Here is a 52729-nt window from a genome sequence, read left to right as displayed (position 1 = left end):
TGGCCTGCGCAATCGCCTCGGCAACGCGCTCCACCATCTCGCTCGTGCTCACGTCCGACCCCCTTCGGTCTGCGTCTCTACGGATACGGGGGATGGGTAGTCGGGCGTCTCAACTTCGTTGACCGGGCTCTTGCCTTCGGCCGAACCGCTGCGCGTTTCGTCGGCTGTCGCCGCTTCGATCCCTGACGCGACCGGTCGATCCGGGTCGCCCGTGCCCGTGGGCTGTTGCGGGGAAGCGAGCCGCAAACGCAGCACGCTCAAAGCCTCCTGAAAGACCTCGTGCGGGCTTTGCGGCCGAGCGTGGTCGCCCATGCCGAGGATCGTCAGCAGTTCAGACAGGTCGGCGTGTAGCGTGTCTTGGTCATTCGCCATTTGCGCTCTCCACGAGCCAGAGGAAGGGCCACGCGAAGGCCCAGGCCGCCGCCCAGCGCAGGCCATCGGCAGGGCCGGGCTGAACGCGCTGACGGTTGACGCCAATGACGAGGCCAATTCCGGCCCACCATGTCGCTACGATTGCGATGGCGGCCATCAGACCCACTCCCCATTCCCGAGCGGCAAGCCGATGAACGGAGCGGTGCCCTGTGCCTCGCGCTGCAATTCAGCGGGCGTCTTCACAGCCGGGTGCGGAGCATCATCGAGCGCCGCGTGAAGCGTCCTCCGTGATGCCTCGATATGGCCGTCGCCAATCTGAAGATCCGCAATGACTACGGCGTGCCGCAGTCTCCCATTCTCAATCTCCAGGGCTCGGATGAGAGCATCAGCTTCCCAAAGGACGGTGGCCGCCTCATCGCGTCCTTCATCCGTCATAAGAGATGCTTGCTGCTCGCATCGCTCAGAGACAGGTGTGTAGCAATCGCTCATCACAGCGCTCCATAGGTTAGAGCGCCTGATGCGCTCAGGCTTGCCAACAGATCGTATGAAAGCCCCACCGCTGACGAACAGCGGGCAGTCAAGGGTGTCGCGCCGCGCGAAGGATGGTCGCCCGTCAGGGCCGAGACCTTGGGCTCGGGCGAAGCCGACCAGCCTGGCCCGGTAGGGCGCGCCATGTGATCTTTGCTCATCGTCCCTCCTCCCTCTGCTCTCGCTGCGCATCGCGGGTGTCGGTGGGGGAGGGGGCAGACTGGGCGAGCGCTCTCAGGCCTACGATCGTGATCCGCCAACGCGTTCGCCCGTCGCCACACAGGACGCGTTCGGCGAGGCCGAGCGTCTTGCACGTCCGCCGCGGCCTCTGCTCGCCATGACTGGATGCGGGTGAAGCCGGCCCTCCGGCGTCTCGAAGCAGTTCAAGGAACCGACGCATCTCCGGAGACAGCGTGCCATCCCATCGGGTGCGCGCGGCGGCGGCGAATGCGCGTTGCATGCCGCCGCTCATATCCGGGCCTCCTGCGAGGCTGCGGGGGCCGAGGCTAGGTTTGAGAAAATGTTGTCGAACGTCGCGCGCATGGCTTCGGCCGCTGCTTCGGCCCGTCGATCAAGGCGCTCCCGTACGGCTGTCGTGAGCTGAGGGCTCCATGCGAAGTGAACCCCCACGAGCGATCGCACGCGCCCATCCGGGCGGTGCTCGTTCTGGTACGGGATGAGCGTGAAAAGCGGCCTCTTGCTGCACTCAATGCAGGAGACCAACTTGCCGATCCGGGTGTTGCCGCACTCGACTGCCCAATCAGCGGTAGCGCTATAAGCATCTGCTCGACCAGCCGCGCACTCGACTTCATCACGAGCATCTGCGGCGCCGCACTCCCGCATCCACAACACCGCGGCGTGTTTCATGCGCGCGTGGCGCTTGCTCTCGTTGCCGGTAGGGTAGGGGTCGGCAGCGTGCGCGGCCAAACAGTGCCGCAGCGGAATGCGGGCTAGGCCGACGGACAAATGGCCTTTCGCGTACGCGCCGAGAAACAGGTCGATCGTGGTGGGGCAGTCGCGCCGCGACCAAGCCCAGCCCAGATCGTCGCGATTGAACAGATCCCCGACCCGCTCTCTGACTTTCAGCAAGCGATCCTCAGTGACGCCGCTCGCATAAGCGCGAGGCGAACCAACGCTTCGCCAATGAAACGGACGGATCAAAGCCGTCTGTTCGCCTTCGGTTCTGTGAGCTTCCATCGAAATCCCCTCTGGAACTCGATGAAATCGGTGCGCTCATAACGGTCTGGTTGCAGGTTCGAGTCCTGCCGGGCCCACCACCTACCCTTCGCGAACCGCCCAACCATGCTTTCCAAGGTGGCGCTTCAGCGTCTTGTGCGACTTACCATCAACAAAAGAGACCAGCGCATCCGGCGTGATCGATTTGCGCACCTGAGCGGGGGTTGGCTTATCGACCTCGGCCTCGGCCGGCAGTGCTGCTTCGCCTTTCGCCAGCCTGTCGACGGCAGCATGCACGTTGATGAGCAGCCCAGCCAGTTCCGACGCCGAGAGCGAATTTTCGAAACGAAAGCAGCACCGATGTCATTTGATAAATGGACCATTTCGAGTGTAGCAGTATAAGTGCCATCCACGTGCGCATTCTTAAACTCGAAGCGCACACACATAATTGATTTTTTCGAAGTGAAATTCTTTGAATCGCACAACAACGGTTAACTGGACTCATTGATCTGAGTGTCTGTCCGGCGTCATATTGAATGATGCGAGCGGTTTGTGATTGAAGGCAGCCGATATTGGGAGGCAGCCGATGTGGACGAACGAGAACCGGGCCCGGTACGATCGGAGCAACTTGCGCTATCCGAGCGATCTGACGGACGCGGAATGGGTGCTGATCGCCCCGCTGATCCCGCCGGCCAAGCGCGGTGGCGGCAAGCGCAGCGTCGATCTCCGCGCAGTCGTGAATGGCCTGATGTACGTGCTGAGCACAGGCTGCCAGTGGCGGGCGATCCCGAAGGACCTGCCGGCGCGCTCGACGGTGCACGATTATCTCGACCTGTGGGACTACGACGGGACGCTCGATCGGATCCACCACACACTCTACGTGGCCTGCCGGGAACAGGCCGGGCGGGACGCCAGCCCGACGGCGGGGGTCATCGATAGCCAGAGCGTCAAGGGCGCCGAAAAAAGGGGGCCTCGATCGACCCGCAGGGCTACGATGCGGGCAAGAAGATCAAGGGCAAGAAGCGGCACGTCCTCGTCGACACGCAGGGTCTCCTGATGCACGCCCTGGTACACCCGGCCGACATCCAGGACCGCGACCGCGATGGCGGTGTGCTGGTGATGGCCATGCTGTTCGGCCTCTACCCGTTCCTGCTCAAGCTCTACGCCGACGGCGGCTATCAGGGACCGGTCTTTCAAACCGGCCTGCGCCGAGTCTGCCGCCAGATCTCGGTCGAGATCGTCAAGCGTTCCGATCAGGCCAAGGGCTTTGCCGTGCTGCCCAAGCGCTGGATCGTGGAGCGCACCATCGGATGGCTCAACCGCTGCCGGCGACTGGCCAAGGATTGGGAATGCAGAACCCGCAAGGCGCGCGCATTCCTCCTCTTGGCGTCAATCCGCCTCATGACGCGAAAGCTCTGCCAGAAAACGATATGATGTCGGACTGACTCGTACAGGTCGGGAGGGGTGGCGCGGGTCACAGAGTCTTGGCGGCTTCGCCCGGCGTCGGCTCGGCCGCTGCGGCACCGGGCTCCGGTCCCGGTTCCCGGGGGGCCGGCTGGGAATGCCCCGCCTCGACGAGCGTGCCGATCATCCGAAGGAGATCACGACGCTCGGGGGAGCCAAGATCGGTCGAGAGGAATTCCAAGATGCCGATCCGCGTCGGCGTACCGCCGGAGGGACCGTTCGGTTCGTGGAAGACGAAGACATCGGTCGGATCGTCGCCGTGGCAGAGGAACCAGCGGTCGCCGTTGGAACTGGCGTGGATCAGCGTCCTGACGGTCGTCATGAGTAGCTCCGCTGACGTATCGACAGGCCAGACACGGTCGACACCCGAGGCGCCGACCGTTCGTTTTTCGGTCAGGCCGGCTGGCGGCCGTCCTGGGCGTAACGTTCGATGGCCGACGGCAGGTCGCGCGAAAGACGCGAAAGGATGTCGGCGCGGCTCAGGCCGGTCTGCTTCTGGAGCCCGTCGAGGGTCTCCGAGCCGATGGCCTTCTCCAGGTCCGCCTCGGGGATGTCGCGGTTCGCACCCTGGTTGACCCAGGAGTTGGCGGTCTCGCCGTGGCCACCTTTGGTGAAGTGGTCGACGAGTTCCGTGAGACCGCTTGCGATGAGACCGCCGACGCCGGCGGTGCCGAGGCCGCCGAGAAGGCCACCGAGATTACCGAGGCCGCCCGTGGAGCCGGTGTTGGATGCGGTGTTCGAGATCGGAGGGACGGTGCCGTGGTTCGGGCTCAGGGAAGGGATCGACGGGGTGTCGTGGCCCTTCAGGAGCTCGGCGAGCTTGTCGCGGTTCTGGTAGCCGGCCACGGCCAGCAGCCCCAGCAGCGCGGTCATCGAGGGATAGCCCTTGCTCATCGTCGGTTCCTTTCCTGTGGTCGGGATCGTGGCGGGTGCCGGCCTACGGGCAAGCGTGGCGCGCGCCGTCGTTGCCGAGGTAGCTGCCGCTCGCCGCGTCGTAGGAGCGGAAGCGACGGGCGCAGTAGGCGACGGCATCCGCACCGGGGCCGGGGCCGGCATAGACGGGGGCGGCCTGCGCCTGGGAATTGGCGATGGCGCCACCGATGATCGCGCCGGCGGCGAGGCCCGCGATGCCGGCACCGACCGCAGCGCCTGCACCCGGACCGCGGCGATACCCGTAACCGCGGCCATAGCCCCGGCCGTAGCCACGACCGCCGCGGAATCCGTGCCGGTGCCCGAAACGACCGTACTGGGCGAACGTCGTCGGGAGTTCACCGGCGACGAGGGCCTGGATCGGGGCGATCGGGGCGGGGGATGCCGACACGGGCATGGCCACGACGAGGGCGGCCAGGGTGGCGGCGGTCAGGATCAGCTTCATGGGGATTCGAACTCTTTTACGCGGTGTGGGGGCGTCGATGGTCGTCAGGCGGGCGCGTCAGCGCCCGCGGCGCGGATTGGCTGCACGACCGCTGAAACGGCGGCTCACGTAGGCGATGACCTTCGGTAGCAGGAAGGCGGTGAGGAGCTTACGGAACATGGGAGGCTTTCGGTTCTGAGGGAGGATCAGCGCGAGCGGCGGACGAGCCAGCCGAGGGCGAGCGATATCGCTGCGACCGCTACCAGCGTGGTGCCGCGGTTGTCGTCGGCGTAACCGACTGCCTGGCGGCCATAGGCCTCGCCGCGGCTGCGGGCTTGCCGCGCGTAGCGCGAGCCGCCATCGACGAGACGTTCGCCGCGGCGGCGGGCCTCATGGGCAAGATGCTGACCGTCCTCGATCAGGTCCTCGGCACGATCGCGGGCGCGTCCGTAGGCATACTGGGCGCCGCCGGCGACCTGGTCGACCGCACCGCGGACCTGGCGGCGCGGATCGCCGGTCAGGCCGCCGATCGCGGTCTGGGCGCGACCCTTGAGGTGGCGCTTGGCGCCGCGGAATTCGTCGCGGTTCATGGTCCGCTCCAATCGAGAATGCAGAGAAGGGTTGAGGCGGGACGGCCGCGTGGCCGCCCCGATGTCGCGAAGGTCAGATCTTGCTCTTGACCTTGTCGGCGAGGTTGGACGCGCCGTCCTTGACGTCGCCGACGGTCTTCTGGGCTTCGCCCTTGAGTTCCTGGGCCTTGCCCTCGGCGACGAGCTTGTCGTTGCCGGTGACGTTGCCGACGCCCTGCTTGACGTTGCCGGCGGCCTCGTTGGCCAGGCCCTTGATCTTGTCGGTGGTGCTGCTCATCGAAAATGCTCCTGTCCGATAGTTCAGGGAAACCGGCCATGTCCGACCGGCGAAGATCGGCCCCGGCGAACCGGGGCCGAATGGCGATCAGGCGCGACGGGTGTCGTAGACGGTACCGGTGGTGCCCGTGGTGCCGAACGTTGCGAGCTTCGGAGCGCCGAGACGGCCACCGAGGAAGCCGGCGAGGGCGCCGAGGATCAGAGCAAGGGCACCGTAGAGAGCAGCCTGGGTGGCGGCGCTGCGGGTGGCTTCGGCAGCAGCGATGGCCTTCTTCTTGGCCTCGGTGACGGCGACCTCGTACTGCTTCTCGTAGTCCTGGATCTGGGCCTTGGCCTGATCGACCGGGATGCCCTGGGCCTTGGCGAGGGCGTCGGCGGCGCGGTTCTCGGCCTGGGCCTTCTGGGCCGGGTCACCCGAGAACACGGCGCGGATCGCGGCAACGGCTGCGTCCTTGGCGGCCTGCGGGTCCTGGCCGGCGGTCTGCTGGCGGACCGACTGCTCGATGCCGTCGAGCGGGTTCGAGATCTTGGACAGCGACGGGGCAGCGGCCTGGGCGGCGGTCTGCACGGTGCCGCCGATCAGGTTGCCGGCGCCGCCGAGCGTGCTGGTGACGCCGTTGAACGCGCCGCCGACGATGCCGCCGACCGCCGAGGTCAGCAGGTAGAGCACGACGAGCGTGGACACCGCCCACGACACGAGGCCGTGCGAGCCGGCGGTGTTGCCGGCGGCCTTGCCCGAGAGACGTCCGGCGAGGAAGCCGCCGGCCAGAGCCGCGACGATGCCGGAGATCACGAACCAGAGGCCGGCGCCGAGCGACAGGGTCGAGGCGGCGGGGTTGTCGGCAGCCGGACCGCCGACGGTCGACAGGCCGACGCCGACGCCGACCATGTTGAGGATGACCTGGGCTACCAGGGCGATCACGGCGCCGGCAAAAACGGCACCCCACGAGACCTGGTGAAGGTGGACGGTGGCGGCAGCGGAGGGTGCTGCGACGATGCTGGGAGAAGAAGACACGGTTGCACTCCGGGAAAACGCTTCGCGACGGCGAAGGGACTCAGTGAAGGGACTTAGCGACGGGAATTGATGAGGAGGCCGATGCCGAGGCCGACGGCGCCGGCGATCAGAAGGGAGGTCAGCGGGCTTTCCTCGACCTGCTGCGCGACGACGCGACGGCCCTGGCTCAGGTAGCGGCCGCTGTTGTCGTAGGCGTCCTCGGCATAGTGGTACGCCTCGTCGGCGGCGTTGCGGACGGACTCTTCGGCGCGGCCATAGTAGCTCTCGGCGCTGTCCCGAAGATCCTCGCCGACATCGGCGGCGCGGTTTGCCGTCTGGCGAACGGCATCCTTACCCTCGCCGTAGACCCGCTCAGCCGTGCCCTGCACCTGGCGCGCGCGACCCTCGACCGAGTCCCTGTCGGAGCCCACGAGGTCGCCCACCGCGCCCCGCGCCTTGCCTGCAAGCTCCTTGACGGCACCCGTCACCCTATCCGTATCGACCATGTCGTTCGTCCAATTCAATTCTGTTACGTGCGTGTGCGCCGTTCGACCCGAGCTACGACCGACGCGCGGTCCCGGGTTTCCCGTCGAACTTCGGTGATTGCTTCTGCGCCTTGCCCTCGGCCTGGACCCGGACGTCGCCGGTCAGCTTTCCGATGGCTTCCTTCACCGAGCCCCTCAGTTGCTCGGCAGACGTCTTGGCGGGGTGCTCGCTCATGGATGTCTCCGAGTTCCTGGGCGAAAAGTTCGCCGGCTCTCAGGTGGCATCCGCAACGCGTGCTTCAATGATGCAGTTTTACTGGTTTCCTAGTACAATCAACGAAACTTACTTGTAGGGAAGCCGTGCTCGCGCCCCCACACGATGGCGTCCGCCCGCTTGTGGACGTCGAGCTTGCGGTAGAGTGCGGCCGCATGATTGCGGACGGTGTTGCGACTGACACCGAGCCTCTTCGCGATGGCATCGTCGTCGAGGCCCGAACAAATCAGGTCGAGGATCTGACGTTCCCGAAGGGTAAGGCTCGGCTGAGCCGCGTCGTCGGCGTTGCCGGTGGGATGGCGCAGGTTCGCCAGCTTTTCGATCAGCCCGCGACTGAACCACGAGGTGTCGGCCATCACCGCCTCGATGGCGCCGAACAGATCCCGTTCCGACCGCTTCCGCTCGGTGATGTCCTGCAGGACCAGGAGCACGAACGTCTCCTCGCCGATCTCGACCCGCTCGGCCGAGACGAGGCAATCCAGCGCCGTTCCGTTCTCGTGCCGCAGGCAGGTCTCCAACCCGTGCACGAAGCCGATCCGGCTCACCGTTTCCTCGAATTTTTTCCGGGCCGCATCCTCGACCCAAAGGCCGAGTTCCGCGGGAGTTCGCCCTACGACCCGATCCTGGCCCCCTCCGAAAACGCGGGTGAACGCCTCGTTGATCCCGGTCACGACGAAGCCGTCGGCGCGGGCCAGGATCGTCGGCACTGGCGTGAGCCGGAACGCCGTGGCGAAGCGCTGCTCGCTCTGCCGAAGGGCCGTCTCCGCCTTCCGGCGCAGATCGAGGTCGGCGAAGGTGAACAGCATGCACGGCTCGTCACCGAGCTCCATCGGCTGGCCGGCCACGATGACGAAGCGGGTTCCGCCGTCCGGCAGGTCCAGGCACGCCTCCATCTGCGGGATGGTGCCCCCTTCGTTGAGGCGAGAGATCGCAAGCTCGCGGTTCTTGGCGCCGGCGAGGACGTCGACCTCGTAGACGCTGCGCCCGAGCACGGCGTCGCGGGTGTAGCCGGTCATCTCCAGAAAACCGATGTTCACCTTCACGTGCCGCAGGTCGGAAAGCCGGCAGATGACGGCCGGCGCCGGATTGGCATTGAAGGTTTTCTCGAAGCGCTCCTCGGCCTCGAACTGGTCGGAGACGTCCTTGAGGATCAGGGCGAGGCAACTCGGCTGACCGTCGCGGTCCGTGGCCACAAGGCTACGAAGGGAATGGACGAAGTCGACGTCCCCGCGATCCGGACGTTTCACCTCCACGATCACGTCATGAAACGTCTCGCCCGAGACGACACGCTCCATCGGATAGTGGTTGGGAGCATGGTTGTTGCGGTAGCGCAGGGCGAACCGCTCGCGGTAAGCGTCGACGGTCTCGCCGAGGTCGTCGAGCGAGGCGGCCCCGTGCATCGCGAGCGCGGCCCCGTTGGCGTAGGTGATCGACTGGTCGGGCTCGACCAGGATCACGCCCTCGCTAAGGCCGGCGATGATCTGCCGGAGTTCGTGCCTGTCGACGGTGGCCGTCACGGGTATTGCCGCTCCTCGTCCCCGATGTGGCGACGCACCATGAACGGATTGTGCGCAAACGAGTTCCGGCCAAGCTGAAAAGAATCTAGTGGCTACGTACTACGGCTGTGATCTCGATCCTTCGCCCCTTCCGCCCACAACGAGTGCGAATTGGAAGCCGACGCTGCATCGAGAGGCGCATGCCGCAGGGGGCTCAGCGTCTTCTTAGTCGGACGTTGGACGGGTCAGACGTTCGCTGACAGGTGAGCACAAACGATCACCGATTGAGGTGATCCCAGACCTTGGAGACCACGACCGATCCCTCGCCCACCGAGGATGCGACGCGCTTGACGGAATTGGCGCGCACATCGCCTACTGCGAAAATTCCGGGATGCGAAGCGGCGTAGGGCGATGTCTCTCCGATCGCGTCTCCGGTCAGTACGAATCCGTGGGCATCGAGTTTGGCGAGGCCGGAGAGCCAGCCGGTGTTGGGTGCGGCACCCACCATCACGAACAGGGCGCAAGTCGAGACCGTGCGCTGAGTGCCGTCGGCGACATTGCGGATCGTCACCGCTTCGAGATGATCCTCACCCTGTAGGGCGGTCACCTCGGCCCCGTATTCGATCGTGATCGCAGATTCCGCTGCGAGTCGGCTCGATAGGTAGCTGGACATCGAGGCGGCGAGGGATTGTCCGCGCACCAGGAGGCGCACATGGCCCGCCGAGCGGCTGAGGAACATTGCCGCCTGCCCGGCCGAGTTGCCGCCGCCGATGATGATCGTCTCGGTGTTCTTGCAGTAGCGCGCCTCGATTTCCGTCGCGGCGTAATAGACGCCCGCGCCCTCGAAGGCCTCTAGGCGATCGATCGGCAATCGTCGGTACTGCACGCCGGTCGCGGCGATGACCGCGCGTCCGCGAACACGTTGGTCGTTGTCGAATGTTGCACAGAAGGCGTCGTCTTCGAGCCGTTCCAGCTTCACCACCCGCCGCGGCATCGCGAACCGGGTCCCGAACTTCATCGCCTGAACCTCACCGCGCCAAACGAGGTCGGCGCCGGAGATGCCGGTCGGGAAACCCATGTAGTTCTCGATGCGGCTGGACGTGCCGGCCTGACCGCCGATCGCGAGATCCTCGATCACCAGGGCGCGGAGCCCCTCCGCCCCGGCATAGACGCCGGCTGCCACGCCGGCGGGGCCGCCGCCGACGATGAGCACGTCGAAAGCCTCGTCGTCGACGAGGTTGTAGTTCAGGCCGAGCAGCTGCGCGACCTTGTCGGGGGTCGGGTCCGTCACGACGATGTCCCGGCCGAAGATCACGGCCGGCCGACCGGAGGAAATCGCACAGCTTTCCGCGATGGCTCCCGCTTCCGGGGTGCCAAGCGCGTAGGATCGGTAAGGGAAGCGGTTGCGGCTCGCGAATTCCGCGATCCGCCGGACGGCCCGGTCGTCATCCTCGCCGATGAGCACCAGCGTGCCGTCGCGCGAATCGAGCTGCCGCCGCCGCCGCGCCGCCAGCACCGTGATGACGATGTCCGACATTTCGGGGATTTCGGACATCAGCCGCAGCATGTCGGCCCGCGGCACCTCGATGACGCGGGTCTCCGTGACCGCCCGCATGGGCATCGACCAGTTGCCACCGTTCAGGAACGCGATTTCACCCATGAACTGCGTCGGCCCAAGGGTCGAGGGAAGATGACGCTCGTCGGTGAAGGGGTTCACCACTTCGATCTCGCCCTCGATGACGTAGACGAAGCGGTCGGCCGGCTCGCCGGCGCGGGCAAGGAACGTCCCGGCTGGATAGAGCCGCTCGGCACCGAGGGCCCGGAGCGCGGCAACATGCGCGGCGGCCAGGGGTACGCGCTGCATCTCGCGAAGGTCGCGGCCGATGGTTTCCATGTCTTCCCCCATCGTCCGATTAGACACAGCATCGATCGCGCGTCTTCGTCCGGCAAGACGCGCGATCTTGCGACGGGTACCACACTGGTCCGCCTGCGCATCGGCCCTCGAATAGTCTCCTCCGCGTTCGCCGGCCGACGGAGTACGTGGATCAACCGGCGAGTTGACGAAGTTCGCCCCGGGCAATGCCGACGAGCGTGCGCATCGCGAGACCGACGACGATCACCGTGGCAAGGCCGAGCAACAGCAGCGCCAGCGCATCCGCAGCGATTGCCTGAGCATGCCCGGCATAACGCAACGCTGCTACCGCCATGGCGGCGATCGGGAAACTCACAGCCCACCACGAGATCCGGAACGGGCAGCACCGCGGCAGATCGCGCAGTCGGCCTACAAGCACGGCGAAGACGAACAGGGCGATGAAGAAAAGGGCCTCCGCGAAAGCGTCGACTCGGCCGAACGTCGCGACATAGCTGGAGAAACCGACCGCGAAGGGGGCCACGAGGATCATCAGAGTCGGCCGCTGGGCCGGGACCAGGGGCTCCTCGAATACGAGCCGGGCAAAAACCAGGGTGAAGAGGGGGACCGCAAAGAACAACCCGATGCTCAATGAGAACATAATCAGGGTCTGGGTGTGCGGCAGTCCGAGCGCCGGCCCCGCCAGTGGCACGTCGAGAAGGCCGACCACCGGCACGATCCAGGCCGGCGTCGCGTGGGCGAGCTGGTGCCGGCTGCCCATCCAGCGGCTGACGATCAGGAAGGCGAACAGGATCATCCCGCCGGCGCCGAGCAACCAGGCCGCCACCGCCAGCAACGGGCTGAGTGGCTGGAGCACGAAGGGTAGCAGGAGCAGGCTGATGAGCACCGTCCCGAAGAGGTTCCCCGCGATCGGGTGCCGGAACTCGCTCTGGACGCTCGTCCACGCGGTCACCGCCTTGGCGCCGTAAGCCACTGCCAGGAGGCCGAATACGGCGAGCGCGCTCCAGCCGATCCCATAGCCGATGACCCCGGGCAGACCATACCGGGCGCTTGCCAGCCGCCATCCGATGCCGAGCCCCGTCAGTCCCATCACGGAGCCGAACAAGCTCACCGGTAGGTAATCGAACAGGGGTTTGCGCGCCGCGGAGGCGAGCCGCAGGTCGTCTCCGGCAACAGGCATCGTCATCGCCGCGCTTTCACCATGGGGGCACCCGGGGGGGACATCCGAGGCGAGGCGATCGGGATCAGGCACCGGACAGCCGGGTCTTCGCGAGTGGCAGGCTGCGGATGCGCTGCCCCGTCAGCGTGGCGACGGCGTTGACCACGGCCGGGGGTACGCCCGGCAGCCCCGGTTCACCGATCCCCCCCATCGGCGCCCCGCTCTCGACGATGGCGACGTGGACGCGCGGCATGCGCTCGCGGTCGAGAATGGGATAGGCATCGAAGTTGCGCGCCTGACGCTGCCCGTCCTCGTAGACGACCTGCTCCAGGAGCGTCGAGGAGAGTCCAAGGGCGGCCGCGCCCTCCACCTGCCGCTTGACGATGGCGGGGTTGACCACGCTGCCCGGATCGATGGCGATCCAGAGGTCATGCACTCGCGCCTCGCCGTCCTTCAGCGAGACTTCGGCAATGGTTGCCGTCTCTGAACCGAAGGGCGAGGCCATGGAGACGCCGCGCGCCCGACGCGTGCCGTCCGCCGCCTGGAACGTCCCGCCTTTCCAACCACCGGCCAGATCGGCGACGGCCCGGAGCAGGGTCCGGTGGCGCGGACTGTCCTTCAGAAGCGCCATGCGGAGCGCGAACGGGTCCTTGGCTCCGGCGGCCGCGATCTCGTCGAGGAAGCTCTCGTAGAAGAAGTCGTTCATCGAATGCCCGACAGAGCGCCAGAAGGCGATCGTGACCGGGTGCGGCACCTTCACATAATCGAGGCGCCGGTTTGGGATAGCGTAGGGTTTCTTGTCGAGACCTTCAACGACAGACGAATCCACCGGCGACTTGAACAGGGCACCGAACCAGCGTCCGATAGGCCCTTCGCCCACCGCCGTCGTTTGCAGAGCGACCGGCATCCCGTCGCTCCCGAGAGCGGCGCGGAATCGGGCGAAGCTCAGGGGACGCACCGCATCCATGCCGAACTCCTCCTCGCGCGACCACAGCACCCGGACCGGGCGTCCGGTCGCCTTTGCGAGCAGGATCGCCTGTGGAAACGGATTGGCGGGTCCGTAGTAGAAGTGGCGCCCGAAGAAGCCGCCGAGCATCGGCGAGTGGATGCGCACCTGCGCCGGCTGAACTCCAGCCGTGCCGGCCGCGACCTGTTGGAACAGTTCCGGCATCTGGTTGGGCACCCAGAGATCGAGGCTGCCGTCTGCCTCGAACCGGGCGATGGCCGAGGGGGGCTCGAGCTGGGCATGCGCGAGGTAGGGCGCATCGTATTCCGCCTCGATGACTTTCGCCGCCGCGGCGAAGGCGCCCGCGACGTCGCCCTCCTGCTCGGCGGCGACGCCCGGTTCCGTCGTGGATTTCAGGGCTGCGAGCATCGCGGCCGACGAGAAGGATTTGGAAACCGTGGCGACCCCGTCCTCAGCGGGGCTCGTCCAAGTCACCTGCAGCGCCTCCGCGCCCTTGCGCGCCCGCCACCAAGAATCCGCCACGACCGCCACCGCGCCAGGCAGGCGATGCACCGAGTCGATCCCGGCCATCGCACGAATGTCCTTCTCGTTGGCGATGGTCTCGGGCTCCGTGCCGAGATGCGGAGCGTGCCGGATCGCCGCGTGGAGCATTCCGTCGAGGCGGATGTCGATCGCGTAGACCGCGCGGCCCGTGGACTTGTCCCGCATGTCGAGCCGCGCGACCGGCTTTCCGATCCACCGAAAGCTCTCGGGGTCCTTCAGCGGCACGTCGTCCCTTGGCTGGAGGGCGAGCGCAGCGGAGGCGAGTTCGCCGTAGCCGAGCGACCGGCCGGAAGCGGCGTGGATCACCCGGCCGTCATCGGTGCTGAGCTGACCCTGCGGGACGCCGAGCTTGGCCGCCGCTGAGCGCAGCATCATCTCGCGGGCCGTGGCGCCCAGGCGCCGCATGGCCGCGTAGCTGGAACGGGTGGAGAAGCTTCCCCCCGTCATGCGCAGGCCGTTGACGACGGCGTAATCGGGGCCGGGCGGCGCGCATTCGACGGCAAAGCGCGCCGGGTCGAGGTCGAACTCCTCGCCGATGGTCTGAGCCAGGCCGGTATTGATGCCTTGGCCGCCCTCCACGAAGGGGCTCAGCAGGCGCACCGTACCGTCGGACCGCATCTCCAGGAAGGCCGCGACCCGCGTGCCGGGCTTGGGCGCGATGGCGGCCGAGCCCTCGGGCCGCTCCCCGGCACCGACGGGTTCGGGACCAAGGTTGACGCCGAGCACGAGGGCGCCGGCGGTGGCACCGAGGAAGTTTCGCCGCGACAGGTTGCGGATGGGCTCGCGGCGGCCGGCGGTCGGCCGGGAGGGCGTGAGGTCGTTCATGGCGCCGTCTCCCCTCAGACCGCGGCTTGCCGCACGGCGGCAGCGATCGCGTTATAGGTGCCGCAGCGGCAGAGATTGGTCATCGCCGAGGCGATATCGTCCTCGGTCGGCTTCGGTGTTCCTTTCAGGAGGCCGGTCGCCGCCATGACCTGGCCCGACTGGCAGTAGCCGCATTGCGGCACCTCGATGCCGATCCAGGCCGCGACGACCCTGGCGCCTACCGGATCCTGCTCGATCGCCTCGATGGTGGTGACGCTCTGCGTCCCAACGCTCTCCAGCGGGATCTGACAGGAGCGCGTCGCTTGTCCGTCGAGGAGAACCGTACAGGCGCCGCACTGTCCGATGCCGCAGCCATACTTGGTGCCGCTCAGCCCAAGGGTGTCACGCAGGACGAAAAGGAGCGGCGTATCGGGTTCGGCCTCGACAGCATGTGGCCGGCCATTGACCGTCAGATTCACCATGGCCGCATTCCTCCGAGAGGTTCGCCCCGCACTGCATTATGGATAAGTCTGGCCGGCGCGGTCGCAAACGTCATAAACGCAGCGTTTTCGGACATGCGGCGGCTTCATGCGGCGTACCTGGCTCGCAGTAGTCCCTGCCGGATCCCCTGCGGGGTCTGCCCGTAGATCCGGAGGAAGGCGCGGCGCATCCGCTCCCGGTCGGCAAATCCGGATTCTGTGGCGACCACATCGAGGGAGTGCCGGCTCCGCACCAGCAGAACACGAGCAGCATCGGCTCGCAGGCGCTCGATCACCTTGGCCGGCGAAAGGCCGAACTCTGCCTGGACCGCCCGGTTGAACTGCCGGGGGGAGAGGTGGGCAGCCTCGGCGAGGCGGGCCACGCTAAGCGGTTCCCGCAGATGGCCGCGCGCGAACGCGAAGGCCCGCTGAACCCGATCGGATTTCGGCTCCAGGTCCAGGAGGCTGGAGGCCTGCGGCTGACCGCCGGAGCGGCGTCGATCGAGGAGCATCCGGCGGGCGACCTCGCGGGCCGCCCCCGGCCCGAGGTCGTCTTCGACCAGCGCCAGGGCCATGTCGATGGAGGCCGTCATGCCGGCAGAGGTCCAGATCGCCCCGTCCCGAACGTAGAGCTGGTCGGTTTCCACCCGCAGGTCGGGAAAGCGCGCCGCCAGCTCCGCATTGTCGCGCCAATGGGCCGTGACCCGACGACCCGCGAGAAGGCCCGCCTCCGCCAGCACGAAGCTGCCCCGACAGAAGGATGCGACACGCCGCGCCTGCTCGGCTACCCGGCACACGAACGCGAGGAGGATCGGCGAGCCCGCCCCCGCGCCCGTGGAGGCTCCGACGATGAGGGTGTCGAACGCCGCCTCGCCAGGCGATTCGGTCATCACGGCAAAGCCCGCATTCGTCTGAACCGGACCGCCCGCTTCGGAGATGAGGTGCAGATCGTAGACGGGTTCGCCCGCAACGTTGTTCGCAACCTGAAACACCGCCATGGCCGAGAGCGACATCAGCTTCAGCTCGGGGATCGCTAGAACGCCGATGGTCAGCACGGCCTTCTCCCTGCGTCCGGTCTCGCGAGTACTCGGCGAGACTACCAGAGTTCAACGGGGCGGTCCCCGATTTAGGGTTTAAGGCGCGTAATTAGTAAATACCAAATCGCGCGGGGAGTCTAATCGATTGTGGCAGGCAAAACAGGTCTGGACAGACTGCGAATTTGGATCGGACTTGCCATTGACGAACTGCCCAAACCCCCATCCGCCAGTTGTCGGCCACTTTTTACTGTCTTTTGCATCTACCTGTATGTTGGTCGGATCGCCAGCGATAAATGATTGCTGTTGCCCAAATACTTCATTATTTTGCTCGGACGATACATATTTATAAGCTAGTCGAACGATCACGGAACCATCCGGGAACGGTCGCTTGCCGGATCTATAAGCCGACATTGCTATATCGTTACCTAATATAGCACGGATATCGTTCAGAGATCCGGCTTCATGTGCAACGCTGATGAGCTCGAAGCTCCTGTATCCTTCTGGCAGCTCGGAAATACGGCCCGGTTCGGTTTCTGCGTCGAGTCCTTGAGCAATCGCAACGGACGCCACAATGAACACGGCTGATGCGCACAGCGTGGCTTTGACATATGAAATATACATGATGCCCTCCCCCTGTCGTACGAATGTACCAAGACCCAGGATAATTTGGTAGTCACAGATTTTGCAAAGGGTTCGTGGAAGTCGAAACGTCCGCGCGCAGGCATGCGGCCAACTTTCGCTCATGGCGCACAGCAGCGATGGTGAACGGCTTGGTTGTGTGGATTTCTGCCGGTCCGCTTTCAGGCGGTGAAACGACGGAAGCGGCCGAACAGCGATTTTTGAGCTGATAGACCCACCGACGTGCTGCCGAGGCGGATCAGTTTCGTGAGGGTGCCGGTTTAGGAGGACCGCTGAGACGGCCAGTGGCCGGGATATCATTATGACTTCGACCAATCGTCACGATGGATGACGGACTTGCGCGCGTGGCCGATCGGACTGCTCATCCCCCTCCTGATCTCTTCCGGTCAGGCAGCGTCGCCGGCGGGTCCGTACTGGATCGTCGCCGGTTCGTTCTCGAACCCGGATTACGCTCAGGTGCAGTACGAGGCGGTACGGCGCGCTTCGGAAGCCGTGAAAAGGTGCGGATTTCAGCCGTTCAACGATTTCTCTGGCAAGTTCGCAGGCTTCAACGAAGGTTTCGATGTGGTGGCGGTAGGCGGCTACGCCACGCGGGCTGCGGCAGAGACCGATCTCGCTCGCCTGCGCGTTTGCGTTCCGAACATTTATGTCCGCAGGGGCCGGTACCTCGGTGAATAAGCACCCCGCGATCGCCGGTCCGCAGCCTTTGTGGATCGACACGCTGCGCGAAAACAATCTCGAACGTGAGGGGGTGGGTATGACGACGAGAGGACCTTGGCGTGGCTGGACAACGCGCCTCGTCGCGATCGCGCTCGTCCTTGCCGCGCCAGCCGCACGCGCCGGTTGCGTCTTGTCGGACGTCGTTCGGGACGATGCCCGAGCGTCTGCCGTGAAGACGGATGCGGCACATACCTATATCCTCGAGGATGAGGTGCTCGAGACGGGCTGGCCGAGTTCGAGCATCTCCTGCCACGGACGCGCCTATCTCACATTGGGCGCGCGGTAATGACGGGCCCGACCCAGGGCAGCTTTACCTGTGCCGCCTTCACCAGCGCGAAGGGCATAACGACGATCGGCTGGTTGCCGAACGCAACGCTGGTCCCCCTGCCTGAGGAAGCGCCGGCGCCGATGGCTTTCGTCGGGCACTGGGTCGGGCCGGAACAGGACGTGACCATTGCGCCTGCCGGCGGAAAAGCCGTCGGCGTTAAAGGCGATGCGACTTGGGGAATGTCTGCCGCGCGCCTTCGCTCCGGTGCCTCAATCCACACCGGCGAGGTGGTGGGCACGGCACGTCCCGAAAAAGGCATCCTCGCCTTTACGATGGGGACCGACGACAAGACTTTGCCCTATGCGGAAGGCGGACCCGACGGCTGCCGGGTGCGGATGTGGCGGTGCGGCCCGTATCTGTAGGTGTGGGACAACAATGCCCGCGGCGGTGCGAACGTGAGCTTCACAGGCATCTACGCTTGAACGGGCTGAGCTCACGGTCTCAGAACTCGCGACTTGATCGCTCCATCGCGTCGGGTTGACGCACCCTTTGCCATCGTTAGAAGTGCAACCGCCGGACGAGACACGCCCGAGTTGCGTCCAAAAATATCTGGAATGGCGTCCGGCAGATCTTCGGTGATCCCGCCGTTCCACGCGCCGTACTGGCGCTGATCCATGCGCGCTCCTGGAGACGACCGATTTCCCAGTCCACGCGTCCGCCTTCGCGCCCGCGCGCCATCGCAGGCCTCGTCGCGGCCACCGTGCTGCTGCCGCTCGCGTTCATGCTGCTCGGCCTCTGGGAGGGGCAGCGCGGCTCCGACGACTGGGCGGCCTTCGACGCCGAGCGGTCGCGTCTGGCAGGGGTTGTCGCCGATCTGGAGGCACGGGTACCGCGCGACGGGCGCATCGACTTCCGCATGCAGTTCCGTCGCAACGGCCAGACCTATGCCGGTCCGCTCGCCCTCGATCAGGCGCGTGCGGCACGCGACGAAGCCGGGACCATGACGACGCTGATGGACTGGCGCCGTGTCCTGCCGCCGATCGCCGTGGTGGCGGGCGGTCTCGCAGCGATGCTGTCCGTTCTCGTCCTGGTCGCCGGAGCCGGCCTGGGATGGGTGGGGCAGGCCTCCCGCGAAACGCTGGTCCGGGGCTTCTCGCTCGTGCGCCGGCTGCTTCCGCCGGTGCTGGCGGCCCAAATTCTTCTAGCGACAGCGGGCTTCGTCGCCGTTGTGATCTTCGAAACCGGCATGCTGGTTCATCCCGGGCTCGGCGGCGGCGAGATCAAGCTGCTTATGCTTGCCGCCGTCGCAGCCGGGGCCGCCATCGTGGCGGCCGGCACCGCGGTACTGGGACTGCGCCGCGCGCTCGCGGCTTTCGAGCCGGATCCGCTCCCGGTCCACGGTCGGGTCGTCTCGGCCGCGGATGCACCCGGGCTGTGGCGACTGACCCAGGGGCTCGCCGCCCGGCTCGGGGCGCTCGAGCCCGAGGCCGTCGTCGTCGGCGTCACCGGCGGCTACTTCGTCAGCTCCGGGCCGGCCGTGCTGACGCCGAGCGGCGAGGCGCTGACGGGTCGCATCCTCTACCTGCCCCTGCCGTATCTTGCCCTGATGCGTGGCGACGAAACCGCAGCCATCATCGCCCACGAACTCGCTCACTATGCCGGCGGCGACACCGCCTACAGCCAGCGCTTTCTGCCGATCTATGCGGGAGTCGCGCGCTCCCTCGACGCGGTTGCCGCGGGCCATCAGGGTGCGCTCGGACTGCTCGGGCCGTCGCTGCGCCTCGGCGTGTTCGTGATGGAGCGCTTCCACCTCGCCGTGCGGCACTGGAGCCGGGCGCGCGAGTTCGCCGCCGACGCCGCGGGTGCGGTCGTCACCTCGGCAGACGCCTCGGCGCGGGCGCTCCTGCGCAGCGGATCCCTGCAGCCGTCCATCGTCGCGACGCTCGACGCCGCGGCCGCGGCGCCGGACTCTGGCCCGGCCGACCTCGTCGCGGCCGCACTCGACCGCGCGATCGCGCGCGGCCTCGACGATCCGGCGGTGCATCTGGAAACCGAGCAGGCCCACCCGACGGACACCCATCCGACGACCCGCGAGCGTGTCGCCGCGCTCGGACGGGCGATCGATCCGAGCCTTCTGGCCGCAGCCGGCGCAGTGCCGCCGCCCCATGCGCTCGGGCAGCTGGCCGCCTACTTCGCGGACCCGATCGGGTTGTGTCGGGCCGCGACGGACGACTTCCTCGGCACGGTCCGGGCGCAGGACGCGGCATTCGCCGCGCATCTCGAGACGACGGCGGCGGAGGTCGGTGTCGAAGAACAGGTGCTGCGCGAGAACAGCCGACCCGGCGCCTTCGTGTTCGTCGCGGCCGGTGGCCTTTTCGGTGTCACGGCCCTCGCGATGCTGTTGGTGGGCTTCCCGGGACTTCCGCCGAGCCAGGCCTGGATCGTGGCGACGGTCGCGCTCGTCATCGCCGCTCTGTTCGCCGGTCTCGGGACCTATCGGCTCCGTCAGGGCGAGCGCGTCACCCTGATCCTGAGACCCGGTGGGCTGGCGGTGCCCGGCCTCGACCGGGTGATCACTTGGGACGACATCGCCGATCTCGATCTGACGACGAACCAGACCGGGATCGTCACGCGGCTGCTCCTGCCGCCGGAGGCGCCGTTCCCGCAACGGGCACCCGGGGGGCGCGGCATCAAGCTCGACGCGAAGCGCCGCATCGTCACGATCGCGCTCGGCCTGCCGCGGAGGATGAAGCCGCAAGACCTGGCCGACCTTTTCGGCCGCTATCAGCAGGCCGCGCAGGCGCGACGGATCCTGGCCGAGAGGAATGCCGGCGCATCGCCGGCACCCGTCCCTTCGAACCCCGTCGCCTGAGGCAGCATGACCGCATCTCCCGATCGCGCCGAGCTCCTGCGCCTGCCCCCTCAAGGTCAGGGCTGGATGAACACCTTCTGGGTGCTGTTCGGCGTCGTGGCGCTCGGCGCCCTCCTGGTGGCCTGCGCCGTCTACACGGCGCCTCCCCTGATGACGGACTGGCAGGTCCGCGAGGCGGCCCGTCCCGCCGCGAATGCCCGGGTGAGCGATGGCAAGTGCAGCGCCAAGATCGTGATCCATATCTGCGATGTGACGCTCAATCTGCGCACGCCGGACACAACCGTGGCTCGGCGGGTGAACTACGTGTTCTCGGGCTTGCATGTCGGCGACTACAGCATCGCGGTGATGGTCGACCCGGCGCGTCCCGAGTTGCTCACCACCGATCTCGGCCTCGACAGGCTCTGGAACCGCACGATTACCCTGCTCGTGCTCATGGCCGCGCTCGTCGCCGCCATCGTCGGAGCGCTCGCCTCCCTGATCCGGAACCGACGTCCGGCCTCCGGTGCCGTCGGGTGAGGTCTGCGGGGCCGTCCCGCCGGCGCCGTGTTCGCGCCGTCCTGCTCGCTCTCCCGGTTGTCGCGCTGCTGAGCTTCCTGCTTGCTCCCGAAAGACACCTCGCCTGCGACGAGACGTGGTTGAAGGAGCGCAGCCCCGATCACGCCTGGACGCTGACGGTGTGCCGGCGCCCGATGATGTTCGCCATGCCCGGCGGCGGCAGCGACGCGCCGGGCTGGATCGTGCTGCGCGATGCGGACGACGCGATCCGAGGCGTGGTCCACCTCGAGATGATGCAGCTCCTCGCCGAAGCCGGACCGGCCGGAGGCACGCGTTGGCAGCCGGACCGGGTCATGCTCTCCGGCCTCGCGGAGATGCCGCTCGTGCCGGCTACGAGCCCGGTCTCACGCTGGTTTGCGGATCGTCTGTGGCGGGTCCGCGCCAGTGCGGGCCTGGTCCCCTCGGACCTGATGTCGGCTCAATGATAACGGGAGCTCCGGCCGCAGCCTGCCGACCCCACGCGTCCAGCGTGCGGCGCGGGCCAGCACGATTTTCCCTCCGAGGCCGGACCGGGCCGTTGGCGCGATCAGCCGTCGGGCCTGCGGTCGAGGCTGCGCAGCGCCTCCGGATCCCGCCCGTAGCGCCGCCGCATGCGCGTCTCGTCCGCCGCGACGGCGTCGCAGCGGAGGGCCTTCACAGCGGCAGCGATGGCACGCCCGCGGTCTGCGTCGTAGGCCTCCTCGCCCGTCCAGTGATGGCAGTCCGTCCGCCGCGGCATGAACGCCGTGACCTCGACTGGGAGCCCCGCTTCGACGGCCGCGCCCGGGTCCGCCCACGCAGGCAACTGCGCGAGAACCAGCGCGCAGAGACACGTTGGCGGCACCCAACCTCCGGTCATTCCGGCCACCCTCCCATCGCGCCTGCCAGTCGGCATACCAGACCATCGATGGGGAGGCAGCCGTCCTGCCGACCCGCATCGACCGGAGCGTCGTCCGCGTCATGCGGCTCGCCTGGGTCGGCGATCCGTCGATCGAGACTCCCGGGACGGTCTATCGCCTGCAGACGTCGGGATGACGGACCGTCATCGAACGATCACCCCAGGCCTGCATTCGCAGGCCATCATTGCCCAACGAGGAATCCGTCGAATGCTCTCACGCCGACACGCTCTCGCCGCCGCGGCGACCCTTCTCTTCGTCCCGGCGGTCCAGGCCGAGCCCGCCGTCGGCCTCGCCGAGCGCCGAGCGATCGCCGCCTATCGGCAGGACCGCTACCCGGCCCTGGAGAAGGCGATCCAGGACGCGGCAGGCTTTCCGGTGCCGGTCGAGGTGGTCTGGGACCAGCTCACCGTCCCGGGCGACGCCCAGTATGTTTCGGACGATACCTATTTCGGGACGACGATCTTCGCGCCGCTCGCCGCCGGCCTGAAAGAGGTCGGCAAGGACAAGATGGGCCGCGACGCCCTGAGCAAGACCCTCAAGGCGATCCGGGTCCGCTACGACGAGAAGACCGCGGTCGCCTCGAACTTCGCCAAGGGGCTGACCTTCAAGGATGGGGTCCTCGACGTGAACTGGCGGCCGTTCGCCAACACCGCCGACGTCAAGCCGCGCGTCGAGGCGGTGGTCGAGGTGCTCGAGAAAAACCTGTGATCGGCAGGATCGGACATCGCTCGCGGATCGCCTGTGCGACCGGCCTCGCACTCGTGCTCGCCGTCTGCGGCCGGGTGGCGGCGGGCGAGCCGGTTGCCACCTCCGGCGTCTACGGCAGCCTGACCCTGGCGGTGAACGGCAAGTCCGTGGCCGGCGTCTTCTCCGAGGGCCGCGGTGAGCCAGGTCCGGGCGGGGCTGCGCCGTTCAGCTGCATCTTCCTCATGCGGGGCAGCCTCGTGGGCTCGCGTGCCGAGATCGAGACCTGGTTCCCGGGCGAACCGGAGCGCATCCCCGGCACGCTCGCCTTCACGCCGGAGGGGGCGGCCCTGACGCTCGCCGAGGATCACGGCGGCTGCATGATGGCGACGGGCACGATGGTCGGAAAGCCTTTCGATCTCGGCCGGGGTCGACTTCAGCCCACGGAGAACTGGCTTGCGGTTGGCCTCGTGACGACCAAGCGCGCCGTCCTTCGACCCGAGCCCGGCCCTGCGCCGAAACGGGGCCCCTACCTCGTCGAATACGACCCGGTGGCGCTTCTCGAGCGCAGGGACGGCTGGGTACGGGCGCGTTATCTCGGCGGCACGAAAACGGTTTCAGGCTGGCTGCCGGCGGATGATCTCGTCGTGGTCGCGCCTTGAGGTCGCAGTCCGAGGCCTCGCCGGTCGGAAGACAAGCGCTCGTACCCCATTCTGGAGCGCTCGGTCGATCACGCTATCGACGGCGGGCGGGGCGCAGCGGTCCAAGGAAGCCGCTCCATTCCATGCCCATCGCTTGTGCTCGCTCCGCGATGACGCCGATGCCGCCCATCAACCCGGCGATCGGCGAGGCCTGCATGCCCGGATCGTTCAGCGCCCGTCCAATCTGCCGGCCCTCCCACCAGAGTTCCAGAACGATCAGGGCCAGAAGCCCAATCAGTCCCCAGGTCGCGAGGCCCCAACCAAGAATGTAGATGCCGTAGGGCGGCGACAGGGCGGTGCCGAGATGCGACAAACCGATCACGGCACCAAAGCCGAGGACGAGTATTGCCAGCAGGCGAAACACCAGACGCCTGTAAAGACGCAACGCGAGATCGAGATCCTCGACGGAGGACTGGTCAAGTTTCAGGGTCATGAAGCCTCTCGCAAAGGGTTCATCCGTCATTCCGGGAACGATCCGATGATGGCAGCATCCTCAGAAAGGGGCGGCCGCAGAACGTAGGCCGGTCGGTTGCAATCTGCGTCAGCAGCCATCGTCCACGTCGCGACGAGACGGCCGCGCGTCCAGCGATCCGACGCGACGCGGTGTTCTATCGGACGGTGCCATCGGGAAACTGCTGTGCCGTCGGTCTTTGCCGCGGGGCCTCTTCCGTCGTGATCGTGCCTGTCCCGAGCAGGATCGCGAACAACGCCATCGGCAACGCCCAGAGTTGCATCGGGATGCCGAAGAACGCGTGGTCGCGGGCGGCCGGACCGAACGTCTCGCCGCGGTTCCAGCGGAGCCCGAGGCCGAGCGCCGTGATGGCGGCAAGGCCCATCGTGAGGCAGACGCCGCGATCCACCTCCGGGCCATCGACCTGCCGCAGGACGATCAGAGGCAGGAACATCGCCGCCGCAGCCAGAAAGATGACCCAATAGCCGCGACCATGCCAGAACACGTACATGCGTCGATCTTCCCCCTGCGATCCGAGTCGGATGCTCTTTCTGGGTCGGCCATCGGATCATCTATCAGAGCGAAGCGCGTCGTGCCCCGCGCACGGGACGGAAAAACAGCGAAGATCGGCACCGTCGCGATCTTATGACGTCTCTTCGGGCGTGATTGTCCTGCTGATGTCTTTGACTTTGTTTTTTGCCGCACGTGACAGTGCGATGTCGGCTCCCGCCTATCCCCTGGCTTGCCGGTTCGTCCGCACCGAACTCGACCTCCATCGCGACTGCGCCCGCCGCGACGGCGCCGTGCTGCGCATCGCCCCGGTCCACATTGCGCAGATGCGCTTTCGTCGCGGGCTCGCCGAGGTCGCGATCGACGAGATCGGCTGGCTCTGGGTGCGACGCGATGGTCTGGCGCTGCCGGTCTTCGTCTTCGACAACGGATCCGACCCTTACGTGCAGGGCCTCGTGCGGGGTTGGCACGCGGGAAAGGTGGCATTCTACGACCGCCGACTGCGCCTCGCCCTCGCGACGCCCTACGATTGGTCCTTCCCGTTCAACCGGCGGGGCGTCGCGCTCGTATGCACGGGATGCCGTTCCGACGGCCGTTCACCATCCTCGATGATCGGAGGTCGGTGGGCCCTGATCGATCGGAAGGGCGCGCTTCTCGAACCGCTCTCGGAGAGTGACACGGCATCCGACCGGTACTTCGCGCGCTGACGACGTTTGACGCCGTACGCATACAAACTCTCGGGCAATTCATGGGAAGACCACGCTGCGCGGCAGCGAAATGAAGCAATATCCGACAGAAAAGCGCTTCGCCAGCGTTAATGGAAGTCCGCTTTAGTATTTGTAGTAGGGCTTCGTAAATGACTGGCTTGGGTCGGGAGCGGGGCGTCCGGTTCCGGCGCCCAAAAGAACACATCAGGGTAAGATCTCGACCAGTTGCTGGCCTCAAGGTCGCGACAGTGGCGTTCGGTTTACGGAGGGTTTCTTGGATCGCCTTGATGCCATGTCCATCCTCCTCACCGTCATTGAGGAAGGCAGTCTCTCTGCCGGGTCACGGAAGCTGCGCCTTCCCCTCACCACGGTGAGTCGCAGGATTTCCGATCTTGAACGACATCTCGGAACGCGACTTCTAAATCGAACCAGTCGCCGGATCGATCTTACGCCGACGGGTCAGACCTACGTCGCAGCGTCCAAACGCATCCTCGAACAAGTGCTGGAGGCCGAGCGGGCGGCGGCTGGCGAATACAGCACGCCCCGCGGCGAACTATTTGTTACCGCGCCGATCGTCTTCGGCCGTCGACATATCGTGCCGCTCGCCACTGCGTTCCTGGCCGCGCATCCCGAGATCGATATCCGATTGTTTCTGATCGATCGCAGCGTGAACCTCGTCGAAGACCATGTCGATATCGCTTTGCGGATCGGCCCTCTGGCCGACAGCGCACTCTTGGCCACGCGCCTCGGCTCGGTCCGCCGTGTGGTCTGCGCAAGTCCGGACTACCTCGCGCGCCGCGGCGTGCCGACAACACCGCAGGCGTTGAGCGGCCACGAAGCCGTGACCTTCCAGGGCTTTCCCGCAACACCGGAATGGCGTTTCCAAGATGGAGCCAAGACGATCACCGTACCGGTCCGCGCCCGTCTCGCCGTCAACACCGCCGAAGCCGCCGTGGATGCCGCGTTGGCCGGGCTCGGCATCACCCGTGTGTTGTCCTACCAAGTTGCGCCGGAGATCCGATCCGGTGCGCTGACGTTGATCCTCGAGGGCTATGAGCCTGAGCCGCTCCCGGTCAGCTTCGTCCATCCGGAACAAGGACCGACGCCTATCAAGGTACGTGCCTTCCTCGATTGGAGCGTTCCGAAGCTCAGAGCCTACCTTGGAACCCTCTGAGGATCTTCGCAGGCCTTCCATTTTTCGGAATGCAGGCTCCCGAACACATAGGCTTATCCCGAAAACCGGCTGCGCCTAGGTTCCTTCTCACGAGCCGCGATGCATCACGCAGCGGCCTTGGTTCCGAGGAGAAACGTCGATGACCGATCTGTTCGTTCCGGCCGTTCTGTCAGCCTCCGCCCTCGCGATGCAGGCTGCGGCGCCGCGGAGCCCGGCGCATCCGGTGATCCCCATCGTCCACCATCGCACGGCGATCGTGGACGGTGTCGATGTCTTCTTCCGCGAGGCCGGGCCGGCCGATGCACCCGTCGTCGTGCTGCTTCACGGCTTTCCGACCTCGTCGCACATGTTCCGCAACCTGATCCCGCTTCTCGCCGACCGCTACCATGTCATTGCGCCGGATTATCCTGGCTTCGGCAAGAGCGGCGCGCCGGACCACAAGGCCTTCGACTACACTTTCGCGCATTATGCCGACCTCGTCGACGCATTGCTCGATCGGCTCGGCGCGGCGCGCTACGCCCTGTACGTTATGGATTACGGAGCACCCGTCGGCTACCGGCTCGCCCTCAAGCACCCCGAGCGCATCAGTGCTCTCGTCGTCCAGAACGGCAACGCCTACGAGGAGGGGTTGCTGGCGTTCTGGGATCCGATCAAGGCCTATTGGGCCGACGGGTCCGAGACGAACCGCGAAGCCCTGTCGGTTCTGGTCGATCCCGCCACGACGAAGTTCCAGTACGTCGATGGCGTCGCCGACATCTCGCGGATCGATCCCGACACCTGGCGGCACGACCAAGCGCTCCTCGACCGCCCTGGCAACAAGGACATCCAGCTGGACCTTTTCCACGACTACGGCACGAACGTTCCGCTGTACCCGGCTTTCCAGGCATATTTCCGCGCGCACAGACCGCCGACGCTGATCGTCTGGGGTCGGAACGACTCGATCTTCCCCGCCGAAGGCGCGCATCCCTACCTGCGGGATCTGCCGGACGCCGAGCTTCATCTGCTCGATACCGGGCATTTCGCGCTGGAGGACAAGCTCGACGTCATTGCACCGCTCATGCGCGACTTTCTCGACCGTACCCTCCTCTCCCACTGAACCGGCGATGGCCCGTGCGACCGACCGAGCCCGGACGGGACCGGCCTCGGAGCCGCTCGGGCCCGTCATGCAGGAGATCCGTCATGAGACATCGTTTCTTCGATCTCGCCTTCACTCCGGGCGTCCGGGCGGAGCAGGCCCGCATGGGCTCCCGTGAGGCCTACGCCGATGCGGCGGCCGGTGCGGCGATGCCCGCGGAAGCGCTCACCGACCGCGAGGTCAACTTCATCGCCGACCGCGACAGCGTCTATCTCGCCAGCGTCTCGGAGACCGGTTGGCCCTATGTGCAGCATCGCGGCGGACCGATCGGCTTCGTCAAGCCGATCGACGGCCGCACGATCGGCTGGGCCGAGTTTGCGGGCAACCGTCAGTATGTCTCCATCGGCAATGCGGCCGCGAACGACCGCGTGGCGATGATCTTCATGGACTATCCGAACCGCCGGCGTCTCAAGCTGCTCGGCCGCCTCCACGTCGTCGCGAGCGGCGAACGTCCGGACCTCGCGGCCACGCTCGCGACGCCAAGCTACCGAGCGCGCGTCGAGCGCTTCGTCCTGGTGACGGTTGAGGCCTTCGACTGGAATTGCCCGCAGCACATCACCCCGCGTTTCAGCGAAGCCGAGATCGCGACGGCGGTCGCGCCGCTGCATGCGAGGATCGCGGAACTCGAAGCGCAACTGACCAGCCCCAGGGGGTGGTCCGGTTCCAAAGTTGGTGCAGGGTCAGCCTTTGCTCCCCAGGTCGCTTGGCCGGCCGAGCCGGTCTGGTGAGCGCAGCCGGTCAGGCGGATGAGGCGGGCACGAACACCTCCGGGGCCGGCGGGAGATAACCCAACCGGGCATGCCGGTGTACGCCGTCGTCGGGTCGTCGCCAACTCCCGGATCGAAACCGGCATGGTCTCCATCGACACCGCCACAAGCTCGATGCCGGAGCTGCGCTCCGGCGGCATTAAGAACTCGGGCTCCGGCCGCGAACTCGGCATCGAGGATGTTCGTCAACAAGACACTGGTCGTCGTGGCGGCCTGACACGGTCATGAAGCCAACGACCGGCACGGCGGCCGGTGGCTGGCGGAACGATTTCGTGATGACGCTATGGACCAAGGGGGGCGCGTGAGCGGCGGTCTCGGTGCATTGTTCTCGCTACCTGACGGTGACGAGCGATGACGATGTCGAGCTGGACGGACACGCCACAGAGATACGGCCGGATCAGTCGCGGCTTCCACTGGTTGATGGCCGCACTCTTCGCCTGGCAGTTTGCCGGCGCGCTGCTCTACGTCAGCATCGGCGATACGGCTCTCACCAAATTTGTCGGAGGGAGCCATCTGACCATGGGATTCACGCTCCTCGTGATCGTCGTATTGCGTGGTGCCTGGGCTCTGGTGAGTCTGAAACGGCGACCGCCGCATACGGGTCGCCTGGGACGCGCTGCGGCCTCAGGGCACGCGTTGATCTACGCCGTCATGTTTGTGCAGCCAGGCATTGCTCTCCTGCGTCAATATGGATCCGGCAAGGGCTTTTCCCCCTATGGCATCCCGTTGATGCCTGAACGCGGAAGCAAGATCACGTGGATGATGGTCCCTGCCGATCTTATGCACTATTGGCTGGGTTTTGCATTTTTGGCAGTGATTATCGGCCACATTGCCATGGCAGCGATGCATCAATTCTTTTGGAAGGAAAAGGTGATCTCGCGAATGACTTGACGGCGATTTGCTTCTGCCGATGTCTCGTTAGACTGACGTTCGACGGCATCGACATGGCTCGGATGCCGCACAGAGATCTGCCCGGCCATATCGCCTACGTACCGCGGGCACGGGTCGCCTTTTTCCCATTCAGCGTTCGCGAGATCGTTTTCATGGGCCGGGCAAGCAGGCTCCGGGCAAGCAGGCTCCCGGTCTTCGCCAGACCCGGCATCGACGATCACGCCGCGGCGCATGGCGCGCATGCGAGCCGCGACGTCGAACACCTGGGAGCTCTGTCTGAGTAATGCTCTCGACGGCGGGGGAGCCCGGAGGCCGATCCTCTGGCCGTCCCGAGATGTCAACGCGGAGGCAAATCCGGTCAGGCATCGTCTGCCCGCGGCCCTAGACTGGGCGTCGGCATTCGGGTCGCGGCAAGCCCGCTCCCTCCGCGCCCTCTCGGAGAACGCATCATGAAGCACCTCTTGATTTCCCTCGGGCTGTTCGCGGGGGCGCTGGCCTTCGTCCCCATGGAAGCGAGCGCGATGGTCTGCGCCAGGGGCCTCTATCGGGCCGGGTGCGTCGGTCCCAACGGCGGAGTCGCGGTCCGCCGCGGCGGCTACGCGCCCCGGGTCGGAATGTACGGGCGCGGGGCGCGGGTGGGGATGTACGGCCGTGGCGTGCGCGGCGTCGCCTTCCGCCGCGGCGGCTTTCGTCGCTGAGATCCGACGAGCGGCGAGGCCGGCATCCGGCCTCGCTTGCCTCTCGGCAAAGATGGCTCCTTCAGAACTTGGCGACGACCGGCGCGTCAGCGACCACGGCTTTGGCGGGTGCGACCCAGAGCGGGGCCGTGATCGTGAGATAGGTCGCGGTGCCCTCGAAGCGGTTGGTGACGTCGAATTCGCGCAGGACCCGCACGTTCGTGGAGACGGGGATCTCGCCGAGTTTGAACGTGTAGCCGATCTGGCCACCCACCGCCGTCACGCGCCCCTTGAAAGGGCCGATCCGATCGCCGCGTCCGCTGTCGCCCGTGAGCTGGTCGTAGAAGTAGCCGACGGCACCGATCGAGAATTCCTTGCTCAGGAACTTCGAGGCCGACCATTCCAGGTGGAACTCGGTGCCGGTGAGGTACTGCGTCGCCGGGTTGATCCAGTTGAATGTCACGCCGGGCACCACGGAAAGCTCGTAGCCGAGGACCGGGTCGAGGTAAGTGAGCGCCGCGCTGAGGTCGAGCGCCGGCCGGTTCAGCGAGATGTTGGACAGCTGGCCGGTCTCGTAGGATCCCGACGGAACCACGCCGAGGACGGTGGTGCTCCAGTGAAGGTTGCCGGAATGCCAGCCCACGAACGAGGCGAGGTAGATGTCGCCGACGTTGAAGATCGCGTCGCGCTCGCGGCCGGAAACGATGCGGTCGATCCGGGGTGACGAAAAAATCGCGCCGGCGCTGACGTTGGGCGTGCCGAACGGGATGGTGACCGAGAACCCGAGGGTTCCGCCGAGGATCTCGACCGGGGTGACCCAGACCGGCGTCATGAAGGTCGCGCTGATATCGAGCTTCACGTTCGCGGCGACCACGCCGCCGCTCTGGAAGCTGCGGTTGCCACCGAGATTGCCCTGGTAGAAGTAGGTCTCGTTCTCGAAGTAGAACCCCGGCGGCGGCGTCACGCCGGCGAGCGGGCCGCGGTTGCCGAGCACGTAGGCCCCCTGCGCCCCCTCCGCAGCCTTCGCCCCTCCGGAGAACGACACGCCCGCGACGGCCAACACTGCGCAAGCGAACATTCGGTTCGAGCGGCGGAAATCAGACATGATGCCCTCCTATGAAAGCGGCACATGTCTCGCCTTCGAATACAATCGTCTCAGCTCTGATCGCGGGCATCAATCCAGAACAATAGAGTCTCACGTATTTCTAGTACTATGTGCTATAAATGTTAGATTTGATAGTATATTATATGATAGGTTAATAAATCTTATGAAGATTGTGCGCGAGGCAATTGCGCCGGGTGCATAGTGCCGAGATCTTGCTTCACGCTCGAGACTTGCGACGGCCTCGATCTCTCGAAGCCGTCCCTGTCGCGCGCCGCGCGGCCTGGTTCCGCGCGCTATTTGCCCATCGCCGAACGGGCCGCGATGATCTTGGCTTTGATCGCATCGAGGTTGAAGCTCGCGCCCTTCTGCATGGGCGGAAACGCAATGGCGGTCATGGCCAGCTTCTCGACCTCCTGCTGGACGAAGACGAAGCGCCAGAACTCGTAGAGGAACCAGCTCATGTAGTTCTGGGCGCCTTCCTTCGTCCCGTCCGTCGGCCAGCCCGTGCGCTCGAACGGGTCGAGGCGCAGGTTAGTGATGTAGGGGACGTCGGCCTTGGTCTTGTCGCCGAGCCAGCCGTGCGGCTGGTCGATGAAGCGGTATTTGTAGTCGCCGATCCGGACGGCGCCGAGTTCACTCTCGCCGAAGTACCAGATCTCGTTGCGGTTCGACGGACCCTTGCCGGTGATCATGTCGAGCTGGTTGTAGCCGTCGAGATGGACCTTGTAGGTCTGGTCGCCGATCGCCTTGCCGGCCTTCAACTCCTCGCCGATGGTCGCGTTGCCGGCAGCCGCCACCAGCGTCGGGAACCAGTCGAGTCCGGAGATCACGCCGTTCTCGACCTTGCCGGCAGGCACCTTGCCGGGCCAGCGGACCATGGCCGGCGCGCGGAAGCCGCCCTCCATGATAGTGCCCTTGGACTGCGAGAACGGCGTCTGGCCGCCATCGGGCCAGGTGAAGACCTCGGTGCCGTTGTCTGTGGTGAAGACGACGATGGTGTCGTCGTCGATGCCGAGGTCCTTGAGCTTCTTCATCACCGAGCCGACGTCGTCGTCGAGCTGGGCCATGCCGGCTTCCTGGATGCTCCAGCCGTTCTTCGAATTGCGCATCGCCTGATACTTCGGCGACAGGTGGGTGGTGACGTGCATCCGGGTCGGGTTGAGCCAGACGAAGAACGGCTTGCCGTCGGCCTTGGCCTTGTCGATGAAGCCCAGCGCCAGATCGCGGATCTCGTCGTCCACCGTCTCCATCCGCTTCGGATACAGCGTGCCGGCATCCTCGATCCGCTGCTTGCCGACCTTGCCCCAGCGCGGGTCGTCGGTGGGGTCGTCCGTGGTCGTCGCCCAGGAATGGACCATGTTGCGCGGGCCGACCTTGTCGAGCAGCTCCTGCGGGTAGGCAGGGTGGGCCGGATCCTCCATCGCGTCGAGGTGGTAGAGGTAGCCGAAGAACTCGTCGAAGCCGTGGACGGTGGGCAGGAACTCGTTCTTGTCGCCGAGGTGGTTCTTGCCGAACTGGCCTGTGGCGTACCCCATCCCCTTGAGCGCGGTGGCGATGGTGACCGCCTGCGCCGGGATGCCGATGGCGGCGCCGGCCTGGCCCACCGTGGTCATGCCGGTGCGGATCGGCAGCTCGCCGGTGATGAAGGCGGCGCGGCCCGCCGTACAACTCGCCTCGGCGTAGTAATCCGTGAACAGCATGCCCTCGGCGGCGACCTTGTCGAGGTTCGGCGTGCGCCCCGCCATCATGCCGCGGTGATAGGCGCCGATGTTCCAGATGCCGATGTCGTCGCCCATGATGACGACGATGTTCGGCTGCTTGCCCGATGGCGGCGGCGAGGACTGGGCCAGGGCTGGCGTGGTTTGGGCCGCAGCCACGAGCCCTGCTGTCGCGAGCAGCGAGGTGCCGCTGAGGAGCATGTTGCGGCGGCTCATCGCCGCCTGGTTCTCCTCGGGCGCCGCGCCGTCATCCGTCCGGCCGTCGCTGGTCTCGTCGCGTCTCATGTCGGGTTTCCTTCTCTTGTGATGCATCGGAAGCCGACGTGGCTCATCGACGTGTCGACGGGCTGCGCGTGACGCGCGGCCGGCCGGTAGCGGCGGCAGTAATTCGGCGCGCACAGGTGCGAGCCGCCCTTCACCACCTTGCGAGGGATCCTGATCCGGGGCTGGCCGGGATCGAAGCTGTCCTCCTCGCGGCCGCCGCGCGGATTCCGGGGGATGCAGCAGGACTTCTGAAGCGGGTTTCCGGCGCCCTGGGCGAACCAGTCCGTGGTCCACTCCCAGACGTTGCCGATCATGTCGGACAGGCCGTAGCCGTTCGGCGGAAAGGCGCCGACGGGCGAGGTCCGCGGGAATGCGGAGGTGTTCGTGTGCGGGAAGTCGCCTTCCCAGATGTTCGCCATCCGCTGTCCGCCCGGGACGAGCGTCTGGCCCCAGGCGAATTCCGTCTCGTCGAGGCCGCCGCGGGCGGCGAACTCCCATTCCGCTTCGGTCGGCAGGGCCTTGCCGGCCCAGCGCGCATAGGCCTTGGCATCGGCGAACGCGACATGCACGACGGGATGGTCGTCGAGCCCCGTCAGCGAACTGTCCGGGCCATAGGGGTGGCGCCAGTCCGCACCGGCGACGAAACTCCACCACTGACTGGGGAAGCGCAGGTTCACGGGTTCGCGCGGCTGCACGAAGACCAGCGATCCGGGGTGGAGCATGTGCGGGAGAGCCCCGGGATAGTCCCGCGGATCCGGGGAGATCTCGGCCACCGTGCGGTGGCCGGTGGCCGCGACGAATGCCGCGAACCGGGCGTTCGTCACCGGGGCCTCGTCGATCCGAAAGGCGTCGAGCGCCACGCGGCGTGTCGGGGCTTCTTCCGGATAGTGCCGGTCCGATCCCATCCGGAACGTCCCTCCGACGATGCGCTGCATTCCGCGATGGAAATCCTCGCCGTCGAAGGAAGCGGTGTCGATGGTCGATCGCGGTGACACGGCACCTGCCATTCCAGGCTCCCGTTGAGGACCGAGCGCGTTCCGGGAGGGGGGAAGGAGATCGACCCACCCCGTTGTACAAGGCTCGGCACCGACCCGGTCCCCAGCGCCGAACGCAACGTCAGGATGCGGAAACCCGTCCCGGCTGCTTGACCGCGATTGCCAAGAGATTGACCGCTCGCGACATCCGCTCGGGTCTTTGTGGGAAATCCGACATTGACCGGGCGCCTGCGCTCCCGGCAGCCCCGAAAACCGTCAGAGCCTGTCGTCTCCGGTCAAGCGAGTACGCGCGGAGCCGCCTACGATCCGGGCCGCGACGCGATCGCGCCGACATCCGGGACGAAGCCATGACACTCCCGCCGCGCTCCGTGCGGCGCCGAACCTGGTCTTCGCGCAGTGAGCCGGCTTTCGGACATCCGGTCGGAGAGCCCGGAAGGCCCAAAACGTCCAGGCCCTTGGCCCATCGGGTCAAGTCGGTGTCCGGTTCCGTCAAGCGGATCGGTCCGGACCGCTTAGGCTTACGGCTGCACGATCGCGGTTCGCTCGACAGGATCCGACCGTCCACGCCGCATCAGGAGGCTACCCAGTGCCGAGCTTCACAGGTCTCGCATTCGTCTCCCTCGTCACGCTGGCCGCCGCGGGTGGGCGGCCTCCGACCTTCGACGTCAAGGCGACCTGCCGCGCGGCTCCGAGCCTGGGAGCCGGCAACGGCAACACCGACCAGAACTGTCTGCGGGACGAAACGCAGGCGCGAACCCAGCTTGTAAAGCTCTGGTCGAGCTTCGATCCGCGCCGCCGCGCGCTGTGCGTGCAGGAGGCCGGCAACGGCGGGTCTCCGAGCTACGTGGATCTGCTGACCTGCCTGCAGATGTAAGCTGCACACCGACCGTCCGACCGTGGCCGAGCCCCTGACCGCTTGAGACGCGGCGGCCCCGGCACGCCGGGTCCTGCAACGGTCCGGCATCCGACCTTCCGAAGCACGGCGCCGCGTTGCTTCCGCGCCATCCGACGCGTCGCTCGTTCGGCCTCGGGCAGACGCCGATCCTCTCGCGCGATCTGTCAGCATCCATTGCGGACCGACGGCCCGGCAGGAACAATACTGCAGCAACATTACGATTGCGCACAATCCGATAAAGATTAGAGATTCAACAAGACTCCATGCAAATTTAATCTAAATCAATTTCAGTTTAGTTGTTACGAATACTTGACATCCCTTCCCACCCTCGATAGCGTGCTGTAAATCTACAGCTGCATTTCCCTAGGGGCTCACCGCGACTTCGTCGTCTGCTGAGCGGGTCCTGCCGTGCGTCGACGAGGGCGTGCCACATGATTGCACAGGTCCAGGCTGGAACGCTTTTATCGATCTCGGAAGGACCACGTTCCGGGATCCCACCCGTCGCCTTCGACATGTCCGGGCTCGATACGGGCGCCCAACCCGAAAACCATGGCGGCCGGGTCGGGATACTCAGGGAACTGCCAGCGGTCCTCCGATCGCTGGGGTTCGAGCCCGATCCCATCATCGGCCAGGCCGGACGGGATCCCCGCCTCCTCGACGACGGCGACAACGCATTCCCCGCCTCGTCCGTCGGCGGGCTGCTCGCGTGGTGCGCGGAGCGGACCGGTTGCCGCCATGTCGGCCTCCTGACCGGGGCTCGGGCGAGAACGTCCTGCTTCGGGATCGTGGGGTTGCTGATGCAGCACCGGCCCACCGTGTCCGATGCGCTGCTCTGCCTGATCGAGCACGGGCATCTCTATCACCCCGGTGCAGTCTCGACGCTCGACGTCAGGGACGGGACCGCCATGCTCCGCTACGGCTTCTCGCCCGCGGACGCCGAGGGTGGCCGGCAGACCGTGGACCTCGCGCTCGCCTCCGGCTTCCGCATCCTGCAGGCCCTCTGCGGTCCGGGTTGGGCGCCGCGCGAGGTGCTGCTGTCCCACCCCTCCCTTGGGGACGAAGCGGCGTATCGACGGATCTTCGGAGTGCCGGTCCGGTTCGACGAGGAGGGAACGGCGCTGGTCTTCGAGGCAAAGGGGTTGTCCCGCCCGGTCGCGGGGGCGGATCCGGGTTTCCGCCACATCCTGGAGGTCCAGGTTCGCGCCCTCGAGCACCTCCATCACGAAGCGCTGAGCAGCCAGCTGCGCCGCTCCCTGCGCATCCTGCTCCTGCGGAAGGGCTGCTCGGCGGGACGGACGGCCCAGCTCTTCGCCATGCATCGGCGAACCATGAGCCGTCGCCTCAAGGCCGAGGGCAACAGCTTCCAGCACCTCGTCGACGAGGTCCGCTACGACATCGCCCGCCACTTGCTCTCCAACCCGAGCCTGTCGCTGGCCGAGGTGGCGGTAGCGCTCGGCTACTCCGAGGCCAGCGCCTTCACACGCGCGTTCCGGCGCTGGTCGGGGATCAATCCGAAGGCCTGGCGGCTCGACATGCTGGCGAAGCATGGCCTGTCCACGCCGCGCCTCGTGCCAGCCCTCTCGGCGGCCTGATGCCGAGCCCTGGAGCATCAGCCCCGAAAAGTGGCCGCGTGCTTTCGGGACAGCCAAAGCAGCTCCACAATCCAGACGGTGTGCGGCCGGTATGGCCGGATTGGCCGACCCGTGTCCTCATCGGACAAGCACGGGGCCCTCGACGCCCTATGGTTCGAGCCGTCGGACCATCTTTCCGCCGCGTCATGCGCCACAGGGACCCGAGACATGGAACCGCGTTTGCCCGGGTCCGGCGAAAGGGCCGTGCTCGTCTGGCTGAAGGAGGGGCTCGAACCCCGCAGCGGATTGTTCGAGTCGAAACCGGAGAGGGGCGATCTCGGGCCGGTCTGCTGGCTCCGCTTCGACCTGGCTCTCCTGTTCGCGATGCACGATCCGCGGACGGACGAGCGGGTGCCATGGATCAAGACAGGGGGCCGGGTCATTCGACCCAGCGCGTTGCGCGCGATGTTCATGGCCGACGAAGGCCGCCTGGGGTGATGCGCCCAACACAGTCCAAGCCATGACCGAAGCCGCCGGCGACGGCCTACCGGGAGTATCGACATGACCGAGCACTCGACCCTGCGCCGCGCGACGGCCGAACTCTTCGGAACGTTCTGGCTCACCTTCGGGGGATGCGGGGCGGCCGTGCTGTCCGCAGCCTTCCCCGAACTCGGCATCGGCTTCCTCGGCGTCGCGTTCGCCTTCGGGCTGACCGTGCTGACCATGGCCTACGCGGTCGGGCACATCTCCGGCGGCCACTTCAATCCGGCCGTCACGCTGGGACTCTGGTCGGCGCAGCGCTGCGCCACCCGGCATGTCCTCCCCTACATCGCGGCACAGGTAGCGGGTGCGATCCTGGCCGCCGCCGCGCTCTACCTGATCGCGTCGGGCAAGCCGGGCTGGATCCCGAACGGTTTCGCCTCCAACGGCTACGGCGAGCTCAGTCCCGGCAAGTTCGACGTCGGCGCCTGCCTCATGATCGAGTTCCTGGCGACCTTCTTCTTCCTGTTCATCATCATCGGCACCACCTCGAAGGGCGCGGCCGTGGGCTTCGCCGGAATTCCCATCGGCTTCGCCCTCGTGCTGATCCACCTGATCTCGATCCCGGTGACCAACACCTCCGTCAACCCGGCACGCAGCACAGGTCCGGCCCTGTTCGCAGGCGGCGAGTATCTCGGGCAACTCTGGCTGTTCTGGCTCGCGCCCATCGCCGGGGCCATGGTCGCGGGTACCTTCGCCCGCTGGTTCTACGAGCCGGCCGACATCGTCGAGACGACGGTTGTCGAGAAGGTGGCCGTCCTGCCGGTCTGAGACCGGCCGGAGATCAGTCCTTCGGCGCTGGCACCCACTCAGGCCTTCGCGTGGGGTGAAGAGCCATCGTTGTGGGCATAGGCGTCATACGACGCAGGCGATGCCCTGCATTGCCTGCGTCGGGACAGATCACCCTTACGAGTGGTTCGTTCCGGGGATGGGATTCCTATCGGATCGGATGCCCCCTGAGCGGCGACTTCCCGTGGTGGAAAACGGCTCCTGCACCGAGAACTTCGGATCTGTCGGCACCAGCGCTACGGCGTCCCACGCTCCGAGGCCGGCGGTTCCCAATCCACGATCGAGAGGTCGAGCGGCAGGGCCTTGCGCACGGCAAGCGGGGGCGACCTGCGGGTCAGCGTCAGTGGTGACCCGGTCGCCTCCGCCCGATCGAAATCGGCAGTCCCCGCCTCGGCAGCCGCCGGAATGGCAAAGGCCTCGAAAACATACGGCAGACCGTCCGCCAGAAGGCCGTCCGAACGGTCCATGACGTGCAGGTGAAGATGCGGCGCCTGGCTGTTACCGCTGTTGCCCACCTCACCGATGACCGCGCCACGCCCGATCCGATCACCGACGCGCACCCTGACGCTTCCGGGTCGAAGATGGGCGTAGAGCACGAACGCTCCGCCACCGATGTCGAGCACGACGAAATTGCCGTCCGCCTCGCCGATCGGCAGGTTCGCCGGCAGCGCGCCTGGTGCCTGGTCGGGCAAGTCGTTACGCCCGCCGACGACCGCACCGTCGGCCACCGCCAGCACCGGCTCACCGTAGATGCGGTAGCTCTTCACGTCCTTCAGGTCGCCTCGCACGATCCGGCTCTCGCCGTCGATCTTTTCCCAGTCGATGGCGAAGCGCTGCGCCAACCGAAACGCTCCGTTGAGCGGTAGCAGCGCACGGACATGCCGGATGGAATCGCAACAGCCGTCCCCGGCGACGTAGCCGCTTCCGCGCAGCGGCGATCCCAGCACAGGCAGGGGCTTGTCGATCACCGGCGTGTCCGCGACCCGCATCGACAGGTCGGACTTCAGCGGCTCGGCAAATCCGTCGATCTCGTGAGCCAGCGTCGTGGGAACGCGTGCACCGGCGTCGAGGGCGACATGAAGGAAGACGATCCCGAACTGGGAGGCGCCGAGCGATGCCGTCTCGCTGCCGCGACGGCCGCCGAGCGACAGGCGCCGACCGATCGCGTCCCGGTCGAGCGCCAGGAGTTGCCGTCCGGTGCCGCCGTCCAGCACGATGATGCGATTGACGTCGAATCGCCCGTCCAGCACGTTCAAGAGGCGGAGTTCGTAGACGAGGTGATTGCGCCCGTCCGACATGGGAACGGCCCGGGGTGGTGCAAGCACATCGGCGACGAGCGGCGTCATGACGGGCAGCGTTGCATCGGCCTGCCGCCCGATCTCGGCCGCACGCGCTGCTCCGTAGAACAACATGCTCAGGATCGACGCAGCGCAGAGGAGAACGGTCAAGCGCATACGGAATCCTTTGAATCGAGACGGCGGGCTGCACTGACCGCTTCAGGCGAAGGGATGGCTGAACGGAACAGCCGCGTTCCTTCTCATCGGCTAAGTTTCTCTCACAAAACTCCCGCTTCGCAGTCGTCGGAATATTGAAACCAGCGGGCCTGAAGGGGTGTCGTATACGTACGATGACGAGACCGGAATCGAGACTACACGTCGCCGACCATAACGCCAGGGAGGGGTCATGAACGGGAAGGACATCGAGGAGCTCAACGCCGTTCGCGCGATGCTCGGATCCAAACCGCGGCCGGTGGGATGGAGCGAGCGGCGGGCTCGTCTCGATGAGGTCGGATCGGTCTGGCCGATCGCCGAGGATATCGTTCTGGAAGCCACAACCCTCGCCGGAGTGCCCTGCGAATGGTCGACGAGCCCCGGAGCCGATGCGGCACGGGTCCTCGTGTACTTCCACGGGGGTGGATACTGTTCCGGCTCCATCGCGAGCCACCGCCGCCTCGTGACCGAGGCCGGTCGCGCGGCGGGTGCGCGCACGTTGGCGGTCGGCTATCGCCGCGCTCCGGAGCATCCCTACCCGGCCGCACTCGACGATGCGCTCTCGGTTTGGACCGGGTTGCTCCGGCTGGGATTCGATCCGGCGCAGGTCGCGGTTGCGGGCGACAGCGCCGGGGGCGGCCTGACGCTGGCCCTCGTCCAGCATCTTCGCACTGCCTCGCAGCTAATGCCCGGCTGCCTCTGGCTCATCTCGCCCTGGACGGACCTGACGCTGTCGGGCGTCAGCCTCGCCGCGAAAAGCACCGTCGATCCCTTGATCTCGCGTCATTATCTCGCCGAGCTCGTCGATGCCTATCTCTCGGTTGGCCACGACAGGGCGGATCCGCTGGTGTCGCCGCTATTCGCAAACCTGTCCGGCTTGCCGCCGACGCTGATACAGGTTGGATCCGACGAGACGTTGCTCGACGATGCGACTCGGCTCGCTGCAGCGATGGGCGCGGCCGACATCGCCGTGACGCTCGAAATCTGGCCACACATGATCCATGCTTGGCCCTTGTGGAATGCTCGGCTGGATGCCGGCCGGCGTGCCATCGCCGCCGCCGGAGCTTTCCTGCAAGCCCGTTTGAAGTAAGGGCTTCACCCGCGCTCCGTCGAACAGTGCGCCGTAAAAATCCATGGCGCGCCATTCGAAGCTGCAATGGCAACCAGCCGACAAATCCTCGGCCTCTCTCACCGTCGATCCGAAGGACAACGGAGGAAGCGCGAGCATACGCTTGTTCTGGAGCAAGAAGACCGGCCTACTTTAACGCATTGGATCTCCCTCCGACATGCCGGCGAGGGATCTGATCCTCCCCCATTGAAATGATCCGCCCTTTGGTATGGCTTTTGAGCCTGGAGGACGGACAAGACGGCAAAACACCCGAAGCCCGAGGAGATTGTCGCCAAGCTACGGCAAGCGGATGTGCTGATTTCATAGGGCCAGAGCGCTGCAGATTTAGTCCGCGCGCTCGGCGTGAGTTCAGTGACGTACTACCGGTGGCGGCGTGAGTTTGGCGGCCTGAAGTCGGATCAGGTTCGACGGATGAAGGATTTGGAGACCGAGAATACCCGGCTCCGAAAGGCGATTGCGGATCTCACCCTCGACAAGCTCATCCTGCAGGAGGCGTCCCGGGGAAACTTCTGAGCCCTGCGCGCCGACGCGCCTGTGTCGAGCACATCATGCAGACGATGACCGTCTCCGAGCGCCGCGCCTGTCGGGCGCTCGGTCAGCATCGCTCGACACAGCGTAAGGTACCGCGGGGCCGCGACGACGAAGAGGAGCTGACGTCCGATCTCGTGGTGTTGGCCGAGAAGTATGGGCGCGACAGTTACCGCAAGATCAGCGCGTTGCTGAAGGCGGCCGGGTGGTTCGTCAACGACAAGCGCGTCGAGCGCATTTGGCGGCGTGAGGGTCTGAAGGTCCCAGCCAAGCAGCCCAAGCGAAGGCGGATCTGGGACAACGACGGCTCCTGCGTCCGTCTTCGCCCGGAACACCGTAATTACGTGTGGTCGTATGACTTTGTCGAGGCCCGCACGCAGGATGGCCGCAAGATCCGGATGCTCAACGTGGTCGATGAGTTCACGCACGAATGCCTCGCGATCCGGGTCGCCCGCAAGCTAAAGGCGATCGACGTCATCGACGTGCTCTCGGATCTGTTCATCCTGCGTGGCGTACCTGGCCATATTCGTTCGGATAACGGGCCGGAGTTCGTTGCGAAGGCCGTCCAAGCTTGGATTACCGGCGTCGGAGCAAAGACGGCCTACATTACGCCAGGCTCATTATGGGAGAATGGCTACGTCGAAAGCTTCAACGCACGACTTCTCGACGAACTCCTCAACGGCGAGATCTTTTACACACTCAGGTAAGCTCAGATCGTGATCGAAAGCTGGAGGCGTCACTACAACGGCGTGCGCCCACATGCATCGCCGGGATACCGGCCGCCGGCACCGGAAGTCTTCATGCCAGCCTTCTCCGCTTGGCCGGCTGCGCTCGCCCGATCAGCCCCGCCGGCCAAGCTACCTGTGACGGAGCAGCCAACCGTGCACTAGAGCGTTTTCGGTTTAATCCGGTTCGTATCCTGCGGCTTTGAAGAAGTTGGCGCACGCGTCTGGGGTGACGGTGTCGATGAGCCGTCCGATGGCCGACCACAGTCCGTCGACGGTGCGTTCGGCAGCTTTGCGCAGCAGCGCCTTCAGCTTTGAGAACGCCATTTCGATCGGGTTGAAGTCGGGGCTGTAGGGCGGGAGGAACAACAGCCGCGCGCCAGCCGTCTCGATGGCGGCTCGCACGGCCGGACCCTTGTGGCTGCCGAGGTTGTCCATGACGACGATGTCGCCGGGGATGAGCTCGGGCACCAGGACCCGATCGACGTAAGCCTGGAAGGCGTCGCGGTTGATCGGCCCGTCGAGGACGAACGGCGCGGCGATCCCGGACAGGCGCAGACCCGCCACCAAGGTCGTGGTCTTCCAGTGTCCATGCGGCACGGGGGAGCGTAGCCGCTCGCCACGCGGCGCACGCCCGCGGGTGCGGGCCATGTTGGTGGAGGTCCAGGTCTCGTCGAGGAACACGAGGCGGGCCGGGTCGAGGTCGGGCTGATCCGCAAACCACGCCTCGCGCGCCGCCTTCACGTCCGGGCGTTCTTGCTCGGAGGCGTGCGCTGTCTTTTTTTGTACGTGAGGTCGCGTGCATCGAGGAAGCTCCACAGGGTGCCGAGGCCGACCGTGAGAGCGTGCTCCTCCCGCAACCGGGCACGCATCTCCTCCAGGGTGATATCCTTTTGTCCGTCGATCAGGCCGCGCAGGAACGCCTCGTGCGGATCGAGCTTCGAGCGGCGCGCCCGCCCTTGTGGGCGGGCCGCCACCGTCCCGGTCGTCGTCAGCGCGGCCATCCAGCGGATCGACGTCGCGATGCCGACACCGAACCGCGCCGCCGCCTGGCGCCGCGAGGTCGCGGCCGCGGCCTGCACCACCCGCTCGCGCAGATCCTGGCTGTAGGGCCGTCCCATGCGTCGCTCCCTCTCAAGGGCGATCAATGAATCAGCACAACGACGCCGCGTGAACCCCACCCCATCGATTCAGAACAGACCAAAAACGCTCTAACTTCCCCTTGGACCACCTCGTGGGGGCCGATCAGATCACGAACCCATATTTGCGCGGGGACATAAAGCTCGCCTGCATGGCGCGGTCATGCCCTTCTTGCGGGAATGACTTTATCAGATTTGCCTCCACACGGGTCACAGAGGATCATCGGGAGTGCCGCGAATAGTGTGGCGTCGTACGACCCGTGCGTCAGCGTCCGCTGGAAGCCGCAGTCGGGATGTCATGAGCAGCAGATCGCTCTGCCGGGTTTCGCGGATGCCGTCCTGCAGGCGCTCGCCGATACGCTGCGAGACGACGGCGGTAACCGCCGACAGGATCGAAAGGGGGGATACGGCTCGGCCAGAGACGGAACGAGCCATGAAGAAACGGACGCGCCAGAGGTCGCGCGTCGCCAAGGCTGTAACGCCGATGGTGGCCGGAACCGTTCTCGAAAAGGCGTGGGACTTCGCGTGCGACGCAGACGAGGTGGCCGCAGGGCGCAGGCTCTTCCACGGGCGGCAGAGTCGCGCTATTCGGATTGCCGGGGGCATCGATGATAGGGTATCGGCGCGCGCAGGCCGAATTTCCCTTTGATTTCAATACAACGTGGCGGAGGAGGCGGGATTCGAACCCGCGATACGGTTTCCCGCATACACACTTTCCAGGCGTGCGCCTTCAACCACTCGGCCACCCCTCCAAGCCCGCCGTTCGACGGCGGGCGGGGTCCTGTAACCCGCTGCGGCCACGGCTGGCAAGGCGCTCGACGCGTCGCGGACGACGGTGGCTGGAAGCGTGGCAGGCGATCCTCAGATTCGCCGCTTTCCAGGTGGATCGAGCGGCCTGTATGGCCGGTACGTGCGGCGCGGCAGGGTAGGGGTCGGGCGACCGTGATCCGGTTCGAGAACGTCACCAAGATCTACCGCACCAACGGCCAGCGGCGGACGATCCTCGACAGGGTGTCGTTCACGCTGAAGCCCGGCACCAGCTACGGCATCATGGGCATCAACGGCGCCGGCAAGTCGACGACGATGCGCCTGATCGCCGGGACCGAGGAACCGACCCGCGGCGTCGTGCACCGGGGCCTGCGGGTGTCTTGGCCCCTGGGCTTCGCCGGCGGCTTCCACCCGCTCATGACGGGGCGGGACAACATCATCTTCGTGGCGCGCATCTATGGCGAGGACCCGCGCCGGGTGCTGGAATTCGTCGAGGAATTCTCCGAGCTCGGCAGCTATCTCGACGTACCGATCAAGACCTACTCCTCCGGCATGGGCGCGCGCCTCGCCTACGGGATGAGCATGGCGATCCCGTTCGACTGCTACCTGATCGACGAAACGCTGGCCGTCGGCGACGCGCGCTTCGCCAAGCGCTGCGCCGACGTGTTCAACCAGCGCCGCGAGACCGCCGACGTCATCCTGATCTCGCACAGCATGGAGACAATCCGCGAATACTGCTCGCAGGCGCTGATCCTCGTGGGCGGCCGGGCGATCGTGTACGAGGACGTCAACGAGGCGATCGAGGCCTACCGGCGCCTCAACAACTGACGGACGATCGAGAAGCCGCGCTATCGATCGCCGACGGCCGAGGCCAAGAAAGTCGGTGGCGTCGCTTTCGAGCGATGAGCCCGGGCAGCCACGGTTTTGCCGTTCGGGTCGGCCATGAGGCGAGCGTGAGACAGGTGGAGACGGGCCGCTTCGCGCGGACCGGGGCCTCGAACCGAACGGACCATTCAGGCGCATGACCGTCGAGATCCGCAATCCGCAGGGCCAGGCGCTCACCACCGCCGACCGCTCGAACGCCGTCGCGGAATCCCTGAAGCAGATGGCGCGGGCCTCCCGCTTCGCAGACCGCAACAAGGGCATCCGCTCCTACCAGAGCCACGTCAGGAGCGACCCGCTGCTGCTGCCGCTGTTCGTGCTGCTCTGCCTGGTCCCGACGCTGGTCGGGGCGCTGTATTTCGGCCTGATCGCCTCCGACCGCTACGTGACGGAGGCGCGCTTCGCGATCCGTCCCGCCATCGGCGGCGCGGAGAAGGCCTCCTCCGACGAGGTCGGCGCCGGCAACGGCGTCCCCAAGGCGATGATCGCCCAGGACACGATCATCACCTCGAACTACATCGAGAGCCGCCCGATGATCGAGACGATCGAGGGCATGATGCCGCTGCGCGAGATGTTCTCGCGCGACAGCATCGACTGGCTGTCCCGCTTCAAGGCCGACAAGCCGATCGAGAAGCTCGTCAAATACTGGCGCGACCGGGTCAAGACGAGCATCGAGACGTCCTCGGGCATCGTCGTCCTGACCGTCGAGGCCTTCGATCCGCACGAATCGCTCGCGCTCACCCAGGCGGTGATGAAGGAGAGCGAGCGCAAGGTGAACGAGCTCTCGCAGAAGCTGCGCAACGACGGGCTCGCCGAGAGCAAGCGCGAACTCGTCCATGCCGAGGAGCGCATGAACAAGGTCCGCTTCGCCATGCGCGACCTGCGCAACCGCGAAGGCATGCTCGACGCCTCCAAGACCAACGAGGCCAACCTCAAGATCATCGGCGAGCTGCGCAAGGCCCGGATCGAGCTCCAGGTCCAGCTCACGATGTCGCTGCGCGACCTCGCGCCGGAAACGCGCCGCATCCAGGACATGAAAGCGCAGATCGCCAATCTCGACGAGAACATCACGCGGATCGAGCGCGAGACGACGAGCCTCGACCCCGAGAAGCGCAAGGTGATCTCGGCGGCCATGTCGCAGTTCGAGGCCTACGAGAACGAGCGCATGGACGCGGAGAAGTACTTCTCCAAGGTGCTCTCGGCGAACGAGCGCGCCCGCATCGTCGCCGCGCGCCAGATCGAGTTCTTCAGCACCGTGGTCGAGCCGGTTCTCGCCGAATCGGCGACGCAGCCGCGCCGGATGCTGATGATCGCCCTGATCGCCGCCGGCTCGCTCGCCGCCTTCGCGCTCGCCGTGATCTTTCGCAAGTACACCACGTAACACCGACGGTCGCCGACTTCGGCCTTGGGCCGATCGGCCGCCGGCAAGCGCGACTGCGCGTCGCCGCGCATGCGGCGAACGGCCCTGCAGGCGTCGCCTCAGCGGATCCCGCCGGGAGGCAGCCGCGTCGGAGGGGCCGTCTCCGGATCCGTGGCGGGCCTCGGCTCGGTTCCGGGAACCAGGGGATCGCTGCTGGCGACGTCATGCACCGTCGAGGCGGCCGCGCCGACGGTGCCGCCGGTCCAGCCCTGCGCGCGCCAGCCCTGGGCGCGCTCGTCGAGGTCGATCGAGCCGCTCTTGCGCAACAGGCTCATCACGCGGTCGGCCCTGTCGTCCTCGGCCCGGACCGTGACCAGCGTGCCGCCGCGGCGCACGCCCTCGGCATAGGTCTCGGCGTCGGATTGGCTGAGGCCCGCCCCGGTGAGCGCACCGAGCAGGCCGCCGGCCGCCGCGCCGATGCCGGCCCCGGTCACCGCCGCGACGAGCCAGCCCGCCGCCACCACCGGCCCGACGCCGGGGATCGCGAGCAGGCCGAGCCCGGCCAGGAGTCCCGCACCGCCGCCGAGCACGGTGCCGACCGTCGCGCCGGCCCCGGCGCCGTCGGCGGCATCGCTCTCCTGCCGGGAGGCCGAAGCGACCGGGGGCAGGCGGCCGAGGTGGCGCTCGCCTTCGTTGCTCGCGACGATGGCGATGTCGGCATGCGGCACCCCCTCCGCCTCGATCCGGTCGACCGCCTTGGCGGCCTCCTCGTAGTCGTCGAACAGGGCGGTGATGGCGCGTGCGGCCATGGCTCGGCTCCTCGAATTCTTGTTCGCTTGGCGGGGTGCTGTCCGGTCAAGCCACCGCCCGGCGCATCGGTTCCGGGGCGCGTCCGCGGCTTTCGTTAACGGAGCGCTAACCACGCACCCGGCAAATCTTGCCGGGCGTGATCCTGCGACGCAGTGCGCGGACCCGGGGCAGTCGAGACCATCATGAGCGAGATCGCGAGCGCCGCTCCCGGCGCCGGAAGCGGCACCGCCGCCTTCGGCGGCTTCTCGCTGCCCACCCGCGCGAACTGGCAGGCCCTCGGCCGGCGCACCGACCTGTTCTTCGCCACCGCGGTGATGGGCATCCTGACGGTGCTGATCTTCCCGCTGCCGGCGATGCTGCTCGACCTGCTGCTCGCCGTGTCGATCATCATGTCCGTGCTGATCATGATGACGGGCCTGTTCATCGACAACCCGCTCGAATTCACGGTCTTCCCGACGCTGCTGCTCGTCGCGACCCTGCTGCGGCTGGCGCTGAACCTCGCCTCGACCCGGCTGATCCTGGGCCACGGCCACGAGGGCACGGCGGCGGCCGGCCACGTCATCGAGGCCTTCGGGCACTTCGTGATGGGCGGCAACTTCGTGATCGGGATCATCGTGTTCGCGATCCTGATCATCGTGAACTTCGTCGTCATCACCAAGGGCTCGGGCCGCATCGCCGAGGTCGCCGCGCGCTTCACTCTCGACGCCATGCCCGGCAAGCAGATGGCGATCGACGCCGACCTCTCGGCCGGCCTCATCGACGAGAAGGCGGCCAAGGCCCGCCGCTCGGCGCTGGAGGAGGAATCCTCGTTCTTCGGCGCCATGGACGGCGCCTCGAAATTCGTGCGCGGCGACGCGATCGCGGCGCTGCTCATCACCGGCATCAACGTGGTCGGCGGCATCATCATCGGCGTCGCGCAGCAGAGCATGGCTTTCGGCGAGGCCGCCAAGACCTACACGCTACTCACCATCGGCGACGGCCTCGCCTCCCAGGTGCCGGCGCTGATCGTCTCCACGGCGGCCGGCATCCTCGTCTCGAAAGCCGGCGTGCGCGGCTCGGCCGACAAGGCGCTGGGCAAGCAGCTCGCGAACTACCCGAAGGCGCTCGGCATGTCGGCCGGCGTCATGGGCCTGATCGCGCTGCTGCCCGGCATGCCGATGCTGCCCTTTGCCGCCCTCGGCGGTGCCGCCGGCTACGCCGCCTGGCGGATCGCCAAGACCAACCGCGAGGCGCCCCCCGTGCAGGCGGACGGCTCCCCGGCCCCCCTGCCCGGCGCGGCGCCGGCCGAGGAGACCGTCACCGACCTGCTCAAGCTCGACGACCTCAAGCTGGAGATGGGCTACGCGCTCCTCGCCATCGTCAACGGCGAAGGGCAGGACCGGCTGACGGACCAGATCAAAGCCCTGCGCCGGCAGCTCGCGGCCGAACTCGGCTTCGTGATGCCGCAGGTCCGGATCCTCGACAACGTGGCCCTCGACGCCAACGCCTACGTGGTGCGCGTCAAGGAGATCGAGGCCGGCAGCGGCCAGGTGTTCCCCGGCCAGTTCATGGCGATGGACCCCATGGGTGGGCAGGTCCAGTTGCCGGGCCAGCACATGCAGGAGCCGACCTTCGGCCTACCGGCGACTTGGATCGACGCCTCCTTACGCGATCAGGCCCAGCTCAAGGGCTACACCGTGGTCGACGCGGCCACCGTCATCTCGACGCATCTCACCGAGACCATCAAGGCGCATGTCTCGGAACTCCTGAACCATGTCGAGGTCCAGAAGCTGATGCGCGAGCTCTCCAAGGAGCACGGCGAACTCGTGAAGGAGGTCGTGCCGGCGCAGATCGCCACCACCGGCATCCAGCGCGTGCTGCAGCTGCTCCTGTCCGAGCGGGTCTCGATCCGCGATCTCGGTGCCATCGTAGAGGGCATCGCCGAGGTCGCCGGCCACGTGAAGAACCCGCGCGATATCGTCGAGCATGTCCGCGCCCGGCTCGGCCGCCAGATCTGCGCCCAGTATCAGGGGCCGGACGGCACGCTGCCGATCATCACCCTGTCGCCAGCCTGGGAGCAGGCCTTCATGGAATCGATCGTCGGCGAGCGCGAGGAGCGCTACCTCGCCATGCAGCCCTCGAAGCTGTCGGACTTCGTCAACGCCGTGCGCGACCGCTTCGAGCAGGCCGCGCGCATGGGTGAGATGCCGGTGCTCGTCACCTCGGTGCAGTCACGGCCCTTCGTGCGCTCGATCATCGAGCGCTTCCGCCGCGAGACGCCGGTGATGAGCCAGGCGGAAATCCATTCCCGCGCGCGGCTGCGGACGGTGGGGTCGGTCTGAGGGGCGGTTTCGGGCTCACTCCGCCAGCATGGCGGCGCAGGAGAAGGTGCCGGCCAGGACGAGATTGCCGAAAACGAGGAGCGCGAGGAGGGTCATGACCATATCCGGTGGCATTAAAGCCAAGCTAAGCTTGACGATGAACGCGTAAACTCAAGGTTGGTTGCGCGAACGGTCTCGCTTCGGCGATGCGTCCGTGGAGCCGGGCGGCCGCGTCTGCTATCCGGGCGCTCGACCCGCTCCGCCTAATCCGCGCCGCCTGACAGGATCGTGAATGCCGCAGCCCGAGGGCAGCACACCGGCCGAAACTCTCGCCGCCGCGTTCGGCGCCCGGGACGGCGAACTCGCGGTGGGCGGCGTGCCGCTGTCGGCGCTGACGGAGCGCCACGGCACGCCACTCTACGTCTACGACGCGGCGCGCATGCGCGCGTCCTACCGGGCGCTGGCCGAGGCCGTCGCGGGCTTCGCCGGCATCTACTACTCGATCAAGGCCAACCCGAACCCGGCCGTCGCCCGCGTCTTCGTGGGGGAGGGGGCAGGGATCGAGATTGCCTCGGCCGCCGAATACCTCGCGGCGCGGGCCGCCGGCGCTGCGCCGGAGCGCATCCTCTTTGCCGGCCCCGGCAAGCGCCCGGACGAACTCGCCCACGTCATCGAGCACGGCATCGGCGAGATCCACCTCGAATGCGTCGAAGAGATCGCCCGCGTCGCCGCGATCGGCGCGGCTCTCGGCAGAACGGTGCCGGTGGCGCTGCGCATCAACCCGTCCGCCGCCGCGCAGGGCGGGGCGATGCGCATGGGCGGAAAGCCCTCGCCCTTCGGCTTCGACGAGGAGGAGACCGAGGCCGTCATCGACGCGGTCGCCGCTCAGCCGGCCCTGCGCCTCACCGGCATCCACCTCTTCGCGGGCACCCAGATCCTTGATGCGGACGTGCTCGCCGGGCAGTGGCTGCACGGCCTGCGGCTCGCCTTGCGCGCCGCCCGGCATCTCGGCCGGCCGCTGGAGACGATCGATCTCGGCGGCGGCCTCGGCATCCCGTACTTCTCGGGCGAGACCGCCCTCGATCTCGCCCGGCTGAAGCAGCGCGTCGCAGAGCTGATGACCTTCGTGCGCGCGGAGCCGCTGATCCGCGAGGCCCAGGTGGTGATCGAGCCCGGCCGCTTCCTCGTCGGCCCGGCCGGCCTCTATGCGGCCCAGGTGCTCGCGTCCAAACGGTCGCGGGGCACGCGCTTCCTCGTGCTCGACGGCGGCATGCACCACCACCTCGCCGCCTCGGGCAATCTCGGACAGGTGATCAAGCGCGACTATCCGATCGTCGCGGCCAGACCGGGAGGCCGCGAGACCGCACCCTGCACCGTGGTCGGCCCCCTCTGCACGCCGCTCGATACCCTCGCCCGGCAGGCAGCACTCCCCGACTGCCAGGCAGGCGAACTGATCGCGATCCTGCAGTCGGGCGCCTACGGCCTGACGGCGAGCCCCGTCGGGTTTCTGAGCCATCCGACGCCCGCGGAGGTGCTGGTGGATGGAGGGAGCGTCACCGAGATCCGCCCACGTGGCCGTTTCGAAGCGCCGCTCGGGGTGCCGGACATCGGCGGCTGACGTGGAAGTGTGCGATCGGGCCGGGAAGACGGACTGTGATCGCGACGGCGAGGCGTTATGATCGCGGTCCAGCCGGCCAACAGACAGCGACACCCAGAATGATCCTCGAAATCGCACAGATCGACGTGAAGCCGGGCTCCGAGGCCGATTTCGAGGCCGGCATCGCGAAGGCCTCGGCGCTCTTCAAGGCGGCGGCGGGCTGCCGCAGCTTCGCCGTCCGCCGCTCGATCGAGAAGCCCCAGCGCTACCGGCTGCTGATCAAGTGGGAGACGCTGGAAGCCCACACCAAGGACTTCACCGGGTCGCAGCCCTGGCAGGATTACCGCGCCCTGGTCTCCCGATATTTCGAGAGCCCGCCGCAGGTGGAGCATACCGAACTGACGCTCGCGGCTTTCTGAGCCGTCTCATCGCACGATCGCCGGCCACTTGTTCCCGAATTGGGAACGAGCTTGCGTGCCGGCATGCAGATCATCGCGAAGCGGACGCTCCAGGCATTCTGGCACGACAACCCACGGGCCGAGCAGCCGCTTCGCGAATGGTACACCGTCGTGAGCAAGGCTGCGTGGACGACGCCGGCCGATGTGAAAGCGGCGTTCGGGAAAGGCGTCGATTTTGTCGGCTACAATCGAATCATCTTCGACATTCGTAGGAACGAATACCGGCTGATCGTCCACGTCGCCTATGCTTCTGGGCGCATCCTCATCGAGTTCGTCGGAACCCACGCCGAATACGACCGCATCGATCCGGAGACCGTATGACGATGGATATCCGCCCCATCCGCTACGACGAAGACTTGACCTGGGCGATCGAGGAGATCGCGCCGTACTTCGAGGCCGCGCCCCTTCCGGGCTCGCCGGAAGCCGACCGCTTCGACGTGCTCGCGACGCTGATCGAGGCCTACGAGGCCACGCACCATCCCGTGCCCGACGCGGACCCCGTCGCGGTTCTCACCTTCGCCATCGCCGAGATGGGCCGCTCGCAGTCAGACCTCGCGGACCTGCTCGGATCGCGCTCACGTGCCTCCGAGATCCTGAGCCGCAGGCGCGCCCTGTCGCTGGAGCAGATCCGGCGTATCAGCGAGGCTTGGCACCTGCCGATCGCGGCGCTGGCGCGGCCCTATCGGGTGTCGCGCGACGCGGCCTGAATGCACCAATCCGGTGACGATCCCGTGGGTGAGGCCCATCCCGGGCACGTCGGCTGGTGACAGCCCGAGCCTGCGTCGGCTACGACGCTTGGCATGAGCCTGTCACGACCCCTCCGAATCGGCACCCGCGGCAGCCCGATGGCGCTCGCCCAGACCGGCATGGTCCGCGACAAGATCGTCGCGGCCAATCCAGGGCTGGAGACCGAGATCGTCGTCGTTTCGACGGTGGCGGACCGGATCCTCGACCGGCCGCTCTCCGAGATCGGCGGCAAGGGCCTGTTCACGAAGGAACTGGAGCAGGCGCTGTTCGCCGACGAGGTGGATGTCGCCGTCCACTCGATGAAGGACGTCGAGACCTGGCTGCCGGACGGCCTCGTCATCGCCTGCATCCTGGAACGCGACGACCCGCGCGACGCCTTCCTCGCGGCCAACGGCGCCGACGGCTTCGCGGACCTGAAGGCCGGTTTGCGGATCGGCACTTCGTCGCTGCGCCGCGCTGCGCAGGTGCTGATGCGCCGCCCGGACCTCAAGATCGTGCCCCTGCGCGGCAACGCCAACACCCGGATGCGCAAGCTCGAAGCGGGCGAGTGCGACGCGACGCTGCTGGCGCTCGCCGGGCTCCAGCGCCTCGGCATGGAGGACGTCGCCCGCAGCGTGCTCTCGGTCGACGAGATGCTGCCGGCGGTGGCGCAGGGGGCGCTCGGCATCGAGACGCGGGCCGGAGACGACGCAGTCCGCACGCTGCTCGCCCCCATCGCCTGCGCCACGACCACCACGGCCCTCGACGCCGAGCGCGGCCTGCTCGCCGAACTCGACGGCTCCTGCCGCACGCCCATCGCGGCGCTGGCGCGGATCGACGGCGACCGCCTCACCCTCGACGGCCTGCTCTTCCTGCCCGACGGCAGCCAGCATTGGGCAGTGACCCGCGAAGGTTCCGCGAGCGACGCAGCGGCGATCGGCCAGGACGCCGGAGCCGAACTGAAGCGCGCGGCCGGCGACACGTATTTCAAGCACCTGCAGTAGAGGCGCGGGCTTCGGCGTCGGATCCGTTACGGAACGGGGGGCCTTTACGGAATGCCAGCCCGACCGAACCGGAACAGAACCGATGACGAGCGGCCGCCGGAATTCGAGTTCTGCGTCGTCGGGCGACCGGTCTCCGCGCAGGCGATCAATCGCGGCCTCCTCGCCGCATGGAAGGCGAGCGTCGCCTCAGCCGCGGCCGAGGCATGGTCCGCCGAACGCCAGCTGTTTCGTGGCGATGTGGATCTGCGTGTGACGCATTATTCCGAACGCCGCATCGCCGACCGCGACAACCTGCTGAAACCCATTCAGGACGCGCTTCAGGGTGTGGTGATCGAGAACGATCGACAGGTGAAGGACGTGACGTCCAACTGGCGCGACATCGGCGGGCGCTTTACCGTGCGCTACATGTCGATCCCTCTCGCCCTGGCATTTTCGAGCG

Annotated in this window: 62 protein-coding genes, 1 tRNA gene and 2 pseudogenes (2 of these 65 only partly in view); 31 read left to right on the top strand and 34 right to left on the bottom strand. The window is 66.7% G+C overall.

What is annotated here, in order from left to right:
- The 6 genes from MFF07_RS08755 to MFF07_RS08730 form a co-directional block, all read right to left on the bottom strand.
- Positions 1-52, bottom strand: the 5' portion of a protein-coding gene (locus MFF07_RS08755; protein ID WP_238231585.1) for a hypothetical protein. 269 nt of this gene lie to the left of the window's left edge; 52 of the gene's 321 nt are visible here — the first part of the coding sequence; its start codon is at positions 50-52; the stop codon falls past the left edge of the window.
- Positions 49-372 carry a hypothetical protein gene (locus MFF07_RS08750; protein ID WP_238231583.1) on the bottom strand — a complete coding sequence of 108 codons (324 nt, stop codon included), beginning with the start codon at positions 370-372 and terminating at the stop codon, positions 49-51. The genes MFF07_RS08755 and MFF07_RS08750 overlap by 4 nt, the downstream gene beginning before the upstream one ends.
- Entirely contained in the window at positions 362-529 is a 168-nt protein-coding gene (locus MFF07_RS08745; RefSeq protein ID WP_238231581.1) for a hypothetical protein, read from the bottom strand. The genes MFF07_RS08750 and MFF07_RS08745 overlap by 11 nt, the downstream gene beginning before the upstream one ends.
- Positions 529-861 carry a hypothetical protein gene (locus tag MFF07_RS08740; protein WP_238231578.1) on the bottom strand — a complete coding sequence of 111 codons (333 nt, stop codon included), beginning with the start codon at positions 859-861 and terminating at the stop codon, positions 529-531. Before MFF07_RS08740 ends, MFF07_RS08745 begins: the two co-directional genes overlap by 1 nt.
- 507 nt (positions 862-1368) lie before the next feature.
- Entirely contained in the window at positions 1369-1989 is a 621-nt protein-coding gene (locus tag MFF07_RS08735; RefSeq protein WP_238231576.1) for a hypothetical protein, read from the bottom strand.
- Between the two features lie 189 nt (positions 1990-2178).
- On the bottom strand, positions 2179-2373 hold the full coding sequence (locus MFF07_RS08730) for a MucR family transcriptional regulator (protein WP_238231574.1): 195 nt from the start codon (positions 2371-2373) through the stop codon (positions 2179-2181).
- 289 nt (positions 2374-2662) lie between these two features.
- Between MFF07_RS08730 and MFF07_RS08725 the strand changes: the two genes are divergently transcribed.
- A protein-coding gene (locus tag MFF07_RS08725; RefSeq protein ID WP_373322287.1) for an IS5 family transposase occupies positions 2663-3510 on the top strand; the annotation gives its coding sequence in 2 pieces (ribosomal slippage) (positions 2663-3074 and positions 3074-3510; 849 coding nt in all).
- Positions 3511-3550: 40 nt separating this feature from the next.
- On the opposite strand, the gene MFF07_RS08720 is transcribed toward MFF07_RS08725, so the two are convergent.
- The 15 genes from MFF07_RS08720 to MFF07_RS08650 all read right to left on the bottom strand — a co-directional run bounded on the left by MFF07_RS08720 (position 3551) and on the right by MFF07_RS08650 (position 16489).
- Entirely contained in the window at positions 3551-3862 is a 312-nt protein-coding gene (locus MFF07_RS08720; protein ID WP_147814777.1) for a hypothetical protein, read from the bottom strand.
- Positions 3863-3933: 71 nt separating this feature from the next.
- Positions 3934-4434, bottom strand: a complete 501-nt coding sequence (locus MFF07_RS08715; RefSeq protein ID WP_147814775.1) for a YidB family protein — start codon at positions 4432-4434, stop codon at positions 3934-3936.
- 43 nt (positions 4435-4477) lie between these two features.
- Complete coding sequence (locus MFF07_RS08710; protein ID WP_147814773.1) at positions 4478-4915, bottom strand: BA14K family protein; 438 nt, start codon at positions 4913-4915, stop codon at positions 4478-4480.
- A gap of 185 nt (positions 4916-5100) precedes the next feature.
- On the bottom strand, positions 5101-5484 hold the full coding sequence (locus MFF07_RS08705) for a CsbD family protein (protein ID WP_147814771.1): 384 nt from the start codon (positions 5482-5484) through the stop codon (positions 5101-5103).
- Positions 5485-5557: 73 nt separating this feature from the next.
- Positions 5558-5761 (bottom strand): CsbD family protein, encoded by a 204-nt coding sequence (locus MFF07_RS08700; protein WP_147078889.1) that lies wholly within the window; start codon positions 5759-5761, stop codon positions 5558-5560.
- Positions 5762-5848: 87 nt separating this feature from the next.
- Complete coding sequence (locus MFF07_RS08695; protein ID WP_147814769.1) at positions 5849-6775, bottom strand: PhnA-like protein; 927 nt, start codon at positions 6773-6775, stop codon at positions 5849-5851.
- Positions 6776-6828: 53 nt separating this feature from the next.
- Complete coding sequence (locus MFF07_RS08690; protein ID WP_147814767.1) at positions 6829-7260, bottom strand: CsbD family protein; 432 nt, start codon at positions 7258-7260, stop codon at positions 6829-6831.
- Positions 7261-7312: 52 nt separating this feature from the next.
- The gene (locus tag MFF07_RS08685) at positions 7313-7474 is read right to left on the bottom strand and encodes a CsbD family protein (RefSeq protein WP_147814765.1); all 162 of its coding nucleotides are present in this window, start codon (positions 7472-7474) and stop codon (positions 7313-7315) included.
- Positions 7475-7572: 98 nt separating this feature from the next.
- Positions 7573-9030: a helix-turn-helix transcriptional regulator gene (locus MFF07_RS08680; RefSeq protein ID WP_147814763.1), complete on the bottom strand. Its 1458-nt coding sequence runs from the start codon at positions 9028-9030 to the stop codon at positions 7573-7575.
- 256 nt (positions 9031-9286) lie between these two features.
- Complete coding sequence (locus tag MFF07_RS08675) at positions 9287-10903, bottom strand: FAD-dependent oxidoreductase (RefSeq protein WP_147814761.1); 1617 nt, start codon at positions 10901-10903, stop codon at positions 9287-9289.
- A gap of 151 nt (positions 10904-11054) precedes the next feature.
- Positions 11055-12059 carry an SLAC1 anion channel family protein gene (locus tag MFF07_RS08670; RefSeq protein ID WP_147814944.1) on the bottom strand — a complete coding sequence of 335 codons (1005 nt, stop codon included), beginning with the start codon at positions 12057-12059 and terminating at the stop codon, positions 11055-11057.
- A gap of 64 nt (positions 12060-12123) precedes the next feature.
- Positions 12124-14373 carry a xanthine dehydrogenase family protein molybdopterin-binding subunit gene (locus MFF07_RS08665; protein WP_147814759.1) on the bottom strand — a complete coding sequence of 750 codons (2250 nt, stop codon included), beginning with the start codon at positions 14371-14373 and terminating at the stop codon, positions 12124-12126.
- A 14-nt stretch (positions 14374-14387) separates the two neighbouring features.
- Entirely contained in the window at positions 14388-14834 is a 447-nt protein-coding gene (locus tag MFF07_RS08660; protein WP_147814757.1) for a (2Fe-2S)-binding protein, read from the bottom strand.
- 104 nt (positions 14835-14938) lie between these two features.
- Complete coding sequence (locus MFF07_RS08655; RefSeq protein ID WP_238231571.1) at positions 14939-15886, bottom strand: GlxA family transcriptional regulator; 948 nt, start codon at positions 15884-15886, stop codon at positions 14939-14941.
- A gap of 78 nt (positions 15887-15964) precedes the next feature.
- Complete coding sequence (locus MFF07_RS08650) at positions 15965-16489, bottom strand: cytochrome P460 family protein (RefSeq protein ID WP_147814755.1); 525 nt, start codon at positions 16487-16489, stop codon at positions 15965-15967.
- A gap of 345 nt (positions 16490-16834) precedes the next feature.
- On the opposite strand from MFF07_RS08650, the gene MFF07_RS08645 reads away from it, so the two are divergent.
- Together MFF07_RS08645 and MFF07_RS08640 are read left to right on the top strand one after the other, a co-directional pair.
- Entirely contained in the window at positions 16835-17185 is a 351-nt protein-coding gene (locus tag MFF07_RS08645; RefSeq protein ID WP_238231568.1) for an SPOR domain-containing protein, read from the top strand.
- Between the two features lie 327 nt (positions 17186-17512).
- Positions 17513-17917 carry a hypothetical protein gene (locus MFF07_RS08640; protein ID WP_147814751.1) on the top strand — a complete coding sequence of 135 codons (405 nt, stop codon included), beginning with the start codon at positions 17513-17515 and terminating at the stop codon, positions 17915-17917.
- 71 nt (positions 17918-17988) lie between these two features.
- On the opposite strand, the gene MFF07_RS08635 is transcribed toward MFF07_RS08640, so the two are convergent.
- Complete coding sequence (locus MFF07_RS08635) at positions 17989-18171, bottom strand: hypothetical protein (RefSeq protein WP_147814749.1); 183 nt, start codon at positions 18169-18171, stop codon at positions 17989-17991.
- A gap of 84 nt (positions 18172-18255) precedes the next feature.
- Here MFF07_RS08635 and MFF07_RS08630 point away from each other — a divergent pair, with 84 nt between their 5' ends.
- From MFF07_RS08630 to MFF07_RS08620, 3 genes are all read left to right on the top strand, one after another.
- Complete coding sequence (locus MFF07_RS08630) at positions 18256-20367, top strand: M48 family metalloprotease (protein ID WP_147814747.1); 2112 nt, start codon at positions 18256-18258, stop codon at positions 20365-20367.
- Between the two features lie 6 nt (positions 20368-20373).
- Positions 20374-20883 (top strand): hypothetical protein, encoded by a 510-nt coding sequence (locus MFF07_RS08625; RefSeq protein WP_147814745.1) that lies wholly within the window; start codon positions 20374-20376, stop codon positions 20881-20883.
- Between the two features lie 119 nt (positions 20884-21002).
- Complete coding sequence (locus tag MFF07_RS08620; protein ID WP_147814743.1) at positions 21003-21347, top strand: hypothetical protein; 345 nt, start codon at positions 21003-21005, stop codon at positions 21345-21347.
- 101 nt (positions 21348-21448) lie between these two features.
- Here MFF07_RS08620 and MFF07_RS08615 read toward each other — a convergent pair whose 3' ends face one another.
- The gene (locus tag MFF07_RS08615) at positions 21449-21640 is read right to left on the bottom strand and encodes a hypothetical protein (protein WP_238231566.1); all 192 of its coding nucleotides are present in this window, start codon (positions 21638-21640) and stop codon (positions 21449-21451) included.
- Between the two features lie 95 nt (positions 21641-21735).
- Between MFF07_RS08615 and MFF07_RS08610 the strand changes: the two genes are divergently transcribed.
- The 3 genes from MFF07_RS08610 to MFF07_RS08600 all read left to right on the top strand — a co-directional run bounded on the left by MFF07_RS08610 (position 21736) and on the right by MFF07_RS08600 (position 23146).
- Complete coding sequence (locus MFF07_RS08610; protein WP_187272439.1) at positions 21736-21936, top strand: hypothetical protein; 201 nt, start codon at positions 21736-21738, stop codon at positions 21934-21936.
- A 71-nt stretch (positions 21937-22007) separates the two neighbouring features.
- On the top strand, positions 22008-22508 hold the full coding sequence (locus tag MFF07_RS08605) for a hypothetical protein (protein ID WP_147814739.1): 501 nt from the start codon (positions 22008-22010) through the stop codon (positions 22506-22508).
- A complete protein-coding gene (locus MFF07_RS08600; RefSeq protein WP_210245121.1) occupies positions 22505-23146 on the top strand; it encodes a hypothetical protein in 642 nt (213 codons plus the stop codon). Before MFF07_RS08605 ends, MFF07_RS08600 begins: the two co-directional genes overlap by 4 nt.
- Positions 23147-23219: 73 nt before the next feature.
- Here MFF07_RS08600 and MFF07_RS08595 read toward each other — a convergent pair whose 3' ends face one another.
- Entirely contained in the window at positions 23220-23618 is a 399-nt protein-coding gene (locus MFF07_RS08595; protein WP_147814737.1) for an ABC transporter ATP-binding protein, read from the bottom strand.
- A 175-nt stretch (positions 23619-23793) separates the two neighbouring features.
- Positions 23794-24147 (bottom strand): hypothetical protein, encoded by a 354-nt coding sequence (locus MFF07_RS08590; protein ID WP_147814735.1) that lies wholly within the window; start codon positions 24145-24147, stop codon positions 23794-23796.
- Between the two features lie 31 nt (positions 24148-24178).
- On the opposite strand from MFF07_RS08590, the gene MFF07_RS08585 reads away from it, so the two are divergent.
- The 4 genes from MFF07_RS08585 to MFF07_RS08570 all read left to right on the top strand — a co-directional run bounded on the left by MFF07_RS08585 (position 24179) and on the right by MFF07_RS08570 (position 27890).
- Complete coding sequence (locus tag MFF07_RS08585) at positions 24179-24853, top strand: hypothetical protein (RefSeq protein WP_187272426.1); 675 nt, start codon at positions 24179-24181, stop codon at positions 24851-24853.
- Between the two features lie 274 nt (positions 24854-25127).
- The gene (locus MFF07_RS08580) at positions 25128-26027 is read left to right on the top strand and encodes a LysR family transcriptional regulator (RefSeq protein WP_147814733.1); all 900 of its coding nucleotides are present in this window, start codon (positions 25128-25130) and stop codon (positions 26025-26027) included.
- A gap of 139 nt (positions 26028-26166) precedes the next feature.
- The gene (locus MFF07_RS08575; RefSeq protein WP_147814731.1) at positions 26167-27123 is read left to right on the top strand and encodes an alpha/beta fold hydrolase; all 957 of its coding nucleotides are present in this window, start codon (positions 26167-26169) and stop codon (positions 27121-27123) included.
- Positions 27124-27206: 83 nt separating this feature from the next.
- Positions 27207-27890 carry a pyridoxamine 5'-phosphate oxidase family protein gene (locus MFF07_RS08570; protein WP_147814729.1) on the top strand — a complete coding sequence of 228 codons (684 nt, stop codon included), beginning with the start codon at positions 27207-27209 and terminating at the stop codon, positions 27888-27890.
- Here the strand turns inward: MFF07_RS08570 and MFF07_RS08565 are convergent.
- Positions 27835-27972, bottom strand: a pseudogene (locus MFF07_RS08565) (IS3 family transposase); the annotation flags it as partial. The gene MFF07_RS08570 and the pseudogene MFF07_RS08565 sit on opposite strands and share 56 nt — an antisense overlap.
- A gap of 41 nt (positions 27973-28013) precedes the next feature.
- Between MFF07_RS08565 and MFF07_RS08560 the strand changes: the two are divergent.
- Positions 28014-28157 carry a hypothetical protein gene (locus tag MFF07_RS08560; protein WP_187272438.1) on the top strand — a complete coding sequence of 48 codons (144 nt, stop codon included), beginning with the start codon at positions 28014-28016 and terminating at the stop codon, positions 28155-28157.
- A 129-nt stretch (positions 28158-28286) separates the two neighbouring features.
- On the top strand, positions 28287-28820 hold the full coding sequence (locus MFF07_RS08555; RefSeq protein ID WP_238231564.1) for a cytochrome b: 534 nt from the start codon (positions 28287-28289) through the stop codon (positions 28818-28820).
- Here MFF07_RS08555 and MFF07_RS08550 read toward each other — a convergent pair.
- On the bottom strand, positions 28778-29083 hold the full coding sequence (locus MFF07_RS08550; RefSeq protein WP_147814725.1) for a hypothetical protein: 306 nt from the start codon (positions 29081-29083) through the stop codon (positions 28778-28780). The two genes, MFF07_RS08555 and MFF07_RS08550, sit on opposite strands and share 43 nt — an antisense overlap.
- A gap of 186 nt (positions 29084-29269) precedes the next feature.
- On the opposite strand from MFF07_RS08550, the gene MFF07_RS08545 reads away from it, so the two are divergent.
- A complete protein-coding gene (locus tag MFF07_RS08545) occupies positions 29270-29518 on the top strand; it encodes a hypothetical protein (RefSeq protein ID WP_147814723.1) in 249 nt (82 codons plus the stop codon).
- Between the two features lie 61 nt (positions 29519-29579).
- Here the strand turns inward: MFF07_RS08545 and MFF07_RS08540 are convergent, their stop codons facing one another.
- The 3 genes from MFF07_RS08540 to MFF07_RS08530 form a co-directional block, all read right to left on the bottom strand.
- Positions 29580-30602, bottom strand: coding sequence for a SphA family protein (locus MFF07_RS08540; RefSeq protein WP_147814721.1), 1023 nt, complete (start codon positions 30600-30602; stop codon positions 29580-29582).
- A 293-nt stretch (positions 30603-30895) separates the two neighbouring features.
- A complete protein-coding gene (locus MFF07_RS08535; protein ID WP_147814938.1) occupies positions 30896-32521 on the bottom strand; it encodes an arylsulfatase in 1626 nt (541 codons plus the stop codon).
- An 80-nt stretch (positions 32522-32601) separates the two neighbouring features.
- Entirely contained in the window at positions 32602-33519 is a 918-nt protein-coding gene (locus MFF07_RS08530) for a formylglycine-generating enzyme family protein (protein WP_147814936.1), read from the bottom strand.
- 646 nt (positions 33520-34165) lie between these two features.
- On the opposite strand from MFF07_RS08530, the gene MFF07_RS08525 reads away from it, so the two are divergent.
- The 4 genes from MFF07_RS08525 to aqpZ all read left to right on the top strand — a co-directional run bounded on the left by MFF07_RS08525 (position 34166) and on the right by aqpZ (position 37356).
- Positions 34166-34453, top strand: coding sequence for a hypothetical protein (locus tag MFF07_RS08525; protein ID WP_147814719.1), 288 nt, complete (start codon positions 34166-34168; stop codon positions 34451-34453).
- A gap of 533 nt (positions 34454-34986) precedes the next feature.
- Positions 34987-36066 (top strand): AraC family transcriptional regulator, encoded by a 1080-nt coding sequence (locus tag MFF07_RS08520; RefSeq protein ID WP_187272425.1) that lies wholly within the window; start codon positions 34987-34989, stop codon positions 36064-36066.
- Between the two features lie 243 nt (positions 36067-36309).
- Positions 36310-36543 (top strand): hypothetical protein, encoded by a 234-nt coding sequence (locus MFF07_RS08515; RefSeq protein WP_147814715.1) that lies wholly within the window; start codon positions 36310-36312, stop codon positions 36541-36543.
- Between the two features lie 63 nt (positions 36544-36606).
- Positions 36607-37356: an aquaporin Z gene (aqpZ, locus tag MFF07_RS08510; protein ID WP_147814713.1), complete on the top strand. Its 750-nt coding sequence runs from the start codon at positions 36607-36609 to the stop codon at positions 37354-37356.
- A 254-nt stretch (positions 37357-37610) separates the two neighbouring features.
- Here aqpZ and MFF07_RS08505 read toward each other — a convergent pair whose 3' ends face one another.
- A complete protein-coding gene (locus MFF07_RS08505; RefSeq protein WP_147814711.1) occupies positions 37611-38828 on the bottom strand; it encodes a M23 family metallopeptidase in 1218 nt (405 codons plus the stop codon).
- Positions 38829-39057: 229 nt separating this feature from the next.
- On the opposite strand from MFF07_RS08505, the gene MFF07_RS08500 reads away from it, so the two are divergent.
- A complete protein-coding gene (locus tag MFF07_RS08500) occupies positions 39058-39954 on the top strand; it encodes an alpha/beta hydrolase (protein WP_147814709.1) in 897 nt (298 codons plus the stop codon).
- A 303-nt stretch (positions 39955-40257) separates the two neighbouring features.
- A pseudogene (locus MFF07_RS08495) lies at positions 40258-41411 on the top strand (IS3 family transposase).
- 12 nt (positions 41412-41423) lie between these two features.
- Here MFF07_RS08495 and MFF07_RS08490 read toward each other — a convergent pair.
- Together MFF07_RS08490 and MFF07_RS08485 are read right to left on the bottom strand one after the other, a co-directional pair.
- Positions 41424-42367 (bottom strand): IS630 family transposase gene (locus tag MFF07_RS08490; RefSeq protein ID WP_147814707.1). Its coding sequence is split into 2 segments (ribosomal slippage): positions 41424-42031 and positions 42031-42367, totalling 945 coding nucleotides; the frame shifts between segments, so codons are not numbered across the junction.
- Positions 42368-43047: 680 nt separating this feature from the next.
- A tRNA-Ser gene (locus MFF07_RS08485) sits at positions 43048-43137 on the bottom strand.
- Positions 43138-43327: 190 nt separating this feature from the next.
- Between MFF07_RS08485 and MFF07_RS08480 the strand changes: the two genes are divergently transcribed.
- Both MFF07_RS08480 and MFF07_RS08475 read left to right on the top strand, forming a co-directional pair.
- Positions 43328-43981, top strand: coding sequence for an ABC transporter ATP-binding protein (locus MFF07_RS08480; RefSeq protein ID WP_147814705.1), 654 nt, complete (start codon positions 43328-43330; stop codon positions 43979-43981).
- A gap of 193 nt (positions 43982-44174) precedes the next feature.
- Positions 44175-45416, top strand: a complete 1242-nt coding sequence (locus tag MFF07_RS08475; protein ID WP_147814703.1) for a KpsE/RkpR family capsule polysaccharide export protein — start codon at positions 44175-44177, stop codon at positions 45414-45416.
- A 98-nt stretch (positions 45417-45514) separates the two neighbouring features.
- On the opposite strand, the gene MFF07_RS08470 is transcribed toward MFF07_RS08475, so the two are convergent.
- Positions 45515-46204 (bottom strand): general stress protein, encoded by a 690-nt coding sequence (locus tag MFF07_RS08470; protein ID WP_238231562.1) that lies wholly within the window; start codon positions 46202-46204, stop codon positions 45515-45517.
- 183 nt (positions 46205-46387) lie between these two features.
- Here MFF07_RS08470 and flhA point away from each other — a divergent pair, with 183 nt between their 5' ends.
- The 7 genes from flhA to MFF07_RS08435 form a co-directional block, all read left to right on the top strand.
- Positions 46388-48526: a flagellar biosynthesis protein FlhA gene (flhA, locus tag MFF07_RS08465; RefSeq protein ID WP_147819286.1), complete on the top strand. Its 2139-nt coding sequence runs from the start codon at positions 46388-46390 to the stop codon at positions 48524-48526.
- A gap of 271 nt (positions 48527-48797) precedes the next feature.
- Entirely contained in the window at positions 48798-50123 is a 1326-nt protein-coding gene (locus MFF07_RS08460) for a type III PLP-dependent enzyme (RefSeq protein ID WP_238231560.1), read from the top strand.
- Between the two features lie 98 nt (positions 50124-50221).
- Positions 50222-50521 (top strand): antibiotic biosynthesis monooxygenase family protein, encoded by a 300-nt coding sequence (locus tag MFF07_RS08455; RefSeq protein ID WP_238231558.1) that lies wholly within the window; start codon positions 50222-50224, stop codon positions 50519-50521.
- Between the two features lie 63 nt (positions 50522-50584).
- Positions 50585-50881, top strand: a complete 297-nt coding sequence (locus tag MFF07_RS08450) for a type II toxin-antitoxin system HigB family toxin (RefSeq protein WP_147819312.1) — start codon at positions 50585-50587, stop codon at positions 50879-50881.
- A 2-nt stretch (positions 50882-50883) separates the two neighbouring features.
- On the top strand, positions 50884-51267 hold the full coding sequence (locus MFF07_RS08445; RefSeq protein ID WP_147819292.1) for a helix-turn-helix domain-containing protein: 384 nt from the start codon (positions 50884-50886) through the stop codon (positions 51265-51267).
- A gap of 93 nt (positions 51268-51360) precedes the next feature.
- Positions 51361-52290: a hydroxymethylbilane synthase gene (gene hemC / locus MFF07_RS08440; RefSeq protein ID WP_147819294.1), complete on the top strand. Its 930-nt coding sequence runs from the start codon at positions 51361-51363 to the stop codon at positions 52288-52290.
- A gap of 51 nt (positions 52291-52341) precedes the next feature.
- A protein-coding gene (locus MFF07_RS08435; RefSeq protein ID WP_147819296.1) for a RusA family crossover junction endodeoxyribonuclease crosses the window boundary here: on the top strand, positions 52342-52729 show its 5' portion. The gene runs 59 nt beyond the window's last position; only the first 388 of its 447 coding nucleotides appear in the window; the start codon lies at positions 52342-52344; its stop codon lies off the right edge, out of view.

Source organism: Methylobacterium thuringiense (assembly GCF_022179645.1).
GTDB classification, from domain to species: domain Bacteria; phylum Pseudomonadota; class Alphaproteobacteria; order Rhizobiales; family Beijerinckiaceae; genus Methylobacterium; species Methylobacterium thuringiense.
This window is presented reverse-complemented; position numbering and strand designations above follow the sequence as displayed.

Bases quoted from the DNA above. Each gene is read 5' to 3' on its own strand.
- MFF07_RS08750 (WP_238231583.1), bottom strand. From the start codon at position 372: ATGGCGAATGACCAAGACACGCTACACGCCGACCTGTCTGAACTGCTG.
- MFF07_RS08745 (WP_238231581.1), bottom strand. From the start codon at position 529: ATGGCCGCCATCGCAATCGTAGCGACATGGTGGGCCGGAATTGGCCTC.
- MFF07_RS08740 (WP_238231578.1), bottom strand. From the start codon at position 861: ATGAGCGATTGCTACACACCTGTCTCTGAGCGATGCGAGCAGCAAGCA.
- MFF07_RS08720 (WP_147814777.1), bottom strand. From the start codon at position 3,862: ATGACGACCGTCAGGACGCTGATCCACGCCAGTTCCAACGGCGACCGC.
- MFF07_RS08715 (WP_147814775.1), bottom strand. From the start codon at position 4,434: ATGAGCAAGGGCTATCCCTCGATGACCGCGCTGCTGGGGCTGCTGGCC.
- MFF07_RS08710 (WP_147814773.1), bottom strand. From the start codon at position 4,915: ATGAAGCTGATCCTGACCGCCGCCACCCTGGCCGCCCTCGTCGTGGCC.
- MFF07_RS08705 (WP_147814771.1), bottom strand. From the start codon at position 5,484: ATGAACCGCGACGAATTCCGCGGCGCCAAGCGCCACCTCAAGGGTCGC.
- MFF07_RS08700 (WP_147078889.1), bottom strand. From the start codon at position 5,761: ATGAGCAGCACCACCGACAAGATCAAGGGCCTGGCCAACGAGGCCGCC.
- MFF07_RS08690 (WP_147814767.1), bottom strand. From the start codon at position 7,260: ATGGTCGATACGGATAGGGTGACGGGTGCCGTCAAGGAGCTTGCAGGC.
- MFF07_RS08685 (WP_147814765.1), bottom strand. From the start codon at position 7,474: ATGAGCGAGCACCCCGCCAAGACGTCTGCCGAGCAACTGAGGGGCTCG.
- MFF07_RS08675 (WP_147814761.1), bottom strand. From the start codon at position 10,903: ATGGAAACCATCGGCCGCGACCTTCGCGAGATGCAGCGCGTACCCCTG.
- MFF07_RS08670 (WP_147814944.1), bottom strand. From the start codon at position 12,059: ATGCCTGTTGCCGGAGACGACCTGCGGCTCGCCTCCGCGGCGCGCAAA.
- MFF07_RS08665 (WP_147814759.1), bottom strand. From the start codon at position 14,373: ATGAACGACCTCACGCCCTCCCGGCCGACCGCCGGCCGCCGCGAGCCC.
- MFF07_RS08660 (WP_147814757.1), bottom strand. From the start codon at position 14,834: ATGGTGAATCTGACGGTCAATGGCCGGCCACATGCTGTCGAGGCCGAA.
- MFF07_RS08650 (WP_147814755.1), bottom strand. From the start codon at position 16,489: ATGTATATTTCATATGTCAAAGCCACGCTGTGCGCATCAGCCGTGTTC.
- MFF07_RS08645 (WP_238231568.1), top strand. From the start codon at position 16,835: ATGACGGACTTGCGCGCGTGGCCGATCGGACTGCTCATCCCCCTCCTG.
- MFF07_RS08640 (WP_147814751.1), top strand. From the start codon at position 17,513: ATGACGGGCCCGACCCAGGGCAGCTTTACCTGTGCCGCCTTCACCAGC.
- MFF07_RS08635 (WP_147814749.1), bottom strand. From the start codon at position 18,171: ATGGATCAGCGCCAGTACGGCGCGTGGAACGGCGGGATCACCGAAGAT.
- MFF07_RS08625 (WP_147814745.1), top strand. From the start codon at position 20,374: ATGACCGCATCTCCCGATCGCGCCGAGCTCCTGCGCCTGCCCCCTCAA.
- MFF07_RS08615 (WP_238231566.1), bottom strand. From the start codon at position 21,640: ATGCCGCGGCGGACGGACTGCCATCACTGGACGGGCGAGGAGGCCTAC.
- MFF07_RS08605 (WP_147814739.1), top strand. From the start codon at position 22,008: ATGCTCTCACGCCGACACGCTCTCGCCGCCGCGGCGACCCTTCTCTTC.
- MFF07_RS08595 (WP_147814737.1), bottom strand. From the start codon at position 23,618: ATGACCCTGAAACTTGACCAGTCCTCCGTCGAGGATCTCGATCTCGCG.
- MFF07_RS08590 (WP_147814735.1), bottom strand. From the start codon at position 24,147: ATGTACGTGTTCTGGCATGGTCGCGGCTATTGGGTCATCTTTCTGGCT.
- MFF07_RS08585 (WP_187272426.1), top strand. From the start codon at position 24,179: ATGCTCTTTCTGGGTCGGCCATCGGATCATCTATCAGAGCGAAGCGCG.
- MFF07_RS08575 (WP_147814731.1), top strand. From the start codon at position 26,167: ATGACCGATCTGTTCGTTCCGGCCGTTCTGTCAGCCTCCGCCCTCGCG.
- MFF07_RS08570 (WP_147814729.1), top strand. From the start codon at position 27,207: ATGAGACATCGTTTCTTCGATCTCGCCTTCACTCCGGGCGTCCGGGCG.
- MFF07_RS08560 (WP_187272438.1), top strand. From the start codon at position 28,014: ATGGTCTCCATCGACACCGCCACAAGCTCGATGCCGGAGCTGCGCTCC.
- MFF07_RS08555 (WP_238231564.1), top strand. From the start codon at position 28,287: ATGTCGAGCTGGACGGACACGCCACAGAGATACGGCCGGATCAGTCGC.
- MFF07_RS08545 (WP_147814723.1), top strand. From the start codon at position 29,270: ATGAAGCACCTCTTGATTTCCCTCGGGCTGTTCGCGGGGGCGCTGGCC.
- MFF07_RS08540 (WP_147814721.1), bottom strand. From the start codon at position 30,602: ATGTCTGATTTCCGCCGCTCGAACCGAATGTTCGCTTGCGCAGTGTTG.
- MFF07_RS08535 (WP_147814938.1), bottom strand. From the start codon at position 32,521: ATGCTCCTCAGCGGCACCTCGCTGCTCGCGACAGCAGGGCTCGTGGCT.
- MFF07_RS08530 (WP_147814936.1), bottom strand. From the start codon at position 33,519: ATGCAGCGCATCGTCGGAGGGACGTTCCGGATGGGATCGGACCGGCAC.
- MFF07_RS08520 (WP_187272425.1), top strand. From the start codon at position 34,987: ATGTCCGGGCTCGATACGGGCGCCCAACCCGAAAACCATGGCGGCCGG.
- aqpZ (WP_147814713.1), top strand. From the start codon at position 36,607: ATGACCGAGCACTCGACCCTGCGCCGCGCGACGGCCGAACTCTTCGGA.
- MFF07_RS08505 (WP_147814711.1), bottom strand. From the start codon at position 38,828: ATGCGCTTGACCGTTCTCCTCTGCGCTGCGTCGATCCTGAGCATGTTG.
- MFF07_RS08500 (WP_147814709.1), top strand. From the start codon at position 39,058: ATGAACGGGAAGGACATCGAGGAGCTCAACGCCGTTCGCGCGATGCTC.
- MFF07_RS08475 (WP_147814703.1), top strand. From the start codon at position 44,175: ATGACCGTCGAGATCCGCAATCCGCAGGGCCAGGCGCTCACCACCGCC.
- MFF07_RS08470 (WP_238231562.1), bottom strand. From the start codon at position 46,204: ATGGCCGCACGCGCCATCACCGCCCTGTTCGACGACTACGAGGAGGCC.
- flhA (WP_147819286.1), top strand. From the start codon at position 46,388: ATGAGCGAGATCGCGAGCGCCGCTCCCGGCGCCGGAAGCGGCACCGCC.
- MFF07_RS08460 (WP_238231560.1), top strand. From the start codon at position 48,798: ATGCCGCAGCCCGAGGGCAGCACACCGGCCGAAACTCTCGCCGCCGCG.
- MFF07_RS08455 (WP_238231558.1), top strand. From the start codon at position 50,222: ATGATCCTCGAAATCGCACAGATCGACGTGAAGCCGGGCTCCGAGGCC.
- MFF07_RS08450 (WP_147819312.1), top strand. From the start codon at position 50,585: ATGCAGATCATCGCGAAGCGGACGCTCCAGGCATTCTGGCACGACAAC.
- MFF07_RS08445 (WP_147819292.1), top strand. From the start codon at position 50,884: ATGGATATCCGCCCCATCCGCTACGACGAAGACTTGACCTGGGCGATC.
- hemC (WP_147819294.1), top strand. From the start codon at position 51,361: ATGAGCCTGTCACGACCCCTCCGAATCGGCACCCGCGGCAGCCCGATG.